Origin of the sequence: Enterobacter asburiae (genome assembly GCF_008080435.1) — a bacterium.
In the GTDB taxonomy this organism is placed as follows: Bacteria; Pseudomonadota; Gammaproteobacteria; order Enterobacterales; family Enterobacteriaceae; genus Enterobacter; species Enterobacter asburiae_C.
On sequence record NZ_VRKN01000005.1, the window covers coordinates 1 to 57671 of the forward strand.

At 54.2% G+C, this 57671-nt stretch carries 52 protein-coding genes, 1 tRNA gene and 2 rRNA genes (1 of these 55 running past the window's edge); 24 read left to right on the top strand and 31 right to left on the bottom strand.

Going from position 1 to position 57671, the window contains the following annotated elements:
• Positions 1-117: 117 nt before the first annotated feature.
• The 3 genes from rrf (FU672_RS11005) (at position 118) to rrf (FU672_RS11015) (ending at position 482) form a co-directional block, all read left to right on the top strand.
• Positions 118-233: ribosomal RNA gene (gene rrf, locus FU672_RS11005) — 5S ribosomal RNA — on the top strand.
• 14 nt (positions 234-247) lie between these two features.
• A tRNA-Thr gene (locus tag FU672_RS11010) sits at positions 248-323 on the top strand.
• Positions 324-366: 43 nt separating this feature from the next.
• A 5S ribosomal RNA gene (gene rrf, locus FU672_RS11015) occupies positions 367-482 on the top strand.
• A gap of 106 nt (positions 483-588) precedes the next feature.
• Here rrf (FU672_RS11015) and FU672_RS11020 read toward each other — a convergent pair.
• From FU672_RS11020 to FU672_RS11050, 7 genes are all read right to left on the bottom strand, one after another.
• Positions 589-1347 (bottom strand): amino acid ABC transporter ATP-binding protein, encoded by a 759-nt coding sequence (locus FU672_RS11020; protein WP_014171880.1) that lies wholly within the window; start codon positions 1345-1347, stop codon positions 589-591.
• A 7-nt stretch (positions 1348-1354) separates the two neighbouring features.
• Positions 1355-2458: an amino acid ABC transporter permease gene (locus FU672_RS11025; protein WP_148243289.1), complete on the bottom strand. Its 1104-nt coding sequence runs from the start codon at positions 2456-2458 to the stop codon at positions 1355-1357.
• A 9-nt stretch (positions 2459-2467) separates the two neighbouring features.
• Positions 2468-3649 carry an amino acid ABC transporter permease gene (locus FU672_RS11030; RefSeq protein WP_032639774.1) on the bottom strand — a complete coding sequence of 394 codons (1182 nt, stop codon included), beginning with the start codon at positions 3647-3649 and terminating at the stop codon, positions 2468-2470.
• 67 nt (positions 3650-3716) lie between these two features.
• The gene (locus FU672_RS11035; RefSeq protein WP_148243290.1) at positions 3717-4742 is read right to left on the bottom strand and encodes an amino acid ABC transporter substrate-binding protein; all 1026 of its coding nucleotides are present in this window, start codon (positions 4740-4742) and stop codon (positions 3717-3719) included.
• Between the two features lie 473 nt (positions 4743-5215).
• On the bottom strand, positions 5216-5437 hold the full coding sequence (locus FU672_RS11040; protein ID WP_008502867.1) for a lipoprotein: 222 nt from the start codon (positions 5435-5437) through the stop codon (positions 5216-5218).
• A 305-nt stretch (positions 5438-5742) separates the two neighbouring features.
• Positions 5743-8856, bottom strand: a complete 3114-nt coding sequence (locus tag FU672_RS11045; protein WP_148243291.1) for an efflux RND transporter permease subunit — start codon at positions 8854-8856, stop codon at positions 5743-5745.
• 11 nt (positions 8857-8867) lie between these two features.
• Positions 8868-10007 (bottom strand): efflux RND transporter periplasmic adaptor subunit, encoded by a 1140-nt coding sequence (locus FU672_RS11050; protein WP_148243292.1) that lies wholly within the window; start codon positions 10005-10007, stop codon positions 8868-8870.
• Between the two features lie 387 nt (positions 10008-10394).
• On the opposite strand from FU672_RS11050, the gene envR reads away from it, so the two are divergent.
• Positions 10395-11114 (top strand): acrEF/envCD operon transcriptional regulator, encoded by a 720-nt coding sequence (envR, locus tag FU672_RS11055; protein WP_148243293.1) that lies wholly within the window; start codon positions 10395-10397, stop codon positions 11112-11114.
• Here envR and FU672_RS11060 read toward each other — a convergent pair.
• The 14 genes from FU672_RS11060 to acuI all read right to left on the bottom strand — a co-directional run bounded on the left by FU672_RS11060 (position 11030) and on the right by acuI (position 23943).
• On the bottom strand, positions 11030-13111 hold the full coding sequence (locus tag FU672_RS11060; protein ID WP_148243294.1) for a putative bifunctional diguanylate cyclase/phosphodiesterase: 2082 nt from the start codon (positions 13109-13111) through the stop codon (positions 11030-11032). The two genes, envR and FU672_RS11060, sit on opposite strands and share 85 nt — an antisense overlap.
• Positions 13112-13250: 139 nt before the next feature.
• A complete protein-coding gene (locus FU672_RS11065) occupies positions 13251-13415 on the bottom strand; it encodes a DUF2556 family protein (RefSeq protein WP_148243295.1) in 165 nt (54 codons plus the stop codon).
• Positions 13416-13592: 177 nt separating this feature from the next.
• Positions 13593-13889: a DNA-binding transcriptional regulator Fis gene (gene fis / locus FU672_RS11070; RefSeq protein WP_000462905.1), complete on the bottom strand. Its 297-nt coding sequence runs from the start codon at positions 13887-13889 to the stop codon at positions 13593-13595.
• A gap of 23 nt (positions 13890-13912) precedes the next feature.
• Complete coding sequence (dusB, locus tag FU672_RS11075; RefSeq protein WP_045329658.1) at positions 13913-14878, bottom strand: tRNA dihydrouridine synthase DusB; 966 nt, start codon at positions 14876-14878, stop codon at positions 13913-13915.
• Positions 14879-15208: 330 nt separating this feature from the next.
• On the bottom strand, positions 15209-15949 hold the full coding sequence (locus FU672_RS11080; RefSeq protein ID WP_148243545.1) for a carbonic anhydrase: 741 nt from the start codon (positions 15947-15949) through the stop codon (positions 15209-15211).
• 128 nt (positions 15950-16077) lie between these two features.
• On the bottom strand, positions 16078-16959 hold the full coding sequence (prmA, locus tag FU672_RS11085; RefSeq protein WP_129994868.1) for a 50S ribosomal protein L11 methyltransferase: 882 nt from the start codon (positions 16957-16959) through the stop codon (positions 16078-16080).
• A gap of 11 nt (positions 16960-16970) precedes the next feature.
• Positions 16971-18422, bottom strand: coding sequence for a sodium/pantothenate symporter (panF, locus tag FU672_RS11090; RefSeq protein WP_148243546.1), 1452 nt, complete (start codon positions 18420-18422; stop codon positions 16971-16973).
• Positions 18412-18654: a YhdT family protein gene (locus FU672_RS11095; RefSeq protein ID WP_006178860.1), complete on the bottom strand. Its 243-nt coding sequence runs from the start codon at positions 18652-18654 to the stop codon at positions 18412-18414. Before FU672_RS11095 ends, panF begins: the two co-directional genes overlap by 11 nt.
• Positions 18655-18762: 108 nt before the next feature.
• The gene (gene accC, locus FU672_RS11100; protein WP_010436177.1) at positions 18763-20112 is read right to left on the bottom strand and encodes an acetyl-CoA carboxylase biotin carboxylase subunit; all 1350 of its coding nucleotides are present in this window, start codon (positions 20110-20112) and stop codon (positions 18763-18765) included.
• Positions 20113-20122: 10 nt separating this feature from the next.
• Complete coding sequence (gene accB / locus FU672_RS11105; protein WP_148243296.1) at positions 20123-20581, bottom strand: acetyl-CoA carboxylase biotin carboxyl carrier protein; 459 nt, start codon at positions 20579-20581, stop codon at positions 20123-20125.
• Positions 20582-20602: 21 nt separating this feature from the next.
• Positions 20603-21055, bottom strand: a complete 453-nt coding sequence (gene aroQ / locus FU672_RS11110) for a type II 3-dehydroquinate dehydratase (protein WP_023309405.1) — start codon at positions 21053-21055, stop codon at positions 20603-20605.
• Between the two features lie 234 nt (positions 21056-21289).
• The gene (gene msrQ, locus FU672_RS11120; RefSeq protein ID WP_148243297.1) at positions 21290-21889 is read right to left on the bottom strand and encodes a protein-methionine-sulfoxide reductase heme-binding subunit MsrQ; all 600 of its coding nucleotides are present in this window, start codon (positions 21887-21889) and stop codon (positions 21290-21292) included.
• Entirely contained in the window at positions 21890-22891 is a 1002-nt protein-coding gene (gene msrP / locus FU672_RS11125; RefSeq protein WP_148243298.1) for a protein-methionine-sulfoxide reductase catalytic subunit MsrP, read from the bottom strand.
• 77 nt (positions 22892-22968) lie between these two features.
• A complete protein-coding gene (gene acuI, locus FU672_RS11130) occupies positions 22969-23943 on the bottom strand; it encodes an acrylyl-CoA reductase (NADPH) (RefSeq protein WP_148243299.1) in 975 nt (324 codons plus the stop codon).
• A 182-nt stretch (positions 23944-24125) separates the two neighbouring features.
• Between acuI and csrD the strand changes: the two genes are divergently transcribed.
• The 8 genes from csrD to tldD all read left to right on the top strand — a co-directional run bounded on the left by csrD (position 24126) and on the right by tldD (position 36397).
• On the top strand, positions 24126-26066 hold the full coding sequence (gene csrD, locus FU672_RS11135; RefSeq protein WP_148243300.1) for an RNase E specificity factor CsrD: 1941 nt from the start codon (positions 24126-24128) through the stop codon (positions 26064-26066).
• Positions 26067-26348: 282 nt separating this feature from the next.
• Entirely contained in the window at positions 26349-27392 is a 1044-nt protein-coding gene (gene mreB, locus FU672_RS11140; protein ID WP_000913396.1) for a rod shape-determining protein MreB, read from the top strand.
• Positions 27393-27454: 62 nt separating this feature from the next.
• Positions 27455-28471, top strand: a complete 1017-nt coding sequence (mreC, locus tag FU672_RS11145) for a rod shape-determining protein MreC (protein ID WP_023309400.1) — start codon at positions 27455-27457, stop codon at positions 28469-28471.
• On the top strand, positions 28471-28959 hold the full coding sequence (mreD, locus tag FU672_RS11150) for a rod shape-determining protein MreD (RefSeq protein WP_023309399.1): 489 nt from the start codon (positions 28471-28473) through the stop codon (positions 28957-28959). Before mreC ends, mreD begins: the two co-directional genes overlap by 1 nt.
• Before the next feature lie 9 nt (positions 28960-28968).
• Complete coding sequence (locus FU672_RS11155; RefSeq protein WP_148243301.1) at positions 28969-29562, top strand: Maf family protein; 594 nt, start codon at positions 28969-28971, stop codon at positions 29560-29562.
• Positions 29552-31021: a ribonuclease G gene (gene rng, locus FU672_RS11160; protein ID WP_010436156.1), complete on the top strand. Its 1470-nt coding sequence runs from the start codon at positions 29552-29554 to the stop codon at positions 31019-31021. Before FU672_RS11155 ends, rng begins: the two co-directional genes overlap by 11 nt.
• 42 nt (positions 31022-31063) lie before the next feature.
• A complete protein-coding gene (gene yhdP, locus FU672_RS11165; RefSeq protein WP_148243302.1) occupies positions 31064-34867 on the top strand; it encodes an AsmA2 domain-containing protein YhdP in 3804 nt (1267 codons plus the stop codon).
• A gap of 84 nt (positions 34868-34951) precedes the next feature.
• Positions 34952-36397, top strand: a complete 1446-nt coding sequence (gene tldD, locus FU672_RS11170) for a metalloprotease TldD (RefSeq protein WP_029740073.1) — start codon at positions 34952-34954, stop codon at positions 36395-36397.
• 47 nt (positions 36398-36444) lie between these two features.
• Here the strand turns inward: tldD and FU672_RS11175 are convergent, their stop codons facing one another.
• Positions 36445-37059: a YagU family protein gene (locus FU672_RS11175; protein WP_032642433.1), complete on the bottom strand. Its 615-nt coding sequence runs from the start codon at positions 37057-37059 to the stop codon at positions 36445-36447.
• A 219-nt stretch (positions 37060-37278) separates the two neighbouring features.
• Positions 37279-38205 (bottom strand): HTH-type transcriptional activator AaeR, encoded by a 927-nt coding sequence (gene aaeR, locus FU672_RS11180; RefSeq protein WP_023616809.1) that lies wholly within the window; start codon positions 38203-38205, stop codon positions 37279-37281.
• Between the two features lie 179 nt (positions 38206-38384).
• On the opposite strand from aaeR, the gene aaeX reads away from it, so the two are divergent.
• The 5 genes from aaeX (at position 38385) to FU672_RS11205 (ending at position 43364) form a co-directional block, all read left to right on the top strand.
• Entirely contained in the window at positions 38385-38588 is a 204-nt protein-coding gene (gene aaeX / locus FU672_RS11185) for a p-hydroxybenzoic acid efflux pump operon protein AaeX (RefSeq protein ID WP_003860416.1), read from the top strand.
• Positions 38589-38595: 7 nt separating this feature from the next.
• Positions 38596-39528 (top strand): p-hydroxybenzoic acid efflux pump subunit AaeA, encoded by a 933-nt coding sequence (aaeA, locus tag FU672_RS11190; RefSeq protein ID WP_148243303.1) that lies wholly within the window; start codon positions 38596-38598, stop codon positions 39526-39528.
• 5 nt (positions 39529-39533) lie between these two features.
• Complete coding sequence (aaeB, locus tag FU672_RS11195) at positions 39534-41501, top strand: p-hydroxybenzoic acid efflux pump subunit AaeB (protein WP_148243304.1); 1968 nt, start codon at positions 39534-39536, stop codon at positions 41499-41501.
• A 90-nt stretch (positions 41502-41591) separates the two neighbouring features.
• Positions 41592-43046, top strand: coding sequence for an NAD-dependent succinate-semialdehyde dehydrogenase (locus tag FU672_RS11200; RefSeq protein WP_148243305.1), 1455 nt, complete (start codon positions 41592-41594; stop codon positions 43044-43046).
• 45 nt (positions 43047-43091) lie between these two features.
• The gene (locus FU672_RS11205) at positions 43092-43364 is read left to right on the top strand and encodes a barstar family protein (RefSeq protein ID WP_148243306.1); all 273 of its coding nucleotides are present in this window, start codon (positions 43092-43094) and stop codon (positions 43362-43364) included.
• A 62-nt stretch (positions 43365-43426) separates the two neighbouring features.
• On the opposite strand, the gene yhcN (FU672_RS11210) is transcribed toward FU672_RS11205, so the two are convergent.
• From yhcN (FU672_RS11210) to argR, 3 genes are all read right to left on the bottom strand, one after another.
• Complete coding sequence (yhcN, locus tag FU672_RS11210) at positions 43427-43693, bottom strand: peroxide/acid stress response protein YhcN (RefSeq protein ID WP_032659672.1); 267 nt, start codon at positions 43691-43693, stop codon at positions 43427-43429.
• A 111-nt stretch (positions 43694-43804) separates the two neighbouring features.
• The gene (gene yhcN / locus FU672_RS11215) at positions 43805-44068 is read right to left on the bottom strand and encodes a peroxide/acid stress response protein YhcN (RefSeq protein WP_023309389.1); all 264 of its coding nucleotides are present in this window, start codon (positions 44066-44068) and stop codon (positions 43805-43807) included.
• A 375-nt stretch (positions 44069-44443) separates the two neighbouring features.
• Positions 44444-44914: a transcriptional regulator ArgR gene (argR, locus tag FU672_RS11220; RefSeq protein ID WP_148243307.1), complete on the bottom strand. Its 471-nt coding sequence runs from the start codon at positions 44912-44914 to the stop codon at positions 44444-44446.
• Between the two features lie 397 nt (positions 44915-45311).
• On the opposite strand from argR, the gene mdh reads away from it, so the two are divergent.
• Positions 45312-46250 (top strand): malate dehydrogenase, encoded by a 939-nt coding sequence (gene mdh, locus FU672_RS11225; RefSeq protein WP_023309387.1) that lies wholly within the window; start codon positions 45312-45314, stop codon positions 46248-46250.
• 116 nt (positions 46251-46366) lie between these two features.
• A complete protein-coding gene (locus FU672_RS11230) occupies positions 46367-47371 on the top strand; it encodes an IS110 family RNA-guided transposase (protein WP_148243308.1) in 1005 nt (334 codons plus the stop codon).
• Positions 47372-47660: 289 nt separating this feature from the next.
• Here FU672_RS11230 and degS read toward each other — a convergent pair whose 3' ends face one another.
• The 3 genes from degS to zapG all read right to left on the bottom strand — a co-directional run bounded on the left by degS (position 47661) and on the right by zapG (position 50757).
• Positions 47661-48728, bottom strand: coding sequence for an outer membrane-stress sensor serine endopeptidase DegS (gene degS, locus FU672_RS11235; RefSeq protein ID WP_047347673.1), 1068 nt, complete (start codon positions 48726-48728; stop codon positions 47661-47663).
• Between the two features lie 91 nt (positions 48729-48819).
• Entirely contained in the window at positions 48820-50187 is a 1368-nt protein-coding gene (gene degQ / locus FU672_RS11240; protein ID WP_148243309.1) for a serine endoprotease DegQ, read from the bottom strand.
• Between the two features lie 171 nt (positions 50188-50358).
• Positions 50359-50757: a Z-ring associated protein ZapG gene (gene zapG / locus FU672_RS11245; RefSeq protein WP_008502832.1), complete on the bottom strand. Its 399-nt coding sequence runs from the start codon at positions 50755-50757 to the stop codon at positions 50359-50361.
• Positions 50758-50946: 189 nt separating this feature from the next.
• On the opposite strand from zapG, the gene zapE reads away from it, so the two are divergent.
• The 5 genes from zapE to sspB all read left to right on the top strand — a co-directional run bounded on the left by zapE (position 50947) and on the right by sspB (position 54647).
• On the top strand, positions 50947-52071 hold the full coding sequence (gene zapE / locus FU672_RS11250; RefSeq protein ID WP_148243310.1) for a cell division protein ZapE: 1125 nt from the start codon (positions 50947-50949) through the stop codon (positions 52069-52071).
• A 289-nt stretch (positions 52072-52360) separates the two neighbouring features.
• Positions 52361-52789, top strand: a complete 429-nt coding sequence (gene rplM / locus FU672_RS11255; protein WP_006178824.1) for a 50S ribosomal protein L13 — start codon at positions 52361-52363, stop codon at positions 52787-52789.
• 15 nt (positions 52790-52804) lie between these two features.
• The gene (rpsI, locus tag FU672_RS11260; RefSeq protein WP_003860436.1) at positions 52805-53197 is read left to right on the top strand and encodes a 30S ribosomal protein S9; all 393 of its coding nucleotides are present in this window, start codon (positions 52805-52807) and stop codon (positions 53195-53197) included.
• Between the two features lie 308 nt (positions 53198-53505).
• The gene (gene sspA, locus FU672_RS11270; RefSeq protein WP_148243312.1) at positions 53506-54144 is read left to right on the top strand and encodes a stringent starvation protein SspA; all 639 of its coding nucleotides are present in this window, start codon (positions 53506-53508) and stop codon (positions 54142-54144) included.
• Between the two features lie 5 nt (positions 54145-54149).
• Positions 54150-54647 (top strand): ClpXP protease specificity-enhancing factor, encoded by a 498-nt coding sequence (sspB, locus tag FU672_RS11275; protein ID WP_045355426.1) that lies wholly within the window; start codon positions 54150-54152, stop codon positions 54645-54647.
• 29 nt (positions 54648-54676) lie between these two features.
• Here sspB and FU672_RS11280 read toward each other — a convergent pair whose 3' ends face one another.
• Positions 54677-56095: a glutamate synthase small subunit gene (locus tag FU672_RS11280; protein ID WP_148243313.1), complete on the bottom strand. Its 1419-nt coding sequence runs from the start codon at positions 56093-56095 to the stop codon at positions 54677-54679.
• Between the two features lie 9 nt (positions 56096-56104).
• Positions 56105-57671 carry the 3' portion of a glutamate synthase large subunit gene (gene gltB, locus FU672_RS11285; RefSeq protein ID WP_148243314.1) on the bottom strand. 2894 nt of this gene lie beyond the right edge of the window, so 1567 of the gene's 4461 nt are visible here — the last part of the coding sequence; the start codon falls outside the window, past its right edge; it ends in the stop codon at positions 56105-56107.

Below are 57671 nucleotides of genomic sequence, written 5' to 3' on the forward strand. Positions count from 1 at the left end.
TGCGTTGAGCTAACCGATACTAATGAACCGTGAGGCTTAACCTTACAACGCCGAAGATGTTTTGGCGAAGAGACGACGCATTCAAATTTCAGCCTGATACAGATTTAACAGAATTTGCCTGGCGGCTTTAGCGCGGTGGTCCCACCTGACCCCATGCCGAACTCAGAAGTGAAACGCCGTAGCGCCGATGGTAGTGTGGGGTCTCCCCATGTGAGAGTAGGGAACTGCCAGGCATCAAATTTAGCGTGCTGATATGGCTCAGTTGGTAGAGCGCACCCTTGGTAAGGGTGAGGTCCCCAGTTCGACTCTGGGTATCAGCACCACTTTATACTTAGGTTAAAGTTCGGCAAGAAGTAAAAGAATTTGTCTGGCGGCTTTAGCGCGGTGGTCCCACCTGACCCCATGCCGAACTCAGAAGTGAAACGCCGTAGCGCCGATGGTAGTGTGGGGTCTCCCCATGTGAGAGTAGGGAACTGCCAGACATCAAATAAGTGAGAAGGCCATCCGAAAGGATGGCCTTTTTGCGTTTATGCGCAGAAAAAACGGTAGGCCGGGTAAGGCGAAGACGCCACCCGGCAGAGCAAACGACTAATGAATCACCTGCGACAGGAATGCTCGCGTACGTTCTGACTTCGGATGCGCAAAGAACTCATCCGGCGGCGCCTGCTCAACAATCTCACCGCGGTCCATAAAGATCACCCGGTCGGCCACGGTTCGCGCAAACCCCATCTCATGCGTCACACACAGCATGGTCATGCCGGATTGTGCCAGCCCAATCATGGTGTCCAGAACCTCTTTCACCATTTCTGGATCGAGGGCAGATGTCGGTTCATCAAACAGCATAATTTTCGGTTTCATACACAGCGAACGGGCGATAGCCACACGCTGCTGTTGGCCACCCGATATCTGGCCTGGAAACTTATTGGCATGCTCTGCGATACGTACGCGCTCCAGGTAGTGCATTGCCAACGCTTCCGCTTCCTTTTTCGGCATCTTTCGTACCCAAATTGGCGCAAGCGTGCAGTTCTGCAGAACGGTCAGGTGCGGAAACAGATTAAAGTGCTGAAATACCATTCCCACTTCCTGACGTACGCGTTCGATATTGCGGATATCTTCATTCAGCTCGATGCCATCAACCACAATGCGTCCTTGCTGGTGTTCTTCAAGATGATTAATACAGCGAATGGTTGTGGATTTCCCGGAGCCAGAAGGGCCGCAAAGGACGATGCGTTCTCCCTGCTTTACCTTAAGATTAATGTCCTTCAGGACATGAAATTGTCCGTACCATTTATTCACATTTTCCAGCGTAATCATCGCGTCGGCGGGTGTCATAGTTATTTGGCTCATAATTTCCTCAGTGCGGTGTACGCCCGGTGTTAAAGCGCTTTTCCAGATGCTGGCTGTAGCGCGACATGCTAAAACAAAAGATCCAGTAGATCAGGGCTGCAAAGACATATCCTTCGGTGGACATACCCAGCCAGACAGGGTCAACGGTTGCCTGCTGCACGCTGCTAAAGAGATCGAACAATCCGATGATGATCACCAGACTGGTATCTTTGAAGAGGGCAATGATCGTGTTGACCAGACCCGGAATGACCAGCTTGAGTGCTTGTGGAAGAATGACCAGCCCCTGCATTTTCCAGTAACCGAGCGCCAGTGATTCCGCCGCTTCGTACTGGCCTTTAGGCAACGCTTGCAGCCCACCACGTACAACTTCAGCGACATAGGCGGACTGGAAGAGAATCACCCCCACCAGGGCACGGATCAGCTTGTCGATGGTGGTACCTTCTGCCATAAACAGCGGCAGCATGACCGACGACATAAACAGAACGGTGATAAGCGGTACGCCGCGCCAGAACTCAATGAAGATAACGGAGAGCACGCGTACGATCGGCATTTTTGAACGCCGTCCCAGGGCAAGTAAAATCCCCCACGGTAGAGCACCGGCTATCCCCACTGAAGCGATAATCAGCGTCAGCGTCAGCCCGCCCCACTGGCGTGTTTCAACGCGTTCCAGCCCCAGGAAACCGCCATACAACAGTACCCAGACAATAATCGGATAAACCACTGCCCAGACGGCAATATAGCGTCCACGATGAGGCAGCTTTTTCCAGAACATGGCCGCGACAGAAAGCAGGCCGATGACCAGCGCCAGATTAATCCGCCAGCGTTGTTCATGTGGATACAACCCATACATGAACTGACCGAAGCGCTCGTGAATAAACACCCAGCAGGCGCCGGCTTTTGTGCAGTCTGCTCGGGTTGAACCGACCCAGTTGGCCTGTAAAAACGCCCAGTTCAGCAGAGGAGGAATCAATTCCCACATGAGCCACAGGCATACAAGCGTCAGCAGGCTGTTACTCCAGCTGGAGAACAGATTCTTACGCGCCCAGAGAATGAAACGTCCACCTGTCGAGTTGGCAGGGCGCGAGGAGTGCGACAGTATCGCTTTTGTCATCATAGATCCTTAGCGCTCGACCAGTGCTATACGACGGTTATAAAGGTTCATCAGCAATGAAATCACCAGGCTGATGATCAGATAGACAGACATCGTGATGGCGATGGTTTCAATGGCTTGTCCGGTCTGGTTAAGCACGGTTCCGGCGAAGAGTGACACCATATCGGGGTAGCCAATGGCAGCTGCCAGCGACGAGTTTTTGACAATATTGAGATACTGGCTGGTCAGGGGCGGAATGATGACCCGTAAAGCCTGCGGAATGATGACCTGGCGAAGCGTCACGGTATGGGGTAATCCCAGTGAGCGTGCCGCTTCGTGCTGTCCATAAGGTACGGCCTGGATCCCTGCACGGATAATCTCTGCGATAAACGCGGACGTATAAATCGACAGCGCCAGCGTCAGGGCTGCCAGCTCGGGAATTAATACCATCCCGCCCTGAAAGTTAAAGCCACGCAGATGTGGAATGTCCCAGTGCAGAGCGGCCCCAAACAGCCAGTGTGCTATTAGTGGCAGGCTAACGATCAGGACGACTGCCGTGGGCCAGGTTCTACGAAGCTGACCGGTTTTGATCTGATGCTTACGGTTAAAACGGAATACCCCGGCAGAGAGAGCAAGCGCTATCACAATCGCGCCGATGAAAGCGTAAAGACCTTCACCCGGCTGAGGAGAAGGAATGGACAACCCACGGTTACTCAGGAAAAACAGCTCAAACGCGTCGACGGCCTGACGGGGACCGGGAAGGTTACGCAGTACGGCGAAATACCAGAAGAAGATCTGCAGGAGCGGGGGGATATTGCGGAACGTCTCGATATAAACAGTAGACAATTTCCGCAGGAGCCAGTTTTCAGAAAGACGCGCCAGGCCAATAAAGAAGCCCAGTATCGACGCGAAGACGATACAAAGCGCCGATACCAACAGCGTATTCAGTAAACCGACCACGAACACGCGTCCGTACGTGTCACCTTCCTGGTAATCAATAAGGTGCTGAACAATACCAAACCCTGCGCTGCGATCTAAAAACGCGAAACCGGAAGTAATGCCGCGATTATTCAGGTTGGTGATGGTGTTATGGATGAGATACACGGCGATGAGAACAACCGCAACAATAGCAATAATCTGGAATAGCCAGGCGCGGACCGCGGGATGAGAAAAGGATAGCGATCCTTTTACGGCTGAGCGGCGATGGGACATAAAGAAACCTCAGTAACCATGACTCTGGAGTGGGCACTGCCTGAGCAGTGCCCGTTACAGCTATGACTTAACGTACTGGTGGCGCGTACTGAATACCGCCGTTGTTCCAGAGATTGTTCTGGCCGCGTTTGATCTTCAGCGGGCTTTCCGATCCCACGTTGCGCTCAAAGATCTCAGAGTAGTTGCCCACCTGTTTGATGATGTTGTAAGCCCACTTGTTATCCAGCTTCAGATCTTTGCCGAAATCACCTTCTTTACCGAGCAGGTGTGCCATATCCGGGTTGGATGGCTTAGCGGCTTTCTCATCAACGTTTTTAGAGTTGATGCCCATCTCTTCTGCGTTCAGCATGGCAAACAGCGTCCAGCGAACAATGGAGAACCAGTCTTCATCGCCACGACGAACGACGGGGCCGAGAGGTTCTTTGGAGATGACTTCAGGCAGGACAATCCACTCTGCCGGGTTGCTCAGCTTAATACGTAAGGCATACAGCTGTGACTGGTCAGAGGCTAGCGTATCGCAACGGCCGGATTCCAGCGCTTTGGCCGATTCATCCGAGCGGTCGAATGTCACTGGGGTGTATTTCATGTTGTTTGCTTTGAAATAATCCGCGACGTTCAGCTCGGTATCGGTGCCCGCCTGGATACAAACGGTGGCACCATCCAGTTCCTTAGCGCTTTTCAGGCCAGCTTTATTGTGGGTCAGGAAACCGATACCGTCATAATAGGTCACGCCCGTAAATGCCATCCCCATGCCTGCATCACGGGAGGAAGTCCAGGTGGTATTACGGGAGAGCATGTCGACCTCGCCGGACTGCAGCGCCGTAAAGCGTTCTTTCGCCGTCAGCGGGGTATATTTTACTTTGCTGTCATCGCCAAAAACGGCGGCTGCAACGCCACGGCAGACATCCACATCAATACCGGTAAATTTGCCGTTCGCATCGGCATAAGAGAAGCCAGGCAAACCGTCACTGATACCACATTGAACAAAACCTTTCTTTTTAACGGCATCCAGTGTCGTTCCCGCATGGGCTTGACCGGCTACGGCAAACAACATGCCTGCAGCGGCCAGGCTGGCTATCATCGTCTTTTTCATAATGCATCCTGTGTGGCGAAATTTATCGTTATAGAGGCGTTTTTAAACGCTTTACCTGTCTGTGGCTTTGGCCAACGTTTATAAAGCAAACGTAATGCCAGTTTTGCGTTCGACAAAATAAGAGACGAGTGAACGCTTAATGCTGAGTGTAGACAGGCTTAAATAAAACGAGCGCCCCGAAACGGTGCGAAATTACAACCTGTGCCACAAATCGGAGCAAAAGTTTTGAGTCGAGTCAGGAAAAAGAAGAGATAGTTTCTGGCGTGAATATTGGCAGGGTATTCAATAATCTTAATGTGTGAAAATCATCACGATAGAATAAGTAATTTGAATGAGTATGCGAAAAAGTTGTGACTGACTTCAGGCTTGGTTTAATTACTTGAATAAATACAGGGCTATTTTTTTACTTATTTTAAAATATTGCACTCATTAAAAGCAAAAGCGCGGCCAGAGCCGCGCTTTCTCAACAGATGTTACTTCGTCAGGGCAACAATACCCAGCGTCAAACCCGCTACTGCGGCAGCACCGCCAGCGATAGCACCCGCAGTCTCCCAGTTATCCTGGGTAGTGCCTTTCATACAGGTATTGGTATGAACCAGTCGGCCCTGGTCGTCGTAAACCGGTACACATGGAGAGTCGTGCGCGCAACCAGCAAGCAGCGCAGCGAGAAGTGCAACGGAAATGAATCTTTTCATGATATTACCTCAGTATTATTTCTCATCCGCCATAAAGCCAGGAGGGCTATTAACGAACTGGAGGTTATTTTACCACCGGGGTAAGTCCTCGTTACACGAGGAATAATCTCAAATTATGTAGTTTGTAAAAATCGTGGAGAAAAGTCGGTTTCAGGAGGAATTAATGGAGACATTATGAAGCTGCAAGAGACTGTTTTTACTTAATGCAAATCATCATATTTTTAACACTGCCTTTATGTAAACCCTAATTCATTGTTTATATTAAAAATAAAAAAAGGCACCAGAGGTGCCTTCTCAGGAAAACATTAATCTTTATGATTAGTAAACCGTCGCCGAACAACCACAAAGAAAACGGGCACGAAGAAAATCGCCAGAAGCGTTGCGGAAAGCATTCCTCCCATAACGCCCGTACCGACGGCGTTTTGCGCGCCGCTCCCGGCCCCGGTGCTGATCACCAGCGGCATGACGCCAAGAATAAAGGCCAGGGACGTCATCAGGATCGGTCGAAGGCGCATCCTTGAAGCTTCCAGTGTGGCTTCAATAATGCCTTTACCTTCTTTATCCATCAGGTCTTTAGCAAATTCGACGATCAGGATGGCGTTTTTCGCCGATAAGCCAATCGTCGTCAGCAGGCCGACCTGGAAATAGACGTCGTTGTTTAACCCGCGTAGCGACGCTGCGAGAAGAGCCCCAATGACCCCCAGCGGCACAACCAGCATGACGGAGAACGGAATGGACCAGCTTTCATACAGCGCTGCCAGGCACAGGAACACCACGATCAGTGAAATGGCGTACAGGGCAGGAGCCTGGTTACCCGAGAGCCGCTCCTGATAAGACATCCCCGTCCAGTCATAGCCGATGCCGGAAGGCAGTTTTGCCGCGAGACTTTCCATCATTACCATAGCCTCACCGGTACTTTTACCCGGGGCTGATTCACCGAGGATCTCCATAGAGGGCATGCCGTTATAACGCTCCAGGCGAGGTGAACCATAGACCCAGTGAGCGTTGCTAAAGGCGGAGAACGGGACCATTTCCCCATTCGTGCTTCTTACGTAAAGGTTGTTAATATCTCCTGGCAACATACGGAATTTTGCGTCGGCCTGAACGTAGACCTTTTTCACGCGTCCATGATCGATAAAGTCGTTTACATAGGTGCCACCTAAGGCCGTCGAAATCGTCTGGTTGACGTCAGAAAGACTGACGCCCAGCGCCTGCGCTTTCTCCTGATCGACATCCAGCTTGAACTGAGGCGTATCTTCAAGACCGTTAGGACGCACGCGAACCAGCAGGTCAGGGTGCTCTTTCACTATGCTAAGCAGTTGGTTACGTGCCTGCGTCAGTTGGGTATGCCCCAGGTTAGCCTGATCAATCAACTCAAAGTCGAATCCCGTGGCGGTACCCAGCTCAATAATTGCAGGCAGGTTAAACGGGAACACAAGGCCATCTTTAATCTGATGGAAGGCTTTCGTCGCGCGGCCCACAATGGCTTCGACGCCATTTTCCGACCCCGGGCGCTCCTCCCAGGGCTTCAGGCTGACGAATGCAATACCGGAGTTCTGACCCTGTCCGCTAAAGCTAAAGCCGTTTACGGTAAAGACGGATTCAACGTTCGCCTTCTCTTTGTTCAGATAGTAGTCCTGAACCTGGTCGAGGACCTGCTGAGTACGCGTCTGGGTTGCACCTGCCGGGAGTTGAACCATCGTCATAAACACCCCCTGATCCTCTTCTGGCAGGAAGGAGGTGGGTAAGCGCAGGAAGAGCACCGCCATCCCACCGACAATAATGACGTACACCACCAGATAGCGTCCTGTCTTACGCAAAATACTGCTCACGCTGTTGCTGTAGTGTTCCACGCTTTTATCAAAGAGCGCATTAAACCAGCCGAAAAAGCCACCTTTCTTCTCATGATGGTCGCCGGATACGGGCTTAAGCAACGTTGCACAGAGTGCGGGCGTCAGGATTAGCGCAACCAGTACGGACAACGCCATAGCGGAAACGATAGTCAGCGAGAACTGGCGATAGATCGCCCCCGTCGAGCCGCCAAAAAAGGCCATCGGAATAAAGACCGCCGAGAGCACCATGGCGATCCCCACCAGTGCGCCCTGGATCTGCCCCATCGACTTCTGCGTGGCCTCTTTCGGCGGCAGATTGTCCTCGACCATGACACGTTCAACGTTCTCAACGACCACGATAGCGTCATCGACCAGCAGACCTATCGCCAGCACCATGCCGAACATCGTCAGGGTATTGATGGAGAAACCAAATGCCGCCAGAACCGCGAAGGTACCCAGCAGAACGACCGGCACCGCGATAGTCGGGATGAGCGTCGCCCGCAAGTTTTGCAGGAACAGGTACATGACCAGGAAGACGAGAATGATCGCTTCAAACAGGGTCTTCACCACTTCGTGGATGGAGATTTTCACAAAAGGTGTGGTGTCATAGGGATAGACAACTTTCAGTCCCTGTGGGAAGAACTGTTGCAGCTGCGCCAGCTTGCTCTTAATGGCAGCCGCGGTGTCCAGCGCATTTGCCCCGGTTGCCAGCTTAATCCCCAGACCGGTTGCCGCCTGCCCGTTGATTTTAGTGACCATGTTGTAATTTTCGCCACCCAGCTCAATACGAGCCACGTCCTTCAGATGAACCATCGAGCCGTCCTGGTTCACCTTGAGCGTCACGCGGCCAAATTCCTCCGGTGATTTCAGGCGGGTTTGCGCGATGATCGAGGCATTCAGCTGCTGCCCGGGAATGGACGGCGTTCCGCCCAGCTGGCCTGCCGCTATCTGATCGTTCTGGGTTTTCAACTGGTTGATAATGTCCAACGGCGTCAGCTGGTATTTGTTCATCGCGTTGCTGTCGAGCCAGATGCGCATCGCATACTGAGCGCCAAACAGCTGAACGTCACCGACACCAGACGTTCGGCTGATGGCATCTTTGACGTTTGAGGCGACATAGTCAGAGATGTCATCCTGCGTGAGACTTTTGTTATCTGAAACAAAACCGGCGACCAGCAGGAAGCTGCTGCTGGATTTCTCCACGCCAATCCCTTGCTGTTGTACCTCTTGCGGCAGCAGCGGCATGGCGAGCTGCAGCTTGTTCTGCACCTGCACCTGAGCGATGTCCGGATCGGTTCCTGACTCGAAGGTCAGGGTGATGGTGACGCTACCCGCTGAATCGCTGGTGGAGGACATATACATCAGGTTATCGATGCCGTTCATGTTCTGTTCGATAACCTGGGTCACGGTATCCTGCACCGTTTGAGCGTCAGCTCCCGGGTAGGTCGCGGATATCGCCACGGCGGGAGGGGCAATGGTCGGGTACTGTGCGACGGGAAGTTTGAGAATGGCCAGCCCGCCTGCAATCATCAAAATGATGGCAAGTACCCAGGCGAAAACCGGTCTCTGAATAAAGAAATTAGCCATGTCGTTGTCCCTTAACCGGCTGGAGTCGTGGTGGTATCCGGCGTGGCGACGACGGTTACCCCCGGTCTGACTTTCTGCAGCCCGCTGACAATCACGCGGTCACCGTTTTTCAGCCCTTTCGTCACCAGCCAGCGATCGCCAATTGCCTGAGGGGCTACGACGGTACGCGGCTCAACCTGGTTTTTATCGTTCACCACCAGGACGATTGCATCGCCTCGCGGTGTACGGGTCACGCCTTGCTGTGGAACCAGAATCGCATCCGGCTGGGTGCCTTCATCAATGCGGGCGCGCACAAACATGCCGGGTAACAGCAGATGCTGAGGGTTCGGGAAAATGGCGCGCAGGGTAATCGAGCCGGTACTTTCATCGACCGTGACGTCAGAGAACTGCAATGTGCCTTTCAGCGGATAGGGCTGTCCGTTCTCCATCAGCAGCTCAACGCTGCTGGCGGTATCGCCTTTTTGCAGGCTCGTCTGTTTCAGGCGCATAAAATCATTACTGGACTGGGTGACATCGACATAAATTGGATCGAGCTGCTGGACCGTAGCCAGTGCAGCGGCTTGTCCGTTCGTCACCAGCGCCCCTTCGGTCACGCTGGATTTCCCGATACGACCATCAACAGGAGAGGTCACTTTGGTGTAGGCAAGGTTGATACGTGCGCTTTCAACGCCGGCTTTTGCAGCAACCACGCTGGCGTCAGCCTGCTGAGCGGTCGCCACGGCCTGGTCATACTCTTGCTTACTGACATACTGGGTGCCTACCAGGGGGAGGTAACGTTTCACCGTAAGGTGCGCAATATTGGCCGCCGCCTGCGCCTTCGCCAGCTCACCTTTCGCGCTGTCATAGGCTGCCTGATAGGTCGCGGGATCAATCTGGTAAAGTGACTCACCCGCTTTTACATCGCTACCTTCCGCGAAGTTGCGGCGAAGGATAATGCCGCTAACCTGAGGACGAACCTCCGCAACGCGAAATGCATCTGTTCTGCCCGGGAGTTCAGTGGTAACAGCCAGAGGCGTGCTTTTCACAATATGCACGCTGACCTGAGGCGCCTGCAGGTGTTGTTGTTGATTTTCCTGACCATCGCATCCAGTGAGCAGTACCGCGCAGACAATGAAACCGGATAAGGGCAAGCGTCTGAAATGATTCGTCATTACTGTTCCTTTAAATACCCATTAACCGATATATGCCGTGAATCGGTAGCTGGGGCAGAGGGATAAAAAATAAAATGTAGCTGCGTATAATAATGAGGGTATTTAATGTTTTTTAATTTATAAGTGCGAATGACCATGCTTGTAGAAAAAATCAGAATCAGACCTGGTCCATACAGGGATATACTCCAGGTATGTTAATCAGGTAAATGAGTTTAATATTGTCTAATTATTCATTCCGTGAATTTAATTGATTCGATGTATTTGTAATAATTATAAATTGAGCGGATTGACTTTTTTTGTGCAAAATTAAAACGGATTTTGGTGAATACTTACATTTGCATGAACGCAGTATTACCTTTAAACCTTGTGAGTAACGAGTAGCTGCCTATGGCGCGTAAAAAGAAAGAAGAGGCTCAACAAACCCGGCAGCAGCTGATCGAGGCGGCTATCGGACAGTTTGCGACGCGTGGCGTAGCCAGCACGACGCTGACGGATATCGCTGATGCTGCTAAGGTGACGCGCGGCGCGATCTATTGGCACTTCACCAGTAAATCAGAAATATTTAATGCCATCTGGGAACAGCAATTACCGCTTCGCGACATTATTCGCGACAGGCTTTCCCTTTCCGATAGTGACGATCCATTGTTAAAACTTCGTGAGCAATTTATTACTGCGCTGCAGTATATTGCCCATGAGCCCCGGCAATGTGCGCTTTTACAAATTCTGTATCATAAGTGTGAATTTAGCAGTGATATGATTTCAGAGCGTGAAATCAGAAAACGTATTGGATTCAATTATGACACGCTACGTGCCACGCTGGAGACCTGTATTTCGCGGAACATCCTTTCACCAGAGGTGAATGTTGATCTCACCTTGATCGTATTCCACGGTTTTTTTAGCGGAATAATTAAAAACTGGTTAATGAATAACGACAGTTTTAATCTTTATCAGCAGGCTCCCGCTCTGGTCGATAGCATTCTGGCGACACTCCCTGTCATTCGCGTGTCGCCTGATGATGATGTTTACAGCTCAGCGCCAGGTAACATTTCCCCCCGGGCACAAAGTGCTTCTATGGTCTGCGCGCTGGCGGGTTTACCTAACAGATAACCCTGAAGGGTGTTACAGCCCAGCTCGGTTAAAAAGGCTTGCTGTGCTTCGGTTTCCACACCTTCAGCCACGACTTTCAGGTTAAGTGTTTTAGCGAGGGCTACAATCGCTGAGACAATAGTGGCATCCTCGCTTTCCCCGCTGAGCTCTTTCACAAATGCCCTGTCGATTTTCAATTCACAGGCGGGTAAGCGCTTGAGGTACAGCAGGCTCGAATATCCGGTGCCAAAATCATCAATGGAGGCCTTCACGCCCGCATTCGTCAGTTCTGTCAGCACTCGCACACTTTCATCCGGGTTGCTCATTGCCGTGGTTTCCGTCACTTCGAGGATCAACATTTCCGGTGGCACATGGTGCAGTGCCAGGCAGTCGAGAACCGTTTTAACCAGCGAAGTTTGTTCAAACTGCAGCGTCGACAGGTTTACCGCCATTGACCAGCTTTGATGCCCCTGAAGATGCCATTCCCGCAGCTGGCGACAGGCTTCATTAATCACCCAGTTGCCAATGGGGATGATCAGCCCCGTTTTTTCCGCCAGCGGCAGAAAAAGGTCCGGCGTCAGTAACCCCTGCTTAGGATGCTGCCAGCGCAATAACGCCTCGAATCCGAGGACAGGACCCGCGGGGGCGTGAAATTTTGGCTGATACAGCAGGCGCAGCTCATTGCGATCGATCGCCATCCACAGATCGTTCATTAACTGGAGATGGGTCTGCGCCAGGGTGTTCATGGAAGGTTGGAAAAAGTGGTAACCGTTTCGGCCCATATGCTTCGTGTGATACATCGCCGCGTCGGCGTTAAACATCAGCTCACGCTCGGTTTTGCCGTCGTGAGGATACAGCGCGATACCAATGCTGAGGGTCACCACCAGTTCATAGGGGCCGAGATTGAACGGGCTATCAATCGCGCGCACCAGCGAATTCGCCAGCGATGCTGCGTCGTCCGGACCTTCTCCCTCTGCCAGCAGAACAAACTCATCACCGCCGATACGTGCGAGGGTGAATTGGCCTTTCAGGAGAAGCAGCAGACGCTGCGTAACAGCAACCAGCAGCCTGTCACCGACATCATGGCCATAGGCGTCATTGATGGCTTTAAAACCGTCGAGATCCATGAACATCAGGGCAAAGTGGTTCCCTTCACGATCGGCTTTGCTGATGGCCTGATCGAGTCTGTCTTCCAGCAGGATACGGTTAGGCAGACGCGTCAGGGTATCGTGCAGCGCCAGTTGAGCGAGTTCCCGGTTAGCTTCTGCCAGCGATGAGGCCAGAAGGGCGGTACGTGCCTGAAGGCGGGCATCCAGCATCGACACCAGCAGGGTGATCCCAAGAATAGAGAGCGCGACGACGCTGACCAGCACCGCCAGCCAGCTCCCGTTAATGCCCTCATGGTGAACCATTGTAGACATTGGAAACTGCGCCGCTTTCATCCCGGCATAGTGCATACCGGCAATGGCAATCCCCATCGTGATGGCGGCCCCCATGCGCATCAGCACGACCTGCGCGGCTTCGCGACGCAGGCGGAAGGTCAGCCATAATGCTGCGAGCGAAGCGGCAAGCGCAATCGCGATCGAAATGGCCACCCAGACCTTGTCCCAGATAATCCCGGGCATCACTTCCAGCGCTGCCATGCCGGTGTAATGCATGGCAACAATACCGCTTCCCATCACCAACGCGCCTGGCAGCAGTCGGCGCAAGCGTAATTGCTCGCAGCTAACGAGCCATAGCGCAAACAGCGACGAACCCACGGCGATGACCATGGATAACACCGTCAGGGTGGCGTTGTAGCTCATGCTCATGGAGAGGTCCATCGCCAGCATGCCGATAAAATGCATGGCCCACACGCCAATGCCCATTGCAATACCGCCGCCAGCCAGCCAGACGCGGGCAGCGACGCCCTCACTCCCGGCGACACGTGCAGCCATGTTCAGCGCGGTATACGCAGCAAGGATGGCAACAACAAAGGAGAGGACGACAAGGATATGGTTGTATTGGCTGACAAGCATGGACGGTTCTACTCGAGTGTGGGGTTACGCTAGAGCGGTTGAGAAGGGCGAGACATTATCACCGTCAGGTAATGGCTCAAAGGGATTTAAATCCCCGTTTTTAGTGGGTAATAACGGGGGGATTTGCGCAATCGGGCGGTTAGTCGAGCGCTGAGCAGTTCACGAGTTTCAGCGGATTGACGGAGTTCATATTGCGACACTTATCGGTTTCGGTGCTCATCAGTTCAATCCACTGCATCAGGAGTGCGTCGAAAATGAGAACGGAGATTGCAAAGACAACCAGCCACCAGTATTTACGAATCATTGTGTCATTCCGCGAGAAGAGCGCCAGTAAGATGGGGGAAATATACACGAAAAACCGTGGTTTAAAAGCGGGATAAGCGAAGGTTTACAATGCGTTGACGGAGAGGCGCAGGTAATAAAAAAGGCGCTTCCCCATGCCGAAGAGCGCCTTTTTAAACAAGCATTTAACTGATTAGTATCAGTTCATGCCGTATTTTTTCAGTTTCTTACGCAGAGTACCACGGTTGATACCCATCATCAGCGCAGCGCGGGTTTGGTTACCGCGGGTGTATTGCATCACCATGTCCAACAGTGGCTGTTCAACTTCAGCCAGTACCAGCTCATACAGGTCATTAACATCCTGACCGTTCAGTTGAGCAAAATAGTTCTTCAGTGCCTGTTTAACCGAGTCACGCAGGGGTTTTTGAGTTACCTGGTCCTGAGAGTTAACGGTAGAAACGGTCAGTACGTCAGAATTTACGCGTTGTTCGAACATAGTTCTGTCAGCTCTTTATTTCATTACGCAAGATTTTCGAAGTATGCCTCCAACGCCTCCAGCTGTACGCTGGCATCCTCTATGGCGTTGAATGTGCGCCGAAACTGGTCATCTGGAGCGTGCTCCTGGAGATACCAGGAGACGTGTTTACGCGCAATTCGGTACCCTTTTGCCTGACCGTAGTGGTCATGCAGTTCCCGAACATGCGAACAAAGCAAGCGCTTAACCTCTGCCAGAGGCAGCGGGGCAAGCAGCTCCCCAGTGTCCAGATAATGCTGGATTTCCCGGAAGATCCAGGGTCTTCCCTGAGCTGCACGTCCTATCATCAGAGCATCAGCTCCCGTATAGTCGAGTACAGCTCTGGCTTTAAGCGGGTCAGTTATGTCGCCATTCGCGATAATCGGAATGGAAACTTTCTGCTTAACTGCCCGAATGCTGTCGTATTCAGCTTCACCGTTGAACAAACAGGCGCGAGTGCGTCCATGAATGGTCAGGGCCTGAATGCCACAGTCTTCGGCCAGTTGGGCAATCTCTACACAGTTACGGTGTTCCGGCGACCAACCCGTGCGAATCTTCAACGTAACAGGAACGTCCACCGCGCTGACAACCGCCGTCAGGATAGCTTTCACCTGGTCGGGGTATTGCAGAAGGGCTGAACCTGCAAGCTTGCGATTCACCTTTTTGGCCGGGCACCCCATATTGATATCAATAATCTGGGCACCACTTTCCACGTTAATCCGCGCGGCATCTGCCATCTCTTCAGGCACGCTTCCGGCAATTTGCACGGTGCGAATACCTGGTTCATCAATGTGCACCATCCGAAGGCGGGATTTATCGCTTTCCCAAACCTGCGGGTTAGACGACATCATCTCGGATACGGTTAAACCGGCTCCCATCTCATAGCACAGCGTCCTGAACGGCCGGTCTGTAATACCTGCCATAGGGGCTGCGATCAGGCGATTTCTAAGCTGGTGGTGTCCGATGCGCATGAGTTAAGAAATGACCATACTGTGACTGCAAGGCGGCGTATATTACGCATTTTTTGCACGAGATGAAAGGCCAAACTTTGAACAATCCACTGCGGTAGATCAAGGAATCGCCGCTCAATCTTTCCGTTCAAAATTATTCATTATTTAAATCATTATGTTATGCGGAAATGGTTATTTTATGGGCACTTACAATTTCCCGTAACTTCTCATCATTTCTGAATAAATGCTTCGCTGAAGCGGGATAATCTGCTGTTTTTAGCAGCAGATTTCCCCACTTCTTTGCGATCTGCGTCGCATTTTAGAACATGATCGTCATGCGAAAAATGTGGCTTATTCGACCACAACGCGCCCATGCAGCGACTGTACCGGACGGTTATTATCGTGATGCATTGTATGGGTGAATCTATCAAGCTGTTCTGCAGAAACCGTCAGGGGCTGCTTAAGCACAATCCAGGTGACGCCTTCTGAACACGGTGGGGTGGTCAATGAACCGCTAAAGCGCCAGTACGTTTTATCTTTTGGCAGCAGTTTGTTCAGGTTGAGATCCTGTTTGATGGAGACGTTCTGCTCGGCCTGCTGAGGCATAACGCGCCACAGTTTTTCAAGCTCCGGGTTTGCGGTCCCTTTATCAAACATGACCGCCACCACCGTCAGTTCTCCACTGGCATTTTTATGAACCAGATGCATTTCCATCGCATATTTCTTGCCATGAACGGTGTTTTCGCTCGGCGCGTGGAAATGGAACTGTTGTAACGTCCAGGTTTGCTTATCAAGAGTAAGGGTATCGCGGGTGTCAGCCTGTTCACTTGCCTGAATGGTATGGCCATTGTTTGTCAGTGTAACAGGGCCATCAACGTAGTGCGTTTGTAGCGGGGAGAGATGGGCGTTAGCGGTCGAATCAATATTAATGGGAGACTGGTTCATTCCGCTTTGACAGGTCTTGTATGCTTCGTCCAGCTCGCCCCAGTGTTCCGGTGAACCTTCCCCTTCGTAGCTCCAGTGTGATGCGAATGCTGAAGCCGAGATCATGCTCAGCGCCAGCAGCGCTGCCTTGCCTGTAATGTGTGTCATCATATTCTTCCGGTGAATTTTTGTAATACAAATCAACGTGATTTGTAGGGTTATTTTACCGAAGAATGACCGGGGGAGAGAGGATTATCAGAGGGAGAGAGGCGTGGTCAGATGACCACGCCAAATGCTTATTTTTTACGACCGGTGATGCGGCACCACTCTTCTTTTTCCACCACCGGGTCGAGGGCAAAGAGAGCGGCGTAGGCTTCACACACGCTGTCGGCCTGGCTTGCCAGGATACCGGAAAGCCCCAGCAGACCGCCCTCAACGGGCAGGACGCTGATTAACGGGGCCAGCTCGCGCAGTGGGCCCGCCAGAATGTTTGCGACCACCACATCGGCTTTCATGGCTTCTGGCTGAGCATCCGGCAGATACAGCTCCAGACGATCGGAGACGCCGTTACGCTCGGCATTATCGCGGCTGGCCTGAATCGCCTGCGGATCGATATCGATCCCGATGGCTTTTGCCGCGCCTAGTTTCAGGGCTGCAATCGCGAGGATCCCGGATCCACAGCCGAAGTCGATCACTGTCTTACCGTCCAGATCCAGACCATCCAGCCACTGCAGGCACAGGGACGTGGTTGGGTGCGTGCCGGTACCAAACGCCAGGCCCGGGTCGAGCATTACGTTGACCGCATTCTCATCGGGCACGTCACGCCAGCTAGGGCAAATCCACAGACGCTTGCCGAACTGCATCGGGTGGAAGTTATCCATCCACTCGCGTTCCCAGTCTTTGTCTTCCAGCTGTTCGATTTTGTGTACAAAACCCGCGCCCAGCAGAGGATGATTCTCCAGAATCGCGACAACTTCTTTCATATCGGTTTCGGCATCAAACAGGCCAATAACGTCGGTATCACCCCACAGGCGGGTTTCGCCCGGCAGTGGCTCAAAGACCGGCGTGTCATGCGTGTCCTGGAAGGTGATAGAGACCGAACCGGCCTCCATCAGCGCATCGCTCAGTTCCTCGGCGTTAGCGCCGGTTGTGTTCAGTTTTAGTTGGATCCACGGCATGGCAAAACTCTTTATTTATCAGTAGAAATCATAGCGGGTTGTGGGACGGGCTGACCGAAACGGTTCCCCACCACAAACGCCAGTAAACTTAGCAGTAACGAAGGCACAATCGGATGGAAGCCCAGGTACTGAATCTTAAACGTTGCGAGGACGGCATACAGCACACCGCCGACAATCATGCCGCTCAGCGCGCCTGCCGCGTTTGCACGCTCCCAGTAGAGTCCTAACACCAGCGGCCACAGGAATACCGCTTCAAGCCCACCAAATGCCAGCAGGTTCAGCCAGATGATCATCTCCGGCGGACGCCATGCGGCTAACAGCAGCAATGCCCCTAATACCAGAGTAATAACGGCCGACATACGCTTCAGGCGGCGTTCATTCTCTGCCTGCTCAGGACGCAGGTTCAGATAGAGATCTTTAATGATCGTAGCGGAACTTTGCAGCAGCTGAGCGTTGATTGTCGACATAATGGCGGCCATCGGTGCGGCGAGGAAGATCCCGGCGGCAAATGGCGGCAGCACTTTAACCATCAGAGTTGGGATGACCAGATCGGGTACGGTAAGGTCGGGAATAACTGCCCGACCTAACGCGCCTGCCAGGTGCATACCAAACATCAGGATTGCGACAACGATAGTGCCGATAATAATACCTCGGTGTACGGCTTTGCTGTCTTTATAAGAGATACAGCGCACTGCGGTATGCGGCAGGCCAATCACTCCAAAGCATACCAACACCCAGAACGACGTCATAAAGGTCGGAGAAAGGATATCATCTGCCCCCTCCGGTGAGACCAGTTTCGGGTCAATCGCCTCCAGGGTTTCCACTGCATGAGTGAGTCCACCCGCAGCATGAACAATACCCACCAGCAGGACGATAGTACCGATGAGCATAACCAATCCCTGCATGGTATCGTTCAGCACGCTGGCGCGGAATCCGCCAAACGCGGTATACAGCGCAATGCTTACTCCGAAGATGATCAAGCCTGTCTCGTAGGGGATCCCGGCTGCCGTTTCCAGCAGACGAGCCCCGCCGATAAACTGCACCGTCATCGCGCCAATAAAGGCCACCAGCAGGCTTAAGCTGGCCAGCCACACCAGTAAACGGCTCTGGTAGCGGGCAAACAGCATATCGTTGAGCGTCACGGCATTATAACGGCGCGCCAGAATGGCAAATTTTTTACCCAGTATGCCCAGCGAGAGCCAGATGGCAGGCAGCTGGATCATCGCCAGTAGCACCCAGCCTAACCCGTATTTATAGGCTGCACCGGGTCCGCCGATAAACGAACTGGCGCTGATGTAGGTTGCGGTCAGCGTCATGGCCAGCACGACGCCGCCCATCGAGCGGCTACCAAGGAAATACTCGTTCAGGAAAGTGCCCGTCGTTCTTTTACGCATGGCGTAAACGGATAAACCAAACACCACTAACAAGTAAGCGATAAGCGGCAGAATGACTTCAAGCTGCATCATCGTCCTCCAGCGGGATATCGCGATAAATGAATTTCACCATTGCCCAGCACAGCAGGATGAAGACCAGCGGTACCAGTAGACACGCCATTTCGAACCAGTGCGGCAGCCCGGTGATGCCAATAGCAGAGTCAGGTAAGTAAGCGGTTACTAACCACGCTGCGAGATAGAGAAGGGTCAGCCACAGCGCCCAGCGCGCTTCTTTATGGGCCTGAACAAAACGTTTGTCCATTTTTTGTCCCTTGTGGATAAAGAAAGCGGGGATTGTACATGATGAGGCTTTCCAGGCCCCAGAAATAAAAAAGGCCGGATAATCCGGCCTTTTCGCAAAGATGCTGTATTACTTCTCGTGCAGACCGAGTTTTTTCTCCAGGTAGTGGATGTTGGTTCCACCATTCTGGAAGTGCTCGTCGCTCATGATGCGCATCTGCAGATCAACGTTGGTTTTGATACCGTCGATGATCAGTTCCTGCAGGGCGTTTTTCATGCGGGCAATTGCCACATCGCGGTTTTCGCCGTAGCAGATAAGCTTGCCGATCATTGAGTCATAGTACGGCGGTACGGTGTAACCGGCGTAAATATGAGATTCCCAACGCACACCAAAGCCACCCGGCGCGTGGAAACGCGTGATTTTCCCCGGGCTTGGCAGGAAGGTGTTCGGGTCTTCGGCGTTGATACGGCATTCTACCGCATGGCCTTTCACCACAACTTCTTCCTGCTTGATGGACAGCGGCTGGCCAGCAGCGATACGCAGCTGTTCTTTGATCAGGTCAACGCCGGTGATCATTTCGGTAACCGGGTGTTCAACCTGAATACGGGTGTTCATTTCGATGAAATAGAACTCGCCGTTTTCAAACAGGAACTCAAAGGTACCTGCACCGCGATAGCCGATATCGACACACGCTTTGGAGCAACGCTCGCCGATGTAGCGACGCAGTTCCGGGGTAATGCCCGGTGCTGGTGCTTCTTCGACCACTTTCTGGTGACGACGCTGCATGGAGCAGTCACGTTCTGCCAGATAGATCGCGTTACCCTGACCGTCAGCCAGCACCTGAATTTCGATGTGGCGTGGGTTTTCCAGGTATTTTTCCATGTACACCATGTCATTGCTGAAAGCGGCTTTCGCTTCTGCTTTGGTCATGGAGATGGACTGCGCCAGTTCAGCATCGCTGCGCACAACGCGCATACCGCGACCGCCGCCGCCGCCGGACGCCTTGATGATTACCGGGTAGCCAATGCGTTTAGCATGAGCACGGTTAGCATCCATGTCGTCGGTCAGCGGGCCGTCAGAGCCTGGTACAGTTGGAACACCGGCCTTTTTCATCGCGGTGATTGCAGACACTTTGTCGCCCATCAGGCGGATGGTGTCGGCTTTCGGGCCGATGAAGATGAAGCCAGAGCGTTCAACCTGCTCAGCAAAGTTGGCGTTCTCAGAGAGGAAGCCGTAACCCGGATGAATTGCCACCGCGCCGGTGATTTCAGCGGCGCTGATGATAGCCGGGATGTTCAGATAGCTTTTTACGGACGGAGCCGGGCCAATACAGACCGTCTCATCCGCCAGCAATACGTGTTTTAAATCGCGATCCGCGCTTGAGTGCACAGCGACGGTCTTGATGCCCAGCTCTTTACAGGCACGAAGAATACGCAGTGCGATCTCGCCGCGGTTGGCGATAACAATTTTATCCAGCATGTTCGCCTCGTTACTCGATGACGACCAGCGGCTCGTCAAATTCAACCGGCTGACCACTTTCGACCAGAATCGCTTTCACAGTACCTGATTTGTCTGCTTCGATCTGGTTCATCATTTTCATCGCTTCAACGATGCACAGGGTATCGCCTACGTTGACTTTCTGACCCACTTCGATGAACGCCTTCGCGTCCGGGCTCGGGGTGCGGTAGAAAGTACCAACCATTGGGGAACGTACGATGTGACCACTGATTTCTGCTGCAGCGGCAGGTGCGGCTTCAGCTGCTGGTGCAACGGCTGCGGAGAGCGGCTGCTGCACTGGCGCAGCATAAGCTTGCTGCATTACCGGGAAGCTAACGGCTGGGGCTGCACGGCTGATGCGTACAGACTCTTCGCCTTCAGAAATTTCCAGTTCGGAGATGCCTGATTCTTCAACCAGCTCGATCAGTTTTTTAATCTTACGAATATCCATGAGTGGGTTCCGTACTCTTGTTTAGTGTGATTGTGACAAGCGTTTTACCGCTGTCTGTAAAGCGTATGAATAGCCGTCAGCGCCCAGTCCACAGATAACGCCGGCAGCGATATCTGACAGATACGAATGGTGGCGGAACGGCTCTCGGGCGTGCACATTACTCAGGTGGATCTCGATAAACGGGATACTCACCGCGAGCAGTGCGTCGCGGATAGCAACACTGGTGTGCGTAAACGCGGCCGGATTGATCAGGATATAGTCCACATTGTCTTTAGCCTGATGAATACGGTCGATGAGTGCGTACTCCGCATTCGACTGAAAATGATCCAAATCCACATTCAATGACGCTGCTTCCGTTCCCAGACGGTTAACAATTTCACTCAATGTTAGCGTGCCGTACTTCTCTGGCTCACGGGTGCCGAGCATGTTCAGGTTCGGTCCGTTCAAAACTAAGATATGGAACTTGTCAGTCATTATGCCGCTATCTCCTGCGATTTTCGGGTAAAAAACAAAATATACCTTCGAAGCGCAAATGTCACCTTTTCAGAGGCTTAAAACCGCTGTCAGGCGAACCAAGGTCGCACATTATAACGATTTCGTAGCATTTAGCAGCTAAATACTGGTCTTATCAGGGAAGATTATCAACCGCTATCCGAAAAAGATTTGCGGTTGACGGGGAATCTGCGGGAAAACGCACAGTTTCGCGAACTATCGCAACCACTGGCGGAACTTCTTGTAACGCCATGCTAAAAGCGCCACGGCCGCCAGTGCATAAAGGACCGGCTGCGGGGAGAGGATCTTCACCGACCACAGGTAATGTATGGGGGCGAGGATCGCGACAAGATAGACGAAGTTGTGCAGCAGTTGCCAGCGCCTGCCCAGTTTTCGCTGCGCATATTGCGTGGATGTCAGCGCTAACGCCAGTAAAACCACCCAGCTCACGATACCGAGCGTCAGATAAGGACGCGTCACCAGTTCGCGGCCAAGCAGCGCCAGATTGTTAATTCCCAGCTCCAGCAGGGCATAGCTGGTGAGGTGCAGCGTCGCCCAGGCAAAACACCATAGCCCTAACAGCCGACGGGTGCGTATCAATAAGGGCTGTTTAGCGTAGCGCGCCAGCGGCGAGACGAGCAAGGTGGCCAGCAAAAATTTCAGAGCCATCCGACCGGTAAAATGCTGGATATCCTTTGCCGGGTCTGCGCTAAAGAGTCCCTGGCTGGCGGCCCAGAACAGCCATATAAAAGGAAGTAACCCGGCCAGGTGCAGCAGCACTTTCAGCCAGACGATCTGTTTTGCCGTTAAACGCACTCAGAAGTTCTCCCGTAAATTGAGACCACGGTAAAGTGAGGCCACTTCATCCGCATAACCGTTAAACAGCAGCGTCGGCTGGCGCTTCACGTCCAGTGCACCGCCGGAACCGATAAACCGCTCGGTCGCCTGCGACCAGCGTGGATGATCCACGTGCGGGTTCACATTGGCGAAGAAACCGTACTCGTCCGGGGCCGCCAGATTCCAGGTGGTGGGCGGACGTTCGCGGGTAAGCTTAATGCTGACGATAGATTTAACCCCTTTGAAACCATATTTCCACGGTACGGTTAAACGGATGGGGGCACCGTTCTGCGGTGGAAGCGCTTTGCCATAAACGCCAACGGTCAGCAGGGTAAGGGGATGCATGGCTTCGTCGAGACGTAACCCTTCCACATACGGATATTCAAGCCCGCCGCCGATAAACCGATCTTTCTGCCCGGGCATCTCGTCCGGCGCATAACGCGTCTGGAAAGCGACATATTTTGCGTTGCTGGTGGGCTCAACCATCGCCAGCAGTTTATGCAGCGGGAAGCCGACCCAGGGCACTACCATCGACCAGGCTTCCACGCATCGCATGCGATAGATACGCTCTTCGAGCGGGAAACGGGTGGTGAGGTCGTGATGGTCCAGCGTCAGGGGTTTAGCCACTTCGCCATCAATCTTCAGCGTCCACGGATCGGTTTTGAGGCTTCCCGCGTTGGCGGCAGGATCGGCCTTATCAAGACCAAATTCGTAGAAGTTGTTGTAGCCGGTGACTTTATCTTCCGGCGTCAGCGTCAGTTTATTTTGCCATTCGGCGGGTTTCGTAAAGGTGAGCGGGGCGCCGGAAGGGGCTTTTGGCCGATCGTTGCCTTTAAACCAGTCGAGCAGGTCGGCGTGTGCCGCCGGAGAGAGCGTCAGGGCAGTGGCGCTGATGCCAAGCATTTTCAGGATCTGGCGGCGCTGTAACATAAAGACAGACTCAGACGTTACGTCGGCTTCCGTCAGTTTTCGGTTTTTCATGGCATCCTCCGTCATGCGTTTTCCTAAGCATGACGGAGGAGAGGGATTCGCGCGAATATGTCACGAAAATTTGAAGATTAGGCGATTTTCACCAGCGCACGACCGTGGAACTGGTTGTCCATGATCTTACTGGCGTATTCCGGCGTCTGGCTGAGGGTTATCTCCGTTGCGCTCTGGGTATAGAAAGATTCCGGTAGATCGCGCACCAGCCGTTCCCAGGCTTCATGGCGACGGGCCGGCGGGGTCATCACGGAATCCACACCCTGCAGGCGTACGTTACGCAGAATGAATGGCATCACGGTGGTTGGCAGGGCAAATCCGCCCGCCAGACCGCATGCTGCCACGCAGCCGCCGTAGTTCATCTGCGCCAGGACTTTTGCCAGCACCTTATCACCGACGGTATCCACCGCGCCTGCCCAGACCTGCTTTTCCAGCGGACGGGTTTCGGCAAATTCGTCGCGGCTGAGAATGCGGCTGGCACCGAGCTGGCGCAGGTAATCGTGGGTGCTTTCACGGCCGGAAACGGCAGCGACCTGATAGCCCAGTTTGTGCAGCAGCGTGACTGCCGTGCTGCCCACGCCGCCGCTGGCGCCGGTGACGACAATTTCACCCGACTCAGGACGAATACCCGCATCTTCCAGCGCCATCACGCACAGCATGGCGGTAAAGCCTGCCGTGCCGACGATCATCGCCTTGCGGCCATCCATGCCTTTCGGCATAGGCACCAGCCAGTCGCCCTTCACACGGGCCTGCGTTGCCAGTCCGCCCCAGTGATTTTCACCTACGCCCCAGCCGGTAAGCAGTACCTGCTGTCCTGCATGGAAACGCGGATCTTCGCTGGTATGAACCCGGCCAGCGAAATCAATACCTGGCACCATAGGGAAATTTCGGATGATTTTACCCTTACCGGTAATAGCCAGCGCATCTTTATAATTTAAACTGGACCAGTCGATGTCGACGGTTACTTCGCCTTCCGGCAGGCGACTCTCTTCAACCGCCTGCACTGAGGCAAGCGTTTTGCCGTCCTGCTGTTCTAAGATCAAAGCCTGCATACGGGGTCCTCTCGACTCAGATGATTGGAAAATAATTTCTGAAGACTATACTCGCTCAGGGAAACGCAATGCCGATTTAACGCAATAAATTGCCAGATACACTCGATTTGGTAGTATGCCGCATTTGAAATGCAAGTTAGCGCTTACTCGCTACCCCATCAACCCACGGAGTAATCTCAAGGATGCGATTAACGACGAAGTTCTCGGCTTTTATCACGTTGCTGACGGGGCTTACCATTTTTGTCACGCTTATGGGCTGCTCCCTGAGCTTTTACACCGCCATTCAGGACAAGCTGGTCAACCGGGTACAGTCTGTCGCGTCGGTGATTGATACGCGTCTGCTGACGACGCCGTTGCCGGCGCTCTCCCGTGAGCTCGATGAGTTGATGGTACCTGTTGATATCGTTCAGATCGACATTCTGCAGGGAAAGCATCGTGTTTTAAGCCATGAACGGCCGGGAAGTTATCGACCTGCGGGCGTGGTGAGCCAGTACCGGGAAGTGACGGTGCACTCCCTTAAAAATCCGGGGATGACCATACACATGGTCTATCTCGATCCGATGGCCAGCTACTTCCGTTCCATGATGACCACCGCGCCGCTCACCGTCGCCGTTGCGTTTATCGTCCTGCTGATCTTTCTCGCGGTTCGCTGGCTGCGCCGCCAGCTCTCCGGCCAGGAGCTGCTGGAGATGCGCTCTGTGCGGATCCTTAACGGTGAACGCGGCCCGCAGGTGCGTGGCTCCGTCCACGAGTGGCCGTCACGCGCCAGCAGCGCGCTGGATACTCTGCTCTCCGAAATCCAGTTTGCCAGCGATCAGCGCAGCCGTATGGATACGCTGATCCGCTCTTATGCGGCGCAGGATAATAAAACCGGCCTTAACAACCGTCTTTTCTTTGATAATCAGCTCGCCACGCTGCTCGACGATTCAGAAAAAGTGGGGACACACGGGGTGGTGATGATGATTCGCCTGCCCGATTTCGATCTCCTGCGCGACACCTGGGGACAGCGGGTCGCGGAAGAAAACCTCTTTACGCTGATCAACCTGCTCTCCACCTTTATTATGCGCTACCCGGGCGCGCTGCTGGCCCGCTATCACCGCAGCGACTTTGCCGTATTGTTGCCTCATCGCACGCTGAAGGAATCGGAAAGCATCGCCAGCCAGCTGCTGAAGGCGGTGGATGCGCTGCCGCAGAGCAAAATGCTCGACAGGGACGATATGGTCCACATGGGGATCTGCGCCTGGCGTGGCGGACAATCCACAGAACAGGTGATGGAGCATGCGGAAGCCGCCACCCGCAACGCCGTGTTGCAGGGGGCGAACGGGTGGGCGGTTTATGATGACTCGCTGCCGGAAAAAGGGCGCGGCAACGTGCGCTGGCGAACGCTGATTGAGCAAATGCTCAGCCGCGGCGGGCCACGTATTTATCAAAAACCCGCGGTCATGAAAAACGGCAACGTTCATCACCGTGAACTGATGTGTCGTATTTTTGACGGTACGGAAGAGGTCATCTCTGCGGAATATCTGCCGATGGTGCTGCAATTTGGCCTGTCCGAAGAGTATGACCGCCAGCAAATTACCCGGCTGATCCCGTTTTTATCCTTCTGGCCTGAAGAAAACCTGGCGTTACAGGTCACCGTGGAGTCGTTAATACGCCCACGTTTTCAGCGCTGGCTTCGTGATACATTAATGCAATGCGAAAAATCGCAACGCAAACACATTATTTTTGAACTTGCAGAGGCCGATGTAGGTCAACACATCAGCCGGTTACGTCCGGTGGTACGTTTGATCAATGCACTTGGTGCGCGTGTAGCGGTGACGCAGGCAGGTTTAACGCTGGTCAGTACCAACTGGATTAAGGAACTGGATGTGGAGTTATTAAAGCTACATCCAGGGCTGGTAAGGAATATTGAGAAGCGTACGGAAAACCAGCTGCTGGTCCAGAGTCTGGTAGAAGCATGCAAGGGAACGCGAACACAAGTTTTTGCCACGGGCGTGCGCTCCAGAGGCGAATGGCAGATGTTAACTGAGCGCGGTGTGATGGGGGGTCAGGGGGATTTTTTTGCTGCCTCTCAACCGCTTGACACCAACGTGAAAAAATATTTGCAAAGATACTCTGTTTGACCTGCCGTTTACGCTGTTTTCACGTAGAATATCGCGCCTGTAGCTTTGAGTATGTCGAGCAAAAAGCCAGTAAACGACCTTTAACGGGTTACAAACGTCAGTGGGGAACGCTACTGTTTACTCAGCCCTGAGGGAGTCAGGGGATGAATTTGTAACATCAGGAAACGTACTGCACAAATTTTCACCGTTGCAGATGATTTTTGCGCCTTGTCGCTGCTGCGTGTGGTTGGTAAAGTAAGCGGATTTTGTTTTCCGCCCCAGCTTTCAGGATTATCCCTTAGTATGTTGAAAAAATTTCGTGGCATGTTTTCCAATGACCTGTCCATTGACCTGGGTACCGCGAATACCCTTATTTATGTAAAAGGACAAGGCATCGTATTGAATGAGCCTTCTGTTGTGGCCATTCGTCAGGATCGTGCGGGCTCGCCGAAAAGCGTGGCCGCTGTGGGTCATGACGCGAAGCAGATGCTGGGTCGTACCCCTGGCAACATCGCCGCCATTCGCCCAATGAAAGACGGCGTTATCGCTGACTTTTTCGTGACTGAAAAAATGCTTCAGCACTTCATCAAGCAGGTTCACAGCAACAGCTTCATGCGTCCAAGCCCGCGTGTTCTGGTGTGTGTGCCGGTTGGCGCAACCCAGGTAGAACGTCGCGCAATCCGTGAATCTGCCCAGGGTGCAGGTGCACGTGAAGTGTTCCTGATTGAAGAGCCAATGGCTGCGGCCATCGGTGCAGGTCTGCCTGTGTCTGAAGCCACCGGTTCTATGGTGGTGGATATCGGTGGTGGTACCACTGAAGTGGCCGTTATCTCTCTGAACGGCGTGGTGTACTCCTCTTCCGTACGTATCGGCGGTGACCGCTTCGATGAAGCCATCATTAATTATGTGCGCCGTAACTACGGCTCTCTGATCGGTGAAGCCACCGCAGAGCGTATCAAACACGAAATCGGCTCTGCGTACCCGGGCGATGAAGTGCGTGAGATCGAAGTACGTGGCCGTAACCTGGCTGAAGGTGTTCCACGCGGTTTTACCCTGAACTCCAACGAAATTCTGGAAGCGCTGCAGGAACCACTGACGGGCATCGTGAGCGCGGTAATGGTTGCGCTGGAACAGTGTCCACCAGAGCTGGCGTCCGATATCTCCGAGCGCGGTATGGTTCTGACCGGTGGTGGTGCGCTGCTGCGTAACCTCGACCGCCTGTTAATGGAAGAGACAGGTATTCCTGTCGTAGTTGCAGAAGATCCACTGACTTGCGTCGCCCGTGGTGGTGGCAAGGCGCTGGAAATGATCGACATGCACGGCGGCGATTTGTTCAGCGAAGAGTAGTCGAGTTTGAGAGGGTAGCAATTTGCTACCCTTTCTCTCTGACGCGAGAATACGCATAGCCTATGAAGCCAATTTTTAGCCGTGGCCCATCGCTACAGTTTCGCCTCATTCTGGCGGTTCTGGTTGCGCTTGGGGTCATTATTGCCGATAGCCGCCTCGGTACGTTCAGCCAGATCAGAACGTACATGGATACCGCCGTCAGTCCTTTCTACTTTGTTTCAAATGGTCCCCGTGAACTGCTCGACTCCGTTTCTCAAACGCTGTCTTCGCGCGACCAACTCGAACTCGAAAACCGGGCATTACGTCAGGAACTGCTGCTGAAAAACAGCGAACTGCTGATGCTGGGGCAATACAAGCAGGAAAACGCGCGTCTGCGTGAACTGCTCGGCTCGCCGCTGCGTCAGGATGAGCAGAAAATGGTCACGCAGGTGATCTCCACCGTGAATGACCCCTACAGCGATCAGGTTGTGATCGACAAAGGGAGCGTGAACGGGGTGTACGAAGGTCAGCCTGTTATCAGTGATAAAGGCGTCGTGGGCCAGGTTGTTGCCGTGGCCAAACTGACCAGCCGCGTGCTGCTGATTTGCGATGCCACGCATGCGCTGCCGATCCAGGTTCTGCGCAACGACATCCGTGTGATTGCGGCCGGTAACGGCTGTACGGACGACCTGCAGCTGGAACATCTGCCGGCTAACACGGATATCCGCGTGGGCGACGTGCTGGTGACGTCCGGCCTGGGTGGACGCTTCCCTGAAGGCTATCCGGTTGCGGTGGTCTCTTCGGTGAAGCTGGATACTCAGCGTGCCTATACCGTGATTCAGGCGCGTCCAACCGCCGGTTTGCAGCGTCTGCGCTATCTGCTGCTGCTGTGGGGCGCCGATCGTAACGGTGCTAATCCGATGACGCCTGAAGAGGTGCATCGCGTAGCAAATGAGCGCCTGATGCAGATGATGCCGCAGGTTCTCCCGCCTGCGGATTCCATGGGGCCGCCTGCGCCAGTACCGGCGCCGGCAACCGGGTTAACGCAGCCGCTGCCGGATGCGCCGCCACCGCCTAAACTCTCTTCGGGAGGGCAGTAGTGGCAAGTTATCGTAGCCAGGGACGCTGGGTCATCTGGCTCTCGTTTCTCATTGCACTCTTACTGCAAGTGATGCCCTGGCCGGATGACATTCTCGTTTTCCGGCCAAACTGGGTATTGCTCATTTTACTCTACTGGATCCTTGCCCTGCCGCATCGCGTAAATGTCGGCACAGGTTTCGTGATGGGTGCCATACTGGATCTCATTAGCGGCTCTACGCTTGGCGTGCGCGCCTTGTCCATGAGCATTATTGCGTACCTCGTCGCACTCAAATTCCAGCTCTTTCGTAACCTTGCGCTCTGGCAACAGGCCCTGGTGGTGATGCTATTGTCGCTCGCTGCGGATATCGTTGTTTTCTGGGCAGAGTTTTTAGTGATCAACGTCTCTTTCCGACCGGAAGTGTTCTGGAGTAGTGTAGTAAACGGTGTGCTCTGGCCATGGTTATTCCTGCTGATGCGTAAGGTTCGCCAGCAGTTTGCTGTGCAATAAAAGGTTTCTATGACGTCTTTGTATCTCGCTTCCGGCTCCCCGCGCCGTCAGGAACTCCTGACGCAGCTAGGGGTCTCTTTTGAACGCATCGTTACCGGCATTGAAGAAAAACGTGCTGAGGGCGAAAGCGCTCAACAGTACGTGTCTCGTCTGGCGCGCGAGAAAGCGCAGGCGGGCGTGGCCAGTGTGCCACGCGATCTTCCCGTGCTGGGAGCAGATACCATCGTTATCCTGAACGGTGAAGTGCTTGAGAAACCGCGCGATGCCGATCATGCGGCGCGCATGCTGCGCAAAATGTCCGGACAAACACATCAGGTGATGACGGCCGTCGCGCTGGCTGACAGCCAGCACGTGCTGGATTGCCTTGTGGTAACGGAAGTGACGTTCAGAGTACTTACCGACGACGACATCGCCGCTTATATTGCCAGCGGTGAACCGATGGATAAAGCAGGTGCATACGGTATTCAGGGGCTGGGTGGCTGTTTTGTCAGGAAGATTAATGGCAGCTATCACGCCGTAGTCGGCTTACCGCTGGTGGAAACGTATGAGTTGCTGAGCAATTTTAACTCACTGCGTGAGGGAAGGGATAATTATGACGGCTGAATTGTTGGTAAACGTAACGCCATCGGAAACCCGTGTGGCCTATATTGATGGTGGCATTCTTCAGGAAATTCATATTGAGCGTGAAGCGCGGCGCGGAATAGTAGGCAATATCTACAAAGGTCGTGTCAGTCGTGTACTACCGGGTATGCAGGCGGCTTTTGTAGATATTGGACTGGATAAGGCGGCATTTTTACATGCCTCCGATATCATGCCGCACACCGAGTGCGTCGCGGGCGAAGAGCAAAAGCAGTTTGCCGTGCGCGATATTTCTGAGCTGGTGCGTCAGGGACAGGATCTGATGGTGCAGGTGGTGAAAGATCCCCTCGGTACCAAAGGCGCCCGCTTGACCACCGACATCACCTTACCTTCCCGCTATCTGGTCTTTATGCCCGGAGCGTCGCACGTGGGCGTTTCGCAGCGTATTGAGAGCGAAACCGAGCGCGAGCGTCTGAAGAAAGTGGTTAGCGCCTACTGCGATGAACAGGGCGGGTTTATCATCCGTACCGCTGCGGAAGGGATCAGCGAAGAAGACCTGGCGTCGGATGCGGCTTACCTGAAGCGCGTCTGGACCAAGGTGATGGAGCGTAAAAAACGCAACCAGACCCGCTACCAGCTTTACGGTGAACTGGCGCTTGCTCAGCGCGTTCTGCGTGACTTTGCTGATGCGCAGCTCGACCGCATTCGCGTGGACTCGCGCCTGACCTATGAAGCGCTGCTGGAATTTACCGCCGAATATATCCCGGAGATGCCTGGCCTGCTGGAGCATTATTCAGGGCGTCAGCCGATCTTCGATCTCTATGATGTCGAAAACGAGATCCAGCGTGCGCTGGAGCGTAAGGTCGAACTGAAGTCAGGCGGCTATCTGATCATCGATCAGACCGAAGCGATGACCACCGTCGATATTAACACGGGCGCGTTTGTGGGCCATCGCAACCTGGATGACACCATCTTCAACACCAACATCGAAGCCACGCAGGCGATTGCGCGTCAGCTTCGTCTGCGCAATCTGGGCGGCATTATCATCATCGACTTCATTGATATGAGCAATGAAGACCATCGCCGCCGCGTGCTGCACTCGCTTGAGCAGGCGCTGAGTAAAGATCGCGTGAAAACCAGCATCAACGGCTTCTCACAGCTGGGGCTGGTGGAGATGACGCGTAAGCGTACCCGTGAAAGCGTTGAGCATGTGCTGTGTAATGAATGCCCAACCTGCCATGGACGCGGAACGGTAAAGACGGTTGAGACCGTCTGCTATGAAATCATGCGTGAAATCGTCCGTGTTCATCATGCCTACGACTCCGATCGTTTTCTGGTCTATGCTTCCCCTGCGGTGGCTGAAGCGCTGAAAGGCGAAGAGTCACACGCGCTGGCGGAAGTGGAAATCTTTGTCGGCAAACAGGTAAAAGTACAAATTGAACCGCTCTATAACCAGGAGCAGTTTGACGTCGTGATGATGTAAGACGCAGTACGCTGCGTGACGAAAGCTGACAAGGAGAGATGCGTGAGGCGATTGCCGGGGATTTTATTGCTTACAGGGGCAACGCTGGTCGTGATTGTCGCGTTGCTCGTGAGCGGGCTACGCCTCGTATTACCGCATCTGGACAGCTGGCGTCCGCAGCTGCTGGCTAAAATCGAATCCACCACCGGCGTGCCGGTGAACGTGAGCCAGATAAGCGCTAACTGGCAGAATTTTGGCCCGACGCTCGATGTCCGGGATATCAACGCCAGCCTGAAAGATGGCGGCTACCTGAAAATCAAACGCGTGACCCTGGCGCTGGACGTCTGGCAAAGCCTGCTGCATCTGCGCTGGCAGTTTCGCGATCTCACCTTTTATCAACTCCAGTTCCTGACCAATACGCCGTTGTCTGGCGGCGATAGCGGTCAGGGTCTTGAAGCCAACCGCTTCAGCGATCTTTTCCTCCGCCAGTTCGATCATTTCGATCTGCGCGACAGCGAAGTGAGCTTTATTACCCTTTCCGGCCAGCGCGCCGAACTGGCGATCCCTCAGTTGACCTGGCTCAATGGCAAGGATCGGCACCGCGCCGAGGGGCAGGTCAATCTCTCAAGCCTGAACGGCCAGCACGGCGTGATGCAGGTGCGTATGGATCTGCGGGACGATGACGGCCTGTTAAACAACGGCAAAGTCTGGCTGCAGGCCGACGATGTGGACGTGAAGCCGTGGCTGGGCGACTGGATCCAGCAAAATATGCAGCTGGAGACTGCCCGTTTCAGTCTTGAAGGCTGGCTGACCCTGACCAAAGGCGAATTTGCCAGCGGCGATATCTGGCTCAAGCAGGGGGGGGCAAGCTGGAAAGGTGAAAAACAGCAGCATCAGCTTTCCGTCGATAACCTCACCGCGCACGTGACGCAGGAGAAAGAGGGCTGGCAGTTTGCCATTCCGGATACGCGCATCACCATGGACGGCAAGCCGTGGCCGCGCGGTGCGCTGACGCTGGCCTGGATGCCGGAGCAGGACGTCGGTGGCGCGGCCAGTAAACGCAGCGACGAGCTGCGCATCCGCGCCAGCAACCTGGATTTGGCTGCCATTGAAGGCCTGCGCTCGATGGCGGCAAAGCTCTCTCCGGACCTGGGCGAGATCTGGCTGGCAACGCAGCCGAGCGGAAAGATTGACGCCCTGGCGCTGGATATTCCGCTACAGGCGACGGAAAAAACCCGCTTCCAGGCAACATGGAAAGACCTTGCCTGGAAGCAGTGGAAGCTGCTGCCGGGGGCGGAGCACTTTAGCGGCAAGCTGGAAGGCAGCGTGGAAAACGGCAGGCTGACGGTTGATATGCACGACGCCAAAATGCCTTACGAGACGGTCTTCCGCGCGCCGCTGGAAATCGAACAGGGCAGCGCGGTACTTAACTGGCTCCGTAACGATAAGGGTTTCCAGCTTGATGGCCGCCATATCGATGTGAAAGCCAAAGCGGTGCACGCGCGCGGCGATTTCCGCTATCTGCAGCCTGAAGGTGATGAGCCGTGGCTGGGTATTCTGGCCGGGATCAGTACCAATGACGGCTCTCAGGCCTGGCGCTACTTCCCGGAAAACCTGATGGGAAAAGCCCTGGTAGACTATCTCAGCGGCGCGATTCAGGGCGGTCAGGCGGACAATGCCACGCTGGTCTACGGCGGTAATCCACATCTTTTCCCGTACAAACATAATGAAGGCCAGTTCCAGGTGCTGGTGCCGCTGCATAACGCTACCTTCGCGTTCCAGCCCGGCTGGCCCGCGCTGAAAAACCTGGATATCGAACTCAACTTCCTCAATGACGGATTGTGGATGAAGTCCGACAGCGTGGCGCTGGGCGGCGTGACGGCCAGCAACCTGACGGCCAACATCCCGGACTACTCCAAAGAGAAGCTGCTGATTGATGCCGATATCAACGGCCCGGGCAAAGCGGTGGGACCGTATTTTGAGGAGACGCCGTTGAAAGAGTCGCTGGCGGCGACGCTTCAGCAGCTGCAGCTTGATGGCGATGTGAATGCTCGCTTACATCTTGATATCCCGCTGGACGGGGAGATGACCACCGCCAAAGGTGATGTCCGCCTGAAGAACAACAGTCTGTTCATCAAACCCCTTGAGAGCACACTGAAAAATCTCAGCGGGCAGTTCAGCTTTGAGAACGGTAACCTTAAGAGCGAGCCGCTTACGGCCAGCTGGTTTAATCAGCCCGTTAATATTGACTTCACGACTAGCGAGGGTGAAAAGGCTTATCAGGTGGCCGTCAATCTGGATGGCAACTGGCAGCCAGCGCATATGGACGTCCTGCCGAAGCCCATTGAGGCGTCAGTGGAGGGGGCGGTCGCCTGGCAGGGTAAAGTGGCAATCGACCTGCCTTATCACGCGGGTGCTCAGTATAAAGTCGACATCACGGGCGATCTGAAAAACCTTCAGAGCCAACTGCCTGCGCCGCTGGATAAACAGGCTGGACAGCCGCTGCCGGTAAAGCTGAACGTCGATGGCAACCTGAACAGCTTCGAGCTGACCGGAAACGCGGGTGGGACAAACCACTTCAACAGCCGCTGGCTGCTTAACCGCAAGCTCACCCTCGACAAAGCCATCTGGACAACGGATAGCCACTCTACGCCGCCGCTGCCGGAGCAGGCGGGCATTGAGCTGAATCTCCCGCCGATGGACGGTGCAGAGTGGCTGGCGCTGTTCCAGAAAGGCGTTGGGCAAAACGTTGATGAAACCGCCCAGTTCCCGCAAACCATTACCGTACGTACGCCGTCGCTGATGCTGGGCGGGCAGCAGTGGAACAACCTGAGCATTGTCTCACAGCCTGCCGCTAACGGTACGAAAGTGGAGGCCCAGGGCAGGGAGATCAACGGCACGCTGACCATGCGCAATCACGCACCGTGGCAGGCGGCGATCCGCTACCTCTACTACAACCCGGCAAGCGCCGCAGGCGGGAAAGATAAACCGACAGAGACGTTGCCGTTGAGTCATGCCTCCCGCGTCGATTTTAGCGGCTGGCCCGATCTCCAGCTGCGCTGTGCGGAGTGCTGGCTGTGGGGGCAGAAATATGGCCGTATCGACGGTGATTTCACTATTCAGGCAAACACGCTTACGCTCTCCGGCGGCCTGGTTGATACCGGCTTTGGCCGCATGACGGCCGCAGGGGAATGGGTGAATAACCCGGGCGAGCAGCGAACTTCCCTGAAGGGCGACATTAAAGGCAGCAAACTGGATGCGGCAGCCAATTTCTTTGGTATCAGCACGCCGCTACGCGGCTCGTCATTTAACGTTGATTACGATCTTCACTGGCGTGACGCCCCATGGAAGCCGGATGAGGCCTCGCTGAACGGCATTTTGAAAACCCACTTTGGCAAAGGTGAAATTGCCGACGTGAGCACGGGGCGCGCCGGGCAGATCCTGCGTCTGCTGAGTTTTGATGCGCTGCTGCGCAAGCTGCGCTTCGATTTCAGCGATACCTTCAGCGAAGGTTTCTACTACGATTCCATCCGCAGTACGGCGTGGATCAAGGACGGCGTTATGCATACGGACGACACGCTGGTGGATGGCCTGGAAGCGGATATCGCCATGAAAGGCTCCGTCAACCTCGTGCGTCGCGAGCTGGATATGGAAGCCGTGGTAGCACCGGAAATTTCCGCGAGCGTGGGCGTTGCGGCGGCCTTTGTGGTGAACCCGATTGTTGGTGCGGCGGTGTTTGCCGCCAGTAAAGTGCTGGGTCCACTCTGGAGCAAGGTCTCCATTCTGCGCTACCGCATTACCGGTCCGGTAGATAAACCGCAGATTAACGAGGTGCTGCGCCAGCCGCGCAAAGATGCACAGCAATGATTTGACGTGGGCAGGTAATTGCCTCACTCTCAATAAATACGATCTTTATACCGCCACGGGCGGCAACGAACGAGTAGCAATACGATGAGTCTGAACCTGGTAAGTGAACATTTGCTCGCAGCGAACGGCCTGAGCCATCAGGACCTGTTCTCCATTCTTGGTCAACTGACCGAACGCCGTCTCGACTACGGCGACCTTTATTTCCAGTCGAGCTATCACGAATCCTGGGTTTTAGAAGACAGCATCATCAAAGATGGCTCCTACAACATCGACCAGGGCGTCGGCGTCCGTGCCGTCAGCGGCGAAAAAACCGGTTTTGCCTATGCCGATCAGATTAGCCTCACCGCACTTGAGCAGAGCGCGCAGGCCGCGCGTACCATTGTGCGTGATACCGGCGATGGTCGCGTGAAAACCCTGGGAGAAGTGCAGCACTCTGCGCTCTATACCAGCATCGATCCGCTGCAGAGCATGAGCCGTGAAGAGAAGCTGGATATCCTGCGTCGCGTGGACAAAGTGGCGCGCGCTGCGGATAAACGCGTGCAGGAAGTTTCTGCCAGCCTGAGCGGTGTGTATGAGTTGATTCTGGTTGCGGCAACGGACGGTACCCTGGCGGCAGATGTTCGCCCGCTGGTGCGTCTCTCCATTAGCGTGCAGGTCGATGACGACGGCAAACGCGAGCGCGGCTCAAGCGGCGGCGGCGGTCGTTTCGGCTATGACTGGTTCCTGGGCGACGTTGACGGTGAAGCACGTGCTGACGCGTGGGCAAAAGAAGCCGTGCGCATGGCGCTGGTGAATCTGAATGCCGTCGCGGCGCCAGCGGGCTCATTCCCGGTGGTGCTGGGTGCTGGCTGGCCGGGCGTGCTGTTGCACGAGGCGGTGGGCCACGGTCTGGAAGGCGACTTTAATCGTCGCGGGACGTCCGTGTTCAGCGGTCAGATTGGGCAACTTGTCTCCTCGGAGCTGTGCACCGTTGTGGATGACGGCACTATGCGCGATCGTCGCGGCTCGGTGGCTATCGACGATGAAGGTACGCCAGGTCAGTACAATGTGCTGATCGAAAACGGCGTTCTGAAAGGTTACATGCAGGACAAACTCAACGCGCGCCTTATGGGCGTGGCGCCGACGGGCAACGGACGCCGTGAATCTTACGCGCACCTGCCGATGCCGCGCATGACCAACACTTACATGCTGCCGGGCAAATCCACGCCGCAGGAGATTATCGAATCCGTTGATTACGGTATCTTTGCGCCAAACTTTGGCGGCGGCCAGGTGGACATCACCTCCGGTAAGTTTGTTTTCTCCACGTCAGAAGCGTATCTGATCGAGAAAGGCAAAGTGACCAAAGCGGTGAAAGGTGCGACGCTGATTGGCTCCGGTATTGAAGCCATGCAGCAGATCTCCATGGTCGGTAACGATCTGAAGCTGGATAACGGCGTGGGCGTCTGCGGTAAAGAGGGTCAGAGCCTGCCGGTTGGCGTGGGCCAGCCAACGCTGAAAGTGGACAACCTGACGGTGGGCGGTACAGCCTGACCTGACCCTGCATAAAAAAATGGCGCTACTGATGTAGCGCCTTTTTTTTAACGTAAATTACCCAGCGGTATCTCCGGATCTGGCTCGTGAGTGATGCGATTACGCAAATCACGACGAATGATTTCGATCGACCAGAACCAGACCAGATGGCCCACGATCTCTGACACGTGTTCATACCACGGCAGCTCAAACAGCGGCGGCGTCAGCCCCATCAGAGGGAAGGAGATCATATGAACAAAAAGCTGGGCTAACGCACCTGCCAGCAAACCCTGCCAGAGTTTAATTTTCGGGAAGACTTCAGCAACTACACAATAACCTACAGCGAACACGATTGAGAAAATAATATGTGTTACGCCGACCCAGTTAAATATATGTCCGGCAAATGTATAAACCGCCGCGTTAGGGTCGACGACGCCCAGCCAGTCACGTAAAAATACATAGGGAGGATTTAAAAAATTACGTGAGCAGTCAATCTGGCTTGCGGCTCTTATTAATTGCTCAGGCCCGCATGCGCCGGTAAATAAATCTGTCGGACTGCGTGGCGGAAGCGGCACCTCGGCTCCCCATTTGACAAACGCGGAGACAATCCCTGCAATTAAACCGATGAACGCGGCGAGCCCATAGCGCCTGCGTGAAGGCGGTGTTTGTTCAAATAGATTCATTTCTTTTCCTTGTTTAACGTCATCCTGCGGAATACATTTTATTATTCATATCAGCAACAAATTAATAACAGTCTGAAAAGCAGACTGTTTATAAGGTAAAGGGCAGGCGGCGTCAGTGTCAATTCGCTATTCCTGATAGTGGCGAAGGAATATTCCAGAATGCAGATGGGTTCCATCCTGGAAATATTCATTGCTCATATACTTTCAGGGATAAATCGATTATTCCTTCCTTCTTCCGCGCATCCCCTGAAACAGCTCCGCCACGTCCACAAAATACTCGGTCAGATAGTTAATACACACCTGTACCTTGAGCGGGAGTTTGTCTTTTTCGGTATACAGGGCGTACACCGGTCGCGGATCGGACTGGTAGCGCGGGAAGAGGATCTCCAGCACGCCGCTGTTGATCTCGTTGATCACCCACATTAACGGCACGTAGGCGATCCCGGCGCCGGCCACCAGCCAGCGCGAAATGGTCATCGGATCGTTAGTGACAAACCGCCCTTCCGGCAACAGTTTGGTGGAGATCCCTTCCGGGGCAATCAGCTCAAATTCATTATCGGGCCGCACGCTGTACTCCAGCCACGAGTGGTTGGTGAGATCGGCGGGTTTTTCCGGAACACCGTACTGTGCCAGATAACTTTTCGAGGCGCAGACGACCATCGGCATGCTGCCCAGCCGTCGCGAGAACAGGCTGGAATCCTGCAACGCGCCGACGCGGATCACCACGTCCAGCCCGTCGGCAATCAGATCCGGCGCCGGGATACCCGTCACCAGATTGACGGTAAGCCCTGGGTACTCTTTCAGCATATCCGCCGTCATGGCAGCGAGAACATTTTGTGCCATAGTTGAAGAACACCCGATGCGCAGCGTGCCGATGGGGGTGTTGTTGAAGGCATAGAGCTGCTCGTGAACATCCTGCACTTCAAGCAGCATGCGGCGACAACCCTGATAGTAAATTTTACCCGCTTCCGTCAGCCCAATGCTGCGGGTACTGCGGTTGAGCAGCTTGACCTGAAGCTCATCTTCCAGTTTGGACACCGTCTGGCTGATGGATGAGACGCTCATCTGAAGCTGGCGTGCAGCAGCGGTAAAAGAGCCCAGTTCAACCACTTTGGCGAAGACCGACATGCGTTTTAAACGTTCCATTGTTCACTCTGGCTTAAAAGTGATTTAGATCACATATTATAGATAACAGCATAACAGTTACGTTAATATATTATTAATTACATAACGGCTGCGCCATTCTCGCCCGGCGTTTCTTGCTCTCCTGCGGTGGCGTGCGCTTAAAAATTCTGAAGCCTGCACTCTCTCTTATCAAGGTCAACATGAGTCTGTTTCCCGTTATCGTGGTGTTCGGTCTGTCGTTCCCACCGATATTTTTCGAGCTTCTTTTATCACTGGCGATCTTCTGGCTGGTGCGCAAGGTGCTGGTCCCTACCGGGATCTACGATTTTGTCTGGCACCCTGCATTGTTTAATACCGCGCTGTATTGCTGCCTGTTTTACCTGATATCGCGCATGTTTGTCTGAGGTTGATGTGAAAACGCTAACAAGAAAAATCTCCCGCACTGCCATCACGATGGCGCTGGTTATCCTCGCCTTCATCGCTATTTTTCGCGCCTGGGTTTATTACACCGAATCGCCGTGGACGCGTGATGCACGCTTCAGCGCCGATGTGGTGGCAATCGCCCCTGACGTGGCCGGTCTTATCACGGCGGTCAACGTCCACGATAACCAACTGGTGAAGAAAGATCAGGTCCTGTTCACCATCGACCAGCCTCGTTACCAGAAAGCGCTGGAAGAGGCGGAAGCGGACGTGTCCTATTACCAGGCGCTGGCTGCGGAGAAACGCCGCGAGGCAGGCCGCCGTAATCAGCTGGGTGTTCAGGCAATGTCCCGCGAAGAGATTGACCAGTCCAACAATGTGCTGCAAACCGTGCTGCACCAGCTGGCGAAAGCGCAAGCAACGCGCGATCTGGCGAAGCTCGATCTGGAACGCACCGTAATCCGCGCGCCGTCGGATGGCTGGGTGACCAACCTGAACGTCTATGCCGGGGAATTCATTACCCGTGGCTCAACCGCCGTGGCGCTGGTTAAACAGAACTCCTTCTACGTGCTCGCCTATATGGAAGAGACCAAGCTGGAAGGCGTGCGCCCAGGTTTCCGGGCGGAAATTACGCCGCTCGGCAGCAACCGCGTCTTTAAAGGTACCGTCGACAGCGTTGCAGCAGGGGTGACTAACTCCAGCAGCTCTAACGATGCCAAAGGGATGGCGACGGTAGATTCCAACCTGGAGTGGGTGCGTCTGGCCCAGCGCGTGCCGGTACGCATCCATCTCGATGAGCAGCAGGGCAACCTGTGGCCTGCGGGGACCACGGCGACGGTGGTGATTACCGGTGAAAAGGACCGCGATGCCAGCCAGGACTCAATCTTCCGTAAAATCGCCCACCGCCTGCGCGAGTTTGGTTAATCGCTATGGGTATCTTTTCCATCGCCAGCCAGCACATTCGCTTCGCCGTGAAGCTGGCGTGCGCCATTGTGCTGGCGCTGTTTGTCGGCTTCCACTTCCAGCTTGAAACTCCTCGCTGGGCGGTGTTGACGGCCGCCATTGTCGCGGCGGGTCCTGCCTTCGCCGCGGGCGGGGAGCCCTATTCTGGTGCGATCCGCTATCGCGGGATGCTGCGTATCATCGGGACGTTTATTGGTTGTTTCGCGGCGCTGACCATTATTATTTTGATGATCCGCACCCCGCTGCTGATGCTGATGGTCTGCTGTATCTGGGCGGGTTTCTGCACCTGGATCTCGTCTCTGGTGAAAGTGGAGAACTCTTATGCCTGGGGGCTGGCGGGCTATACCGCGCTGATTATTGTCATCACCATTCAGTCTGAACCGCTGCTCGCCCCGCAGTTTGCGGTTGAACGCTGCAGCGAGATTGTGATTGGTATTGTCAGTGCGATCATCGCTGACCTGCTTTTCTCCCCGCGCTCCATCAAGCAGGAAGTCGACCTTGAGCTTGACGCGCTGATTGTTGCCCAGTACCAGCTGATGCAGCTCTGCATTAAGCATGGTGATAGCGAAGAGGTGGATAAAACCTGGAGCGGGCTGGTACGTCGTACGCAGGCGCTGGAAGGGATGCGCAGCAACCTTAACATGGAGTCCTCGCGCTGGGCTCGCGCGAATCGTCGTCTGAAAGCCCTCAACACCGTCTCTCTGACGTTGATTACCCAGGCATGTGAAACCTATCTGATTCAGAACACCCGGCCGGAAGTGGTCACCGATACGTTCCGCGAACTGTTTGCCGAGCCGGTGGAAACTGTGCAGGACGTGCATAAGCAGCTTAAGCGCATGCGCAGAGTCATTGCCTGGACAGGGGAGCGCGACACGCCGGTCACTATCTACACCTGGGTCGGCGCCGCGACGCGCTATCTGCTGCTGAAACGCGGCGTGATCGGTAACACCAAAATCAGCGCGGCGGAAGAAGAGGTGCTGCAGGGTGAAGTGGTGATCAAGGCGGAATCCGCCGAGCGCCATCACGCCATGGTCAATTTCTGGCGTACGACGCTTGCCTGCATGCTCGGCACGCTGTTCTGGCTGTGGACGGGCTGGACGTCCGGCAGCGGCGCGATGGTGATGATTGCCGTCGTGACCGCACTGGCGATGCGTCTGCCTAACCCGCGTATGGTCGCCATTGATTTCCTCTACGGCACCATTGCCGCCCTGCCGATAGGCGCGCTCTATTTCCTGGTCATCATCCCGTCGACGCAACAGAGCATGCTGCTGCTCTGTATTAGCCTGGCGGTAATGGCGTTCTTTATCGGCATTGAAGTGCAAAAGCGGCGTCTGGGATCGCTCGGGGCGCTGGCGAGCACGATTAACATCATCGTGCTCGATAACCCGATGACCTTCCATTTCAGTCAGTTTCTCGACAGCGCGTTAGGTCAGCTGGTGGGCTGTTTCCTGGCCATGATGGTGATACTGCTGGTACGGGATAACTCGCAGGCAAGAACGGGCCGCGTGTTGTTGAATCAGTTCGTGTCGGCTGCCGTGTCGTCGATGACCACCAATACAGCGCGCCGTAAAGAGAACCACCTGCCTGCACTCTACCAGCAGCTGTTTTTACTGCTGAACAAGTTCCCGGGCGATATCGCGAAGTTCCGCCTGGCGTTAACCATGATCATCGCGCACCAGCGTCTGCGTAACGCACCCGTGCCGATCAACGACGATCTGTCGGCCTGGCACCGCCAGTTACGTCGTACCGCCGATCACGTGCTTTCCGCCAGCAGCGATGACAAACGGCGTCGTTACTTTACGCAGCTGCTTGAAGAGCTCGATATCTACCAGGAGAAGCTCAAGCACTGGGAGGCACCGCCTCAGGTGACCGAGCCGGTAGGACGGCTGGTGTTTATGCTGCATCGCTACCAGAATGCCCTCACGGACAACTGACAGAAGTAAAAAAACCGACGCCAAAAGCGTCGGTTTTTTTGTGGCTATACTTATTCCAGCACGTTCTTACATTTCAGAAAGGGAGAACACATGACGACTCAGGCGCTTCAGGACCACATCCTTTTTCAGACCGGTTATCTGGTCAACGGAATCTGGAAAACGCTGGACACGACGTTTGATGTGCTGAACCCCGCGACCGGTGAGGTCATTGCTAAAGTCGCAAAAGCGGGTAAAGCGCAAACCGAAGACGCTATCGCAGCGGCTACCAAAGCCTTCCCTGCATGGCGTGCCAAAACCGCGAAAGAACGCTCGGCCATTCTCTACCGCTGGTACGAACTGATTATTGAGAATAAAGGCTGGCTCGGGCGGTTAATGACCACCGAACAGGGCAAACCCCTGAAAGAAGCGGAGGGAGAGGTCGAGTACGCCGCCAGCTTTATCCAGTGGTTTGCCGAAGAGGCCAAACGCGCGAACGGTGAAATTATTCCACCGATCAAACCCGGCTCGCGCATTCTGGCGACCCGTGAACCCATTGGTGTGGTCGCGGCGATTACGCCGTGGAACTTCCCGATGGCCATGCTCACCCGCAAGTTAGGCCCGGCGCTGGCAGCAGGATGTACCGGGGTGATCAAACCGGCCAATAACACACCGCTCAGTGCCTTTGCGCTGCTTACGCTGGCTAAACAGGCCGGTGTACCCGACGGTGTTCTCAACGCCGTAGCCGGGAATACGCATGAGATCAGCGATGCGATCATGGCAAGCCGCGACGTGCGTAAAATCTCCTTTACCGGTTCAACCTCCGTCGGCAAAACGCTGGTGCGTAACGCTGCAGAAACCATGAAAAAAGTCTCGATGGAGCTGGGGGGAAATGCTCCGTATATCGTTTTTGAGGATGCGGACATCGACGCTGCGGTTAAGGGCGCTATCGCCAACAAATTCCGCAATGCCGGGCAGGTCTGCGTCAGCGTGAACCGTTTTTATATTCAGGAAACCGTCTACGATAAATTTGTGAATAAACTTGCCGATGCGGTGAATGCGCTGAAGGTGGGTAATGGTCTTGAAGAGGGGGTGGTCGTCGGGCCGCTGATTGAACCTTCTGCGGTCAACAAGGTGCGTGAGCATGTCGACGATGCCGTTGCCCGCGGCGCAACCATACTGGCAGGGGGTAAGCCCCATCCGCTTGGCGGGAATTTCTGGATGCCAACCGTACTGGGCGATTGCCATGAAGGCATGAAGCTGGCAGAAGAAGAGACGTTTGGCCCGGTGGCGGCGTGCTTCCGTTTCACCTCGGAGGATGAAGTCATCCAGCGCGCCAACAACACACCCTATGGGCTGGCGGCTTACTTCTACACCCAGAATCTCTCACGGGTCTTCCGCGTTTCACAGGCAATCGAGAGCGGGATGATTGGCATTAACGAGTGCGCCGTCTCCACGGAGCTCGGGCCCTTTGGCGGCGTAAAAGAGTCAGGCCTTGGACGAGAGGGCTCCGTGCTGGGGCTGGAAGAGTATCTGGAAGTTAAAACCCTGCATATTGGGGGATTATAATAAACAGGGCGGCATCTGCCGCTCGCCTGGACTGGGTGGCTGGCAATGAAAACCTATATGTTTGATTTTGACGAGATCGACAGTCAGGAAGACTTCTACCGTGAATTTATCCGGGTGTTTGATCTTGAAAGGGAAAGCGTGACGAATCTGGATACGCTATGGGACGTGGTCACCGGCAGTTTGTTGCCGCTACCGCTGGAAATTGAGTTTATCCATTTGCCCGATAAGCTGCGTAGACGTTTTGGCGCGCTGATATTGCTGTTCGATGAAGCGGAAGAAGAGCTTGAAGGGCAACTGCGCTTTAACGCGCGGCATTGAATGAAAAAAAGCCCCTGACCATGAGGCCAGGGGCAAGTCGTATGATGAGATACGACGAGGGTTTATTTATACAGCTCAGCCGTTGCATGCCAGTGGTCACCCTGATTCAGTTCGGTGACGCGATAGCTGCTGGCGCCTGCTTTTTCAGCTTTTGCGGCAAGTTCGTGACGAATATCCATCGGTGAACCGGTGACAGACGTTACGGAGACGCTGCCCATACGCTGTAGATTTTGAGCCTGATCGGCATTCACCTGCTGTACGGCTGCGCTCGCGCCGAAAGAGAGAACGGATGCCAGACCGAGGGTTGCGATGATCAATTTGGTTTTCATAGTCTTTACTCCTGAATAGGGTTTTTTACTCAACGGCGAGAAGGGTTGAACCGCTATTTTTATGCCTGGTGCCGTTGAGTGGAGATTTACGTTTTCAGTTATTACTAAAACTTATTTGTACAGCTCAGCGGTGGCGTGCCAGTGGTCACCAGAACGCGCTTCGATGATGCGATAGGATGACGCACCCTGTTCTTCCGCTTTTTTGTTCAGCATCTCATGCATGTCCATTGGCGATGTGCCGACCGCACCGACAGAAACCGTACCGATGGCCTGGCGGGATTGCGCCTGGTCAGCATTGATAGAGTCAGCAGCGAAAGCACCGAATGACAGGACAGACAGGACGCTCAGCGCCGCTACAGTTGATTTGATTTTCATGATTCTTACCTCGTCGAATTTTTTAGTGGGGTCTTGTTTCGTGACCCTCATCACAAAATCAAGTATACACTAATAACGGTAAAAATTAATACCAGACTAATGGTTTCTATTGTTATTACGTGTTAACCAGTCTATTTTTTATAACCAAATTGCATAATACTGAGTGATTTTTGTTCATTTATGATGGTTATATCTAATTAAATCATATGGATATCAGCTTTTGATTTTTTGTGCGATTTTTTGATTTAGCATTCACTGGATGAATGTTAATGGGTGGTAAAAAGCACTATTTGTCAAAGTGAAGGGCAGTAGAAAAGAGGGGGAAACGCAGCGGAAGCAGAACGATCCCCGCAGCGGCGCTACGGGGAGAGGGGATTAAAGTTCCTGTTCGAACAGAGCCAGAATCGCTTCGCGGATATCTTCCACGGAGAAACCGCTAGCCGGGATGGTAAAGATGGTGTCATCGCCGGCTATAGTCCCGAGGATACCCTCCGTTTTACCTACAGAGTCCAGCATGCGGGCAATCAGCTGTGCGGCACCAGGGCTTGTGTGGATCACCACAACGGCATCGTTATGATCGATATCCAGAACCAGATTTTTGAGCGGGCTGGAGGTGGTCGGCACGCCAAGTTCTGCCGGCAGGCAATAGACCATCTCCATCTTGGCGTTACGGGTACGCACCGCGCCAAATTTCGTTAACATGCGGGAGACTTTCGACTGATTGATGTTATCGAAGCCTTGTTCCTGCAGCGCCTGAACAATTTCTCCCTGAGAACTGAATTTCTCTTCTTTGAGTAGCGCCTTAAACGCCTTTACTAATTCTTCTTGCTTAGACGAGCTTCGCATAAGTCACCCGGAATATGACGATAGAAACAACATTATTATGCATGTGGATGAATTTTTATGCAAATTATCTACCCAGCGGTAGGCTGAAATAATGTTATGAAAGGGAGTGATTTTATCAGATTTCGTTATCAGAAAACATGCCTGGGTCACGCCGCGCAAATAAGCTTAAAAGTAAATTAAATGTTATCAAAATGATGTTGTTTTGGTGGCGGGGCAGGGTGTATTGTAACCACCTCTTAATGCGTTGCCCTCTGTCGTCAGATAGTCTTCTGATGAGAGATAAAGTCGTGTGACCTCAAATTCTTTAGCTACGAAAATTGTAATTATTTACTTGCTGAATTATGGTCGCCGCAACGGATTTACAGATACTTAAGTTAACCATAATAAGGAGTTTAGGATGAAAGTCGCAGTCCTCGGCGCTGCTGGTGGTATCGGCCAGGCGCTTGCCCTACTACTGAAAACCCAACTGCCTTCAGGCTCAGAACTCTCCCTGTACGATATTGCCCCGGTAACCCCAGGTGTGGCGGTTGACCTGAGCCACATCCCGACCGCTGTAAAAATCAAAGGCTTCTCCGGTGAAGATGCACGTCCTGCACTGCAGGGTGCCGACGTGGTGCTGATTTCTGCAGGCGTGGCGCGTAAGCCAGGCATGGATCGTTCAGACCTGTTCAACGTCAACGCGGGCATCGTGAAAAACCTGGTGCAGCAGATTGCAGAAATCTGCCCGAAAGCATGCATCGGTATCATCACTAACCCGGTGAACACCACTGTAGCTATCGCGGCAGAAGTGCTGAAGAAAGCGGGTGTTTACGACAAAAACAAACTGTTCGGCGTGACCACGCTGGATATCATCCGTTCCAACACCTTTGTTGCTGAGCTGAAAGGCAAACAGCCAACAGAAGTGGAAGTTCCGGTCATCGGCGGTCACTCTGGCGTCACCATCCTGCCTCTGCTGTCGCAGATCCCAGGCGTGAGCTTCACCGAGCAGGAAGTGGCTGACCTGACTAAACGCATCCAGAACGCGGGCACCGAAGTGGTGGAAGCGAAGGCGGGTGGCGGTTCTGCAACCCTGTCTATGGGCCAGGCGGCTGCACGTTTTGGTCTGTCACTGGTTCGCGCTCTGCAGGGCGAGAAAGGCGTTGTTGAATGCGCTTACGTTGAAGGTGATGGCGAACACGCTCGCTTCTTCTCTCAGCCGCTGCTGCTGGGTAAAAACGGTATCGAAGAGCGTAAATCCATTGGTACGCTGAGCGCGTTTGAACAACACGCGATGGAAGGCATGCTGGATACGCTGAAGAAAGATATCACCCTGGGCGAAGAGTTCGTTAACAAGTAAAACGAACCGTCTTCCGGTAAAAAAAACGGAGCTTATCGCTCCGTTTAATAAGATGGTCACCCCCACCCTGTGAGCGGTACGCTGACAGGGTGTTTTTCTTTCTGAAGGGGATCATCATGCAAAACGTTACGCTCATCGGTATTGACCTCGGCAAGCATTCGTTCCATGTCCACGCTCAGGATAAAAACGGTAATGCATTGCTGCGTAAGAAGTTTTCCCGCAACCAGTTAACCGCCTTTCTCTCTACTTGTGCCGCTTCTACCGTTGTTATGGAGTCCTGCGCCGGCGCACATTATATGGCCCGACACATCAGCCAGCTCGGCCATCAGGTGAAGCTCATTTCACCTCAGTTTGTTCGCCCATTTGTTAAGAGTAATAAGAACGATTTTATTGACGCCGAAGCCATTTGCGAAGCCGCTTCAAGGCCCTCCATGCGCTTCGTGACGCCGCGAACCGAAGACCAGCAGGCTATGTCAGCACTGCATCGCGTCCGTGATGCCCTCGTCAGAGAGCGTGTTAAAACCACCAACCAGATGCATGCTTTCCTGCTGGAGTTTGGCATTAGCATGCCGCGCGGCATCGCGGTTATCAGGCGTCTTGCCGCGGTGCTTGAAGAGCACGAACTGCCGCCTTATTTAGCTCGCTTGCTTATGCGGCTCCATCAGCATTACGCCTATCTTAGTGAACAGATTGAAGAGCTCGAACAAGAGTTAAAAACCCACATGGCGGATGACGATACCGCGCAGCGCCTGCTGACTATCCCCGGCGTTGGACTTATCACGGCAAGCCTTTTAGCCACGAAGCTTGGCGATGGAAAAAGTTATGCCAGTAGCAGGGACTTTGCAGCATCGACGGGGTTAGTCCCGCGTCAGTACAGCACTGGCGGAAAAAGTACGCTAATGGGCATCAGCAAGCGCGGGGATAAAAATCTGCGACGTCTTCTGGTGCAATGCGCTCGCGCTTTTATGCAACGACTTGAACACAATCAGGGGCGGCTGGCTGACTGGGCGAAGGCCCAGCTCTTGCGGCATCACTCGAACGTAGTGGCCTGCGGGTTAGCCAACAAACTGGCCCGAATAGCCTGGTCGGTGACAACCCATCGCACAGCCTTTATCCAATAAAAAGAGCTAACAGGGACGAACTGTTAGCTCTTAGGCGTTACGAAGTGACTTTCTGGTTTTGCGACGACTGATTATTGATGACATGAACGGCACAGCGACCTGCGGATGAACCTGACATAAAAAATGGCTCTTTGAAGCCGTCCGCTTTTTAAGGTTCTGCAGGCGCGGACTTCATCGTGGCGCGGGCAACGTAGTGTTGCCCATCAGACGCCGTATAGATTTAAGCAAGCCCATCATAAATCAAAATCGGTGTTGCAAAAATGGGGGTGACCATAGATTTTTATGCCTGTCAGTTCGTGGCCGGGTATTCCTGAATGGTGACGTGCAGCGTCAGTTTCTTATCGTTGCGCATGACCTCAACAGGGATGATAGAACCCGGGCGAATTTCTGCCACCTGATCCATCGTCTCCAGCGCGGAGACTGCCGGCGTGCCGTTGACCGACACAATGACATCATTAACCTGAATACCCGCATTAGCAGCCGGGCCACCAGGCGACACTTCATTCACCACAATCCCCTGAATCTGATCGATACCGCCGCCCTGGGTATGCATTGGTGCAATTTCGCGCCCGCCGATACCGATATAGCCGCGGATCACGCGTCCGTCGCGGATCAGTTTATCCATAATTTTGGTCGCCAACTGGAACGGAATGGCAAAGCCGATCCCTTCCGGCGTCTCACCGTCGTTACTCTTATCGAACGAGAGGGTATTGATGCCCATCAGCTCGCCCAGCGAGTTGACCAACGCCCCTCCGGAGTTACCGTGGTTGATTGAGGCATCGGTTTGCAGGAAGTTCTGCCGCCCGGAGGGGTTCAAACCGATACGACCGGTCGCGCTGATAATCCCCTGGGTGATGGTCTGGCCCAGGTTGTAAGGGTTACCGATAGCCAGTACGACGTCACCAATATGCGGGGTACGTTTACGGTTGATGGGGATGACCGGCAAACCGCCCGTGGCGTTAATTTTCAGGACGGCCAGGTCGGTCAGGCTGTCAGACCCAACGAGTAACGCCTCAAACACGCGGCCATCCTGCAGGGCGACGATGATCTGGTCGGCATCGTTAATCACGTGCTTGTTGGTAATAATGTAGCCGCGCTCGTCCATGATCACGCCGGAGCCGAGGGTACGGATCTCCAGCTGGTTATGGGCTGAGGTATTCAGGCCACGGTTATAGACGTTAACCACGGCAGGCGCGGCACGGCGGACGGCCTGGTTATAGGTGGCCGGGGTTTCATCCGTGCTATCGAACTGGGGAGCCGACAGTTTATTGAACTGACGTAAAGACGGCAGCGCCAGCAGCAGCAGGCCCGCGACAATCAAACCGATGACAATAGAACGTAAGAGCTTTAAAAGCATGATGCGCGTGTCGTTAAAAAAGGAACGATTTGCAGCATAACATGAGTTATCCGGACATCACACGCAGCGGTGATGTCCGGGTCGCAAATGCTTAGCGCAACAGAATATAGATAGACTCATTGCCACGCATGACCTGCAGGGCAATAACCGCCGGTTTACTTTCCAGCACCTTGCGCAGTTCGGCAATGGACTGCACGCGATTGCGGTTGACACCGATGATCACGTCATCCTGATGCAATCCGGCCTGTGCAGCAGGGCTGCTCTTCTCGACGGTGTCGATACTAATGCCTTTCGTACCGTCTTTCAGCTGCCCATCGCTCAACGTAGCCCCTTGCAGCGCCGGGGCGATAAGCTCCGCACTGGCCGAGGAAGAGGTGCTCTTATCCAGCGTCACTTCAACGTCCAGCGGCTTACCGTCACGTATCAGGCCCAGCTTCACTTTGGCGCCTGGTTCCGTTGTGGCAATCCGCGAACGCAGTTCTGCAAAGCTGCTCAGCGGTTTGTCGTTCAGGCTGACAATCACATCACCCGATTTCACGCCCGCTTTTGCCGAGCCGGAGTTTGGCAGCACTTCACTGACAAACGCCCCGCGCTGTACGTTGATGTTGAACGCTTTTGCGATATCCGCGCTCATCTCCATACCTTTAATACCCAGCAGCCCGCGTTTGATTTCACCGAACTGGATCAGCTGCTGCGCCAGAGTTTTGGCCATATTGCTGGGGATAGCAAAACCGATCCCGATGCTGCCGCCGCCCGGGGCCAGAATAGCCGTGTTAATCCCAATCAGCTCGCCGTTAAGGTTGAGCAATGCCCCGCCGGAGTTCCCGCGGTTGATTGAGGCATCGGTCTGGATAAAGTTTTCCAGCCCTTCCAGATTAAGGCCGCTGCGTCCCAGCGCGGAGACGATCCCGGAGGTGGCGGTTTGTCCTAAGCCAAAAGGGTTGCCCACGGCGACGGCAAAGTCGCCGACGCGCAGTTTGTCGGAGTCCGCAATGGCAATCTGGGTCAGGTTACTTGGGTTTTGTACCTGCAACAGCGCGATGTCGCTCTGGTCATCGCCGCCAATCAGTTTGGCATCAAATTCACGTCCATCGTTCAGCTGGACGCTGATTTTATCGGCCTGGCTGATGACATGATTGTTGGTCAGAATATAGCCTTTTACCGCATCAATAATGACGCCAGAACCCAGGCCTTCAAAAGGCTGAGCCTGCTGGTCGGGAGACTCATCGCCAAAATATTTTTTCAGTTCTTCAGGGACGCGTTGGCTTTGTACTGCTGTGCCCTCAACCTGAACGCTGACGACCGCAGGCAAAACTTTTTCCAGCATGGGGGCGAGGCTTGGAATGGCCGCCTGGCCAGGCACCTGGGTGGGAATGGCGGCGAATACAGGGACGGACGCCGAGAGAGATAACCCGACACTTAACGCGATAGCGCTCAACAGCTGGTTTTTTTTCTTCATCGATGTTGACTCTCGTAACCTGGAATAAAGGAAAAACGGCCCCAAAAACACGTTGATGTTATTGAATTTTAAACCGCTGAACAATGAGGTGTTTAACTAAATGATAGCTGGGGTCATCAAGAAAGGACGGGCGCAACCGCTGCGCCCGTAAAATAAATTCAGGTTGTGCGATTAATCGCGTTTTACACCGCCGCGCAGCAGGCCGGACGCGCCATCGGAATAGTCGCGAGGCATCTGAACAGGCGCCTGATCGTTACCGGCTTCAGAATCTGCCAGACGGTTACGGAATGGGTTGGTTTCAGCGGTCATTTCCGGCAGCAGGCTGCTTGAGCTTTTTGCCATATGTTGATACAGCTGACGATAGTCGGTCGCCATGTTGTCCAGCAGCTCAGCGCTACGGGCAAAATGGCTGACCAGCTCTTCACGATACTCTTCCAGCTCGGCCTTGTTCTTTTCCAGTTCGTACTGCAGTGACTGCTGCTGACGCAATTTGCGATTACCGAAACGCATGGCCACAGCACCGATGACGATGCCGACGACTAAACCGATTAGCGCATATTCCCAGGTCATGAACTTCTCCCGTTGTCTTGTTGTTCCGTAGGGTGTTGGCTCGGCTCCTGCCTGTGCCTGATAATGCCACTATAACCGCTATTTCTGCAGAAGTGGAATCCTGACGTATCATCGCGTAGTGTAGAACGGCCTTTTTTTCATCAGTCACGTCTGCTGGTGAGCGTTAATTGAAGGAATAACAATAAGATTATGCAAAACCTGTCCCCTGCATCGCGATATCAACTGGCCCTTAACGAGGGCACTCATCAGCCTGATGACGTTCAACGTGAGGCGGTAAACCGTCTGGAGATGATTTATCAGGAGCTCACGGCAAAACCCGCTGAAGTCGAACAGAATGGTAGGCTAAAGGCGGCATTTGGGCGATTGCTCGGTAAAAAAGCGCCGCAGGCTCACGCGCCGGTGCGCGGTTTATATATGTGGGGCGGGGTCGGTCGCGGAAAAACCTGGTTGATGGACCTGTTTTATCTGAGCCTGCCTGGCGCACGTAAACAGCGTCTGCACTTCCATCGTTTTATGCTGCGGGTGCATGAAGAGCTGATCGCACTGCAGGGAAAAAGCGATCCGCTGGAGATTGTGGCCGACAGGTTCAAGGCGGAAACGGACGTGCTCTGCTTCGATGAGTTTTTTGTGTCTGACATCACCGATGCGATGCTGTTAGGCGGCCTGATGAAAGCGCTATTTGCCCGCGGGATCACGCTGGTGGCCACGTCGAATATTCCGCCTGATGAGCTGTACCGCAACGGTCTGCAGCGGGCACGCTTCCTGCCCGCCATCGATGCCCTCAAGCAGCACTGTGACATCATGAACGTTGATGCCGGTGTCGATTATCGTCTGCGCACGCTGACCCAGGCGCACCTGTGGCTTTCGCCGCTAAATGCCGATACCACCCGCGAGATGGGTAAACTTTGGTTGGCGCTGGCGGGGGCAAAACGCGAGCACGCCCCGGAACTCGAGATTAACCATCGCCCGCTGCCTACCCTTGGCGTCGAAAACCAAACGCTGGCGGTCTCCTTTACGACGCTCTGCGTGGATGCCCGAAGCCAGCACGACTACATTGCGCTTTCGCGCCTGTTCCATACCGTGATGGTGCTGGATGTACCGGTGATGACGCGGCTGATGGAGAGCGAAGCGCGGCGCTTCATTGCGCTGGTGGACGAGTTTTATGAGCGCCACGTCAAGCTGGTGGTCAGCGCCGAGGTACCTTTATATGAGATTTACCAGGGCGAGCGGCTGAAGTTTGAGTTCCAGCGCTGCCTGTCGCGCCTGCAAGAGATGCAAAGCGAGGAATACCTGAAGCTGGAGCATATGCCATAAATCCCCCCTCTCCCCGTGGGAGAGGGGTTGGGGGTGAGGGCACCAGACCGCACAATACCCACCCCCGAAAAACCCATTCCAAATCGCATTTAAGGGTCGATCTTTGACCTCAACTTCTCTATAATCTTGCGACCCCACGTTACGAGAAGGTTTTTTTCCCAAAACTTTCTATGTGTCGGCATGTGCTATTCGAAGGGGTAGGTTTGCCGGACTTTGTCGTGTGAGCCTCAACTGACTAAACGTTTGGGTGTTCACCAACGTGTAACTTATTTATTTGGGTAAGCTTTTAATGAAAACTTTTACAGCTAAACCAGAAACCGTACAGCGTGACTGGTATGTTGTTGACGCGACCGGTAAAACTCTGGGCCGTCTGGCTACTGAACTGGCTCGTCGCCTGCGCGGTAAGCATAAAGCGGAATACACTCCGCACGTTGATACCGGTGATTACATCATCGTTCTGAACGCTGATAAAGTTGCTGTAACCGGCAACAAGCGTACTGACAAAGTGTACTATCACCACACCGGCCACATCGGTGGTATCAAAGAAGCGACCTTTGAAGAGATGATTGCTCGCCGTCCTGAGCGTGTGATTGAAATCGCGGTTAAAGGCATGCTGCCAAAAGGCCCGCTGGGTCGTGCTATGTTCCGTAAACTGAAAGTTTACGCAGGCAACGAGCACAACCACGCGGCACAGCAACCGCAAGTTCTTGACATCTAATCGGGATTATAGGCAATGGCTGAAAATCAATACTACGGCACTGGTCGCCGCAAAAGTTCCGCAGCTCGCGTTTTCATCAAACCGGGCAGTGGTAAAATCGTAATCAACCAGCGTTCTCTGGAACAATACTTCGGTCGCGAAACTGCCCGCATGGTAGTTCGCCAGCCGCTGGAACTGGTTGATATGGTAGAAAAACTGGATCTGTACATCACCGTTAAAGGTGGTGGTATCTCCGGTCAGGCAGGTGCGATCCGTCACGGTATCACCCGCGCTCTGATGGAGTACGACGAATCCCTGCGTTCTGAACTGCGTAAAGCTGGCTTCGTTACTCGTGACGCGCGTCAGGTTGAACGTAAGAAAGTGGGTCTGCGTAAAGCACGTCGTCGTCCACAGTTCTCCAAACGTTAATCCATTCTGCTTACGCAGAACGATTGGCGAAAAACCCGCTTCGGCGGGTTTTTTTATGGATAATGTGCAGGTTATCCACAATCTCCATGCATATATCTTCTCTTTTTCCACATTTCCAGAATCCCCTCACCACAAAGCCATCAAAATCTGGTAAACTATCATCCAATTTTCTGCCCAAATATCGGTGAATACTCGATTTTTGTTCATTTCTTGAACAATGTGTTTTCTCTGGGATGGGCGATACAACATCTGGCTGGCCCCTGTTGGGCTGGTAGCAGTAAAAATTCTGAATATACCTGGAGGTTTTCATGGCTGTCGCTGCCAACAAACGTTCGGTAATGACGCTGTTTTCTGGTCCTACTGACATTTATAGCCATCAGGTTCGTATCGTGCTGGCCGAGAAGGGTGTCAGTTTTGAGATCGAGCATGTGGAAAAGGATAACCCGCCTCAGGATCTGATCGATCTCAACCCGAGCCAGAGCGTGCCAACGCTGGTGGATCGCGAGCTGACCCTGTGGGAATCCCGTATCATTATGGAATATCTGGATGAGCGTTTCCCGCATCCGCCACTGATGCCTGTTTACCCTGTCGCGCGTGGTGAAAGCCGCCTGTACATGCAGCGTATCGAGAAAGACTGGTACTCGCTGATGAACGTTATCGTTAGCGGTACGTCGTCTGAAGCGGATGCTGCACGTAAGCAACTGCGTGAAGAGTTGCTGGCAATCGCCCCTGTGTTTGGTCAGAAGCCGTTCTTCCTGAGCGATGAGTTCAGCCTGGTGGATTGCTACCTGGCACCGCTGCTGTGGCGTCTGCCAACCCTGGGCGTAGAGTTCAGTGGTCCTGGCGCGAAAGAGCTGAAGGGCTATATGACTCGCGTATTTGAACGCGACTCTTTCCTGGCATCTTTAACTGAACCGGAACGTGAAATGCGTCTCGGCCGAGGCTAATGACTGTGGAAATGTCACAACTTACCCCACGCCGTCCGTATCTGCTGCGCGCCTTCTATGAATGGCTGCTGGATAACCAGCTCACGCCGCACCTGGTTGTGGATGTGACGTTGCCGGGCGTGCTGGTTCCAATGGAATACGCGCGTGACGGACAGATCGTACTGAACATTGCACCGCGTGCGGTGGGTAACCTGGAGCTGGCAAACGACGAAGTGCGCTTCAACGCGCGTTTCGGCGGCGTGCCGCGTCAGGTTTCCGTGCCGCTGGCAGCTGTGCTGGCTATCTACGCGCGTGAAAACGGTGCGGGTACCATGTTCGAGCCGGAAGCGGCGTATGATGAAGAGGTTGCCAGCCTGAATGATGACAACGCATCCGATGAGCGCGAAAGCGACACGGTGATGTCACTTATTGATGGCGATAAACCCGATCATCACGACGACAATGACCCTGATGACGATCCGCCTCCGCGCGGTGGTCGTCCGGCTCTTCGCGTCGTGAAATAAAAAAACAGGCCCAATCGGGCCTGTTTTTTTTACACTTCCAGGTAGTTCAGTATACCGTCAGCCGCCTTGCGACCTTCGGCAATCGCCGTCACCACCAGGTCAGAACCGCGAACGATATCGCCGCCGGCGAAGATTTTCGGGTTGCTGGTCTGGAACGCATTATCGCTACCTTCCGGCGCGATTACGCGGCCCTGCGAATCCAGCTCGACGCTGTGCTTCGCCAGCCACTCCATGCTGTGAGGACGGAAACCGAACGCCATCACCACGGCATCGGCCGGGATGACGTGTTCAGAGCCCGCCACGATCTCCGCACGACGACGGCCTTTCGCATCCGGTGCGCCCATCTCAGTGCGCGCCATCTTCACGCCGCTCACTTTACCGTTGGCATTCACTTCAATACCCAGAGGCTGGATGTTGAACTGGAACTCCACGCCCTCTTCACGCGCGTTTTTCACTTCGCGTTTAGAGCCCGGCATGTTCTCTTCGTCACGACGATAAGCACAGATGACATGTGCTGCGTTCTGACGAATAGACGTACGCACGCAGTCCATCGCGGTATCACCGCCGCCCAGCACCACTACGCGTTTGCCTTCCATGCTGACGAAAGGCTCTTCGGCGGTTTCGCCGTAACCCATAATCTGCTTGGTGTTGGCAATCAGGAACGGCAGCGCGTCAAACACGCCCGGCGCATCTTCGTTCTCCAGACCGCCGCGCATGGACTGATAGGTGCCCACGCCGAGGAACACGGCGTCGTAATCCTTCAGCAGGTCGTCGAGCTGCACGTCGCGTCCCACTTCCACATTCAGTTTGAACTCAATGCCCATGCCGGTGAAGATTTCACGGCGACGGGTCATGACCTCTTTTTCCAGCTTGAAGGCCGGGATACCGAAGGTCAGCAGACCGCCGATTTCCGGATGACGGTCAAAAACCACCGCCTTCACGCCGTTGCGGGTCAGCACGTCAGCACAGGCCAGGCCCGCCGGGCCCGCGCCGATGATTGCCACTCGCTTGTCGGTTTGACGCACGCCGGTCATGTCAGGACGCCAGCCCATCTCGAACGCTTTATCGTTGATATAGCGCTCAATGTTACCGATGGTCACCGCACCGAACTCGTCGTTCAGCGTACAGGAACCTTCGCACAGACGGTCCTGAGGACACACGCGGCCGCACACTTCCGGCAGGGTATTGGTCTGGTGAGACAGCTCGGCGGCTTCAAAAATACGTCCTTCGTTGGCGAGCTTCAGCCAGTTCGGGATGTAGTTATGGACCGGACATTTCCATTCGCAGTAAGGGTTACCGCAGGACAGGCAGCGGTCTGCCTGCGCTTTGGCCTGGCCTTCTGAAAACGGCTCGTAGATTTCAACAAATTCAATTTTACGGATCTTCAGCGGTTTCTTTGGCGGATCAACACGCTGCAGGTCGATAAACTGGTATACGTTCTGGCTCATCTGAATTCCTTACTGCGCCTGCACGCGCAGCTCTGCTGCGCTACGACTACGGTGACCCAACAGGGCTTTAACATCGCTGGACTTCGGCTTAACCAGCGCGAATTTCGCAGAGAACGCCGGCCAGTTCGCCAGGATCTCTTCGCCGCGCGAAGAACCGGTATGCTGCACGTGTTCGGTAATCAAACCGCGCAGGTGTTCTTCATGGATAGCCAGCGTATCAACGTCCAGCACTTCCACCAGCTCCGGGTTCACGCGTTTGCGGAACTCACCGTCTTCATCCAGGACGTACGCAAAACCGCCCGTCATGCCTGCGCCAAAGTTCACGCCGGTTTTACCCATTACGCAAACAATCCCGCCCGTCATGTATTCACAACCGTTATCGCCAATGCCTTCCACCACGGTGATGGCACCGGAGTTACGCACCGCAAAACGCTCGCCCGCACGGCCTGCTGCAAACAGACGACCGCCGGTCGCGCCGTACAGACAGGTGTTACCGATGATGCTCGCTTCGTGGCTACGGAAAGCAGAGCCGACCGGAGGACGCACCGCCAGCAGACCGCCCGCCATGCCTTTGCCGACGTAGTCGTTGGCATCGCCGGTCAGGTACAGCTCAACGCCGCCTGCGTTCCAGACGCCGAAGCTCTGACCTGCGGTACCGCTGAAGTGCGCGGTAATCGGATCCGCTGCCAGCCCCTGGTCACCGTGCGTTTGCGCGATATAACCCGAGAGGGAGGCGCCCACCGAGCGGTCGGTGTTGCGGATATCAAACCAGAACGTTTTGCTCTGCTTCTCGTCCACGTACGGCTTCGCCTGCTGCAACAGCTGCGCGTTCAGCACGCCGTTATCGAACGGTGGGTTGTTCTCGGTGCAGTAGACCGCTTTGCCAGGGTGCGGCTGCGCGGTTTCCAGCAGCTTAGACAGCTCAAGCTTCTGCTGCTTAGCCGTGAAGCCTTCCAGCTCTTTCAGCAGGTCGGTACGGCCAATCAGGTCCACCAGGCGTTTAACGCCCAGCTGCGCCATCAGCTCGCGGGTTTCGCGGGCGATGAAGTCAAAGTAGTTGGTCACTTTGAACGGCAGACCGTGATAGTGGTTCTTACGCAGCTTCTCGTCCTGAGTCGCAACACCGGTTGCGCAGTTGTTCAGGTGACAAATACGCAGGTATTTACAGCCGAGCGCAACCATTGGGCCGGTGCCGAAGCCGAAGCTTTCTGCACCCAGAATTGCCGCTTTAATGATGTCGAGGCCAGTTTTCAGGCCACCGTCCACCTGCAGACGGATCTTGTGACGCAGGCCGTTAGCCACCAGCGCCTGCTGGGTTTCCACCAGGCCAAGCTCCCACGGGCAACCCGCATATTTCACAGAAGAAAGCGGGCTTGCACCGGTACCACCGTCGTAACCGGCGATGGTGATGAGATCCGCATAGGCTTTCGCCACACCGGTGGCGATGGTGCCGACACCCGGTTCGGAAACCAGCTTCACGGAGATCATCGCCTTCGGGTTGACCTGCTTCAGGTCGAAAATAAGCTGCGCCAGATCCTCGATAGAGTAAATATCGTGGTGTGGCGGCGGGGAGATC

Bases quoted from the DNA above. Each gene is read 5' to 3' on its own strand.
- tldD (WP_029740073.1), top strand. From the start codon at position 34,952: ATGAGTCTGAACCTGGTAAGTGAACATTTGCTCGCAGCGAACGGCCTG.
- yhcN (WP_023309389.1), bottom strand. From the start codon at position 44,068: ATGAAAATCAAATCAACTGTAGCGGCGCTGAGCGTCCTGTCTGTCCTG.
- FU672_RS11060 (WP_148243294.1), bottom strand. From the start codon at position 13,111: ATGCTTGTCAGCCAATACAACCATATCCTTGTCGTCCTCTCCTTTGTT.
- dusB (WP_045329658.1), bottom strand. From the start codon at position 14,878: ATGCGCATCGGACACCACCAGCTTAGAAATCGCCTGATCGCAGCCCCT.
- FU672_RS11025 (WP_148243289.1), bottom strand. From the start codon at position 2,458: ATGACAAAAGCGATACTGTCGCACTCCTCGCGCCCTGCCAACTCGACA.
- FU672_RS11155 (WP_148243301.1), top strand. From the start codon at position 28,969: ATGACGTCTTTGTATCTCGCTTCCGGCTCCCCGCGCCGTCAGGAACTC.
- aroQ (WP_023309405.1), bottom strand. From the start codon at position 21,055: ATGACTGACAAGTTCCATATCTTAGTTTTGAACGGACCGAACCTGAAC.
- zapE (WP_148243310.1), top strand. From the start codon at position 50,947: ATGCAAAACCTGTCCCCTGCATCGCGATATCAACTGGCCCTTAACGAG.
- acuI (WP_148243299.1), bottom strand. From the start codon at position 23,943: ATGCAGGCTTTGATCTTAGAACAGCAGGACGGCAAAACGCTTGCCTCA.
- accB (WP_148243296.1), bottom strand. From the start codon at position 20,581: ATGGATATTCGTAAGATTAAAAAACTGATCGAGCTGGTTGAAGAATCA.
- FU672_RS11200 (WP_148243305.1), top strand. From the start codon at position 41,592: ATGACGACTCAGGCGCTTCAGGACCACATCCTTTTTCAGACCGGTTAT.
- rng (WP_010436156.1), top strand. From the start codon at position 29,552: ATGACGGCTGAATTGTTGGTAAACGTAACGCCATCGGAAACCCGTGTG.
- zapG (WP_008502832.1), bottom strand. From the start codon at position 50,757: ATGACCTGGGAATATGCGCTAATCGGTTTAGTCGTCGGCATCGTCATC.
- FU672_RS11020 (WP_014171880.1), bottom strand. From the start codon at position 1,347: ATGAGCCAAATAACTATGACACCCGCCGACGCGATGATTACGCTGGAA.
- aaeR (WP_023616809.1), bottom strand. From the start codon at position 38,205: ATGGAACGTTTAAAACGCATGTCGGTCTTCGCCAAAGTGGTTGAACTG.
- accC (WP_010436177.1), bottom strand. From the start codon at position 20,112: ATGCTGGATAAAATTGTTATCGCCAACCGCGGCGAGATCGCACTGCGT.
- FU672_RS11065 (WP_148243295.1), bottom strand. From the start codon at position 13,415: ATGATTCGTAAATACTGGTGGCTGGTTGTCTTTGCAATCTCCGTTCTC.
- FU672_RS11205 (WP_148243306.1), top strand. From the start codon at position 43,092: ATGAAAACCTATATGTTTGATTTTGACGAGATCGACAGTCAGGAAGAC.
- mreC (WP_023309400.1), top strand. From the start codon at position 27,455: ATGAAGCCAATTTTTAGCCGTGGCCCATCGCTACAGTTTCGCCTCATT.
- envR (WP_148243293.1), top strand. From the start codon at position 10,395: ATGGCGCGTAAAAAGAAAGAAGAGGCTCAACAAACCCGGCAGCAGCTG.
- FU672_RS11080 (WP_148243545.1), bottom strand. From the start codon at position 15,949: ATGACACACATTACAGGCAAGGCAGCGCTGCTGGCGCTGAGCATGATC.
- rplM (WP_006178824.1), top strand. From the start codon at position 52,361: ATGAAAACTTTTACAGCTAAACCAGAAACCGTACAGCGTGACTGGTAT.
- FU672_RS11040 (WP_008502867.1), bottom strand. From the start codon at position 5,437: ATGAAAAGATTCATTTCCGTTGCACTTCTCGCTGCGCTGCTTGCTGGT.
- aaeB (WP_148243304.1), top strand. From the start codon at position 39,534: ATGGGTATCTTTTCCATCGCCAGCCAGCACATTCGCTTCGCCGTGAAG.
- fis (WP_000462905.1), bottom strand. From the start codon at position 13,889: ATGTTCGAACAACGCGTAAATTCTGACGTACTGACCGTTTCTACCGTT.
- FU672_RS11035 (WP_148243290.1), bottom strand. From the start codon at position 4,742: ATGAAAAAGACGATGATAGCCAGCCTGGCCGCTGCAGGCATGTTGTTT.
- FU672_RS11280 (WP_148243313.1), bottom strand. From the start codon at position 56,095: ATGAGCCAGAACGTATACCAGTTTATCGACCTGCAGCGTGTTGATCCG.
- FU672_RS11230 (WP_148243308.1), top strand. From the start codon at position 46,367: ATGCAAAACGTTACGCTCATCGGTATTGACCTCGGCAAGCATTCGTTC.
- panF (WP_148243546.1), bottom strand. From the start codon at position 18,422: ATGCAGCTTGAAGTCATTCTGCCGCTTATCGCTTACTTGTTAGTGGTG.
- FU672_RS11050 (WP_148243292.1), bottom strand. From the start codon at position 10,007: ATGACGAATCATTTCAGACGCTTGCCCTTATCCGGTTTCATTGTCTGC.
- msrP (WP_148243298.1), bottom strand. From the start codon at position 22,891: ATGAAAAACCGAAAACTGACGGAAGCCGACGTAACGTCTGAGTCTGTC.
- degQ (WP_148243309.1), bottom strand. From the start codon at position 50,187: ATGAAGAAAAAAAACCAGCTGTTGAGCGCTATCGCGTTAAGTGTCGGG.
- sspA (WP_148243312.1), top strand. From the start codon at position 53,506: ATGGCTGTCGCTGCCAACAAACGTTCGGTAATGACGCTGTTTTCTGGT.
- prmA (WP_129994868.1), bottom strand. From the start codon at position 16,959: ATGCCGTGGATCCAACTAAAACTGAACACAACCGGCGCTAACGCCGAG.
- mreB (WP_000913396.1), top strand. From the start codon at position 26,349: ATGTTGAAAAAATTTCGTGGCATGTTTTCCAATGACCTGTCCATTGAC.
- FU672_RS11175 (WP_032642433.1), bottom strand. From the start codon at position 37,059: ATGAATCTATTTGAACAAACACCGCCTTCACGCAGGCGCTATGGGCTC.
- FU672_RS11045 (WP_148243291.1), bottom strand. From the start codon at position 8,856: ATGGCTAATTTCTTTATTCAGAGACCGGTTTTCGCCTGGGTACTTGCC.
- FU672_RS11030 (WP_032639774.1), bottom strand. From the start codon at position 3,649: ATGTCCCATCGCCGCTCAGCCGTAAAAGGATCGCTATCCTTTTCTCAT.
- rpsI (WP_003860436.1), top strand. From the start codon at position 52,805: ATGGCTGAAAATCAATACTACGGCACTGGTCGCCGCAAAAGTTCCGCA.
- aaeX (WP_003860416.1), top strand. From the start codon at position 38,385: ATGAGTCTGTTTCCCGTTATCGTGGTGTTCGGTCTGTCGTTCCCACCG.
- yhcN (WP_032659672.1), bottom strand. From the start codon at position 43,693: ATGAAAACCAAATTGATCATCGCAACCCTCGGTCTGGCATCCGTTCTC.
- FU672_RS11095 (WP_006178860.1), bottom strand. From the start codon at position 18,654: ATGGACAAACGTTTTGTTCAGGCCCATAAAGAAGCGCGCTGGGCGCTG.
- mdh (WP_023309387.1), top strand. From the start codon at position 45,312: ATGAAAGTCGCAGTCCTCGGCGCTGCTGGTGGTATCGGCCAGGCGCTT.
- argR (WP_148243307.1), bottom strand. From the start codon at position 44,914: ATGCGAAGCTCGTCTAAGCAAGAAGAATTAGTAAAGGCGTTTAAGGCG.
- degS (WP_047347673.1), bottom strand. From the start codon at position 48,728: ATGCTTTTAAAGCTCTTACGTTCTATTGTCATCGGTTTGATTGTCGCG.
- csrD (WP_148243300.1), top strand. From the start codon at position 24,126: ATGCGATTAACGACGAAGTTCTCGGCTTTTATCACGTTGCTGACGGGG.